This window comes from Clostridium sp. (assembly GCF_029267215.1).
In the GTDB taxonomy this organism is placed as follows: Bacteria; Bacillota; Clostridia; order Clostridiales; family Clostridiaceae; genus Sarcina.
Map to the genome: position 1 here is coordinate 1 of NZ_JARIDH010000029.1, position 55,532 is coordinate 55,532.

Below are 55,532 nucleotides of genomic sequence, written 5' to 3' on the forward strand. Positions count from 1 at the left end.
TAACTATTACTGATTCACCTGAAGCATCTCCTGCTAAGAATACTTTCTCATTTGAAGATGATTGTAATGTTTCTTTATCACATTCAAATGTAGTGTTTGGTCTTTGAACTAATATATCTTTAGCAAAATCTCCTTCAACACCTTGACCTATAGCAAATACTATTGTATCTACTTCTAATTCGCTTGTAGCTTCATCATCAAATTTTGGAGCAAATCTTCCGTTCTCATCAAACATTGAAAGACATTTCTTTAATGTTACTCCTGAAACTCTTCCATTTTCATCTATATGTATATTTTTTATAGCTTGAGCGTGATTGAATTTTATTCCTTCTGCTATAGCACCTTCTATTTCATGATTTGATGATGCCATATTATCAAAGCTATCTTCTAAACATATTGAGTAAACTTTCTCAACACCATCTACTCTTAATGAAGTTCTAGCACAGTCCATAGCAACGTCTCCGCCACCTACTACTAATACTACTTTACCAGCTTTTTCTACGTTTCCAGTTAAAGCTGCTTCTTTTAAGTATCCTGCTGCACTAAATATACCTTCTGCATCAAAATTTTCTAAACTTCTATCAACTCTTCCTTGATGCTTACCTACAGCAACAACTACACTATCAAATTCATTAACAATATCACTAAATTCTTTATCTTTTCCAATTTCACAATTTAATTCAAAGTTAACACCTAATTTATCTAAGTAGCTTATTTCATGTTCTAATCCTGTTCTTGGTAATCTGTAAGCTGGAATACCAACTCTCATCATACCACCTCTAACTGGTAGTTTTTCGAATACAGTAACTTCGCATCCTTCTTTTCTTAAATCTAGAGCTGCTTGTAATCCTGAAGGACCAGCACCTATAACAGCTACTTTTTTACCATTGCTTTCTTTTATTGAAAGATCCCAATCTTCTTCTTTATCAAAATTATCAGCTGCATATCTTTTTAATGAAGCTATTGCCATTGGACTTTTTCCTTCATTCCATTTACATTGCTTTTCACATGGATGTGCACATATTCTTCCTAATGTTCCTGGTATAAATAATTTTTCTCTTATAACTTTTATGGCATCTTCGCCTTTTTCTTCTTTTATTAATCTAACGTACTCTTTAACGTCAGTATGCATTGGACAAGTTGCAACACAAGCTGCTGTTTCTTCCCCCATACAATTTTCAACTATTTTTTCCATATTAGCTACGATTTCTTTCTTTAACATTGCCATTCCTCCTATATCGTACTAACTTTCATCTTATGATGCTTTGTTAATTTTTTTTCAATGTCTATATATTAATCAAAGGGGTAGAATTTAACAAAAACTAAAACTCTACACCCTTATTGATTTCAAAATAATTATTTTTTATTATGTATCTTAACTTTTAAATTAAGCTTTTTTCTTAAATGTTTTTGGATCTATTGCAAATATGAATACACCTAAAACTATTACTATTCCCCAAATTGCTAATGATGGAGTTATTTTATCTCCAAATAATACTGCACTGAATATTATTGTCCATAATGCTGCTGTACTATTTAATGCAGTACCCATTGCTGCCCCTATTAAATCAACAGCTTTATACCATGAAAGGTAAGTTATAGCTCCTAATATAGCAATTCCAGCATATTTAAATACTAATCCTCTTGAAACTATTTGACCAGCTAGTGGATATCCACCTATTATAGGTAATACTATTACTGTGTATGAAATCATTGATATAAAATATCTTAAACATAAAAATTGTTGAGGTGATGCTTGTATATGATCTTCACCTTTTATATGTTTCATAGCGAATCCTATTATAACACCTTCTAATGCCCATCCAAATACAGCTACTACTGCAAATAATATACCTTTGAAAAATGTTGGTGGTACATTTCCTGATGGATTAAATCCTAACATGAATGAACCTAATAAACTGATTGCTATTCCGATTATTGCTCTTAATGATAATTTTTCTTTAAGTATGAAATATGATAATATCGCCCCAACTCCTGGGTAGATAACTGAAATACTTGATGCATATGGTGCTGTAGCATATTTAATTCCTAATAAGTAAGCACTCATTCCTATTGGTGAACCAACTAAAGCTGCGATAGCTGCTGCTTTACCTTTTTTAGTTTTAAATAATAAATAGAAAACATGTTTAAGTTGTTTACTAAATAATAATACTAATGCAACCCACACGAAACAAAAACTTTCGTGGAAGAATGCAGTTACTAATGGTGAGAATTCAAAACTTGTAGATGAAACACCCTGTGCTAAAGCAAAAGCTTTATCTGTAAATATTTTATCCATTCCTACTCTTCCCATTAATACTCCATCAAGTCCCCAAGCAAGACCAACTAAAATACCAAACATAAGACCTTTTTGAAATTTTCCTTTGTTTACTTCCATAATTACATTCCTTTCTTCTTTGTTAGAAATTTCACTTTCAAATTTTTTTAACCGCAATATTTATTATAGCAATTCCTATGCCAAAATCAACACCTTTTCTCCAAGTATTGAGTTTGTTAAATTTTTGTTTATCAAAATTCTATCTTTTGTACAAATTAGTCATTTTTATTATCATTTTAGTGTCATCTTTATTAACATTGTATCTTTTTTTAACATTAACTTTTATTCCAAATAATTTATTAATTGCCATATTTTTATCAATTATTCTTTTTAATTTTATATTATAAAGTAATTATGTTAAAATTAATTCAAAAGAAATTTATTATTTTGAATTTAATTATTTTAAATTTTAATTTATATATATTATTTTTAAGCATATTACAAACAATAATTAAATAAGGAGGATACTATATGAATAAAAATTTAGAAGAATTACTTTTATTTAAAGATATAACTAATAAAATTCCTATAGGACTTTTATTTTTATCTTTTGAAAAAAAACTTTCTTTTATAAACGAAAAAGCTAAAACTTTATTATCCCTAAACAATATACCATTAGATGAAATAAATATATTTTCATTATTCCCAAAACTTAGTGAATTTACAGATGATTATTCATCAACTAAAAAAGTTAAAATAGATAAAATATTATTAACAAAAGATAATAATAAATTCAACGTAGACATATACCCTATTGTTAGAGATGATTTCTTTACTGGTTGGCTTTTGATAATAAAAGATATAAAGGAAATAATTGATACTGTTAATAAGTACTCTAATACTTATGCAACTTGTACTTTTAATGATATTATAGGTGGAAGCACTCAACTTAAAAAAGTTTTAAAAGAAGCTGAACTTATCTCAAAAAGTCCATCAACAGTTTTAATAACTGGAGAAAGCGGATGTGGTAAGGAGTTATTAGCTCAATCAATACATAATGAAAGTAATGTTTCAGAAGGACCTTTTGTGGCTCTAAACTGTGGTGCCTTGCCTAAAAACCTAATAGAAAGTGAATTATTTGGTTATGAAGATGGTGCCTTTACAGGTTCTAAAAAAGGTGGAAAACCTGGTAAATTTGAATTAGCTGATGGTGGAACTATTTTCTTAGATGAAATTGGAGAAATGCCAATAGAAATGCAGGTTACTCTTCTTAGGGTTCTTCAAGAAGGTGTAATAACTAGAATAGGTGGAAAAACACAAATACCTGTTAATGTAAGAGTTATAGCTGCTACTAATAAAAATTTGAAAGAAGAAATCAAAAGAGGAACATTTAGAGAGGATTTATATTATAGACTTAATGTCATTCCCCTCCACCTTCCTCCTCTTAAAGATAGAATTGGAGATGTTCCTATATTAATTGATTATTTTTTATCACTAAAAAGTAAGAAATTAAATAAACCAATACCTCATATTAGCCAAATATTATATAAAAAGATGATTTCTTATTGTTGGCCTGGAAATATAAGAGAACTTGAAAATTGTGTTGAAAACATAGTAAATCTTAATGGAACAACATCTTATGAAATAAATTTTGATGAATGTCACTGTATGAAAACTGATAATCTTGGTAATCCAATAGAAGCAAGCGTAGCTAATTTAGTAGAACAACATGAAGAAGAGGATAAAAATGTTGTTAAACCTCTAGTTCTATTAGAAAAAGAAGAAATTGAAAAGGCTCTTTTTATATTTGAAGGAAATATAACAAAAGCTGCTACTACTTTAGGAATAAGTAGAAATGCTCTCTATAATAAAATGAAAAGATACGGTATTAAAAATTAAATAAAGAGAAAAAATAAAAAAAGAGAGGATATTTCTCCTCTCTTTTTTTACTATATAAATGGGTTATAAAATCTACTTCCATTTTTATAGTTAAACCATAATGAAAGTCCTAATATTATAACAACAATTATTATTGATAAGTAATCACCTTTAGTAAATTTTCTTTCACTATACCAAGTTCTCTTTTTATTCTTACCAAAAGCTCTAAGTTCCATTGCAGTACTTATGTTTTCTATTCTATCTAAACTTGAAAATATAAGTGGCATTAATATTGAAGACATATTCTTAATTCTTTTAAAAAGCTTTTCTTTTTTAGACATATCTATCCCTCTTGCCTGTTGTGCAAATGATATATCATGATATTCTCTTTGTATGTCTGGTATATATCTTAATGCAATTGAAACTGAATATGCTATTTTATAACTAATTCCAATCTTATTTAAAGATGCTGCAAATTCACTAGGATTTGTAGCTAAAATAAATAAAAGTGCCATTGGAATTACTGATAAGTATTTAAGTGTAACATTAAATTCATAGAATAACTGTTCTATGGTTAAAGTGTATGGTCCAATAATATGAAATATATTATGTCTTGTACCATATATACTTACCCCTTGATATGGAGAAAATATAAATATAGCTATGTCGTTTAAAAGTAAAAAGAATAATATAAAATAAATTATAAAGGAAACTTCTTTAAACTCAATTTTAGAAACCTTAAATATTATTAAACTAAATATAAGCATTCCTAATAATACTCTTGTATCATATGTAAGCATTGCCGCTAAGGTCCAAAGAATAAAGCAAATAAGCTTTGTTGCTCCAGTAAGTCTGTCAATGGGAGAATCTTTTTTTATATATGTAAGCATTGTATTCATTATTTTCTTACCTCCCTATCATAACAAATAAATTTATGTACAAAATCCTTTGGATTTTCTATTCCTATTTTTAAAGCTAATTCATATAAAGATGTTTCTCTTAAACTAGCTTTTTTTATAACTTCCTTATCTGTAAGAATTTCAGCTGAAGTTGTGTCTGCAATTTTCTCTCCCTCTGAAATTACAACTGCCTTATCTGTATATTCAAGCATTAAGTGCATATCATGAGTTATTAAAATAATAGTGACTCCTCTTTTATTAAGTTCAAGTAAGAATTCCATTATCTCATTATAATGCTTATAATCTTGTCCTGCAGTTGGCTCATCAAGAATTATAACTTTAGGATTTAAAGCTAGTATTGAAGCTATTGTTACTCTCTTTTTTTGCCCAAAGCTAAGAGCTGATATTGGCCAATTTCTATAAGGATATAAACCGCAAATTTTTAAGGTTTCAATTACTCTTTCCTTAATTTTTTCCTCATCCATTCCTCTTACCTTTAATCCTAAAGCAACCTCATCAAATATCATTGTTTTAGAAATCATTTGATTTGGATTTTGAAGAACAACACCTATTTCTTCTCCTCTTTCTTTTATGGTTTTTCCTTCTAAACTCTTTCCTTCAAAAAGAATCTCTCCCTTTGTTTCCTTAAAGAAACCACATAAAAGTTTTGAAATAGTAGATTTACCAGCACCATTTCTTCCAACTATACTTATTATTTCGCCTTCATTAACCTTAAAGTTTATATCTTTTAATATTTCCTTCTTCTTATCGTAAGAAAAATGTATGTTCTTAAATTCTAATAAAGTATTTTTTTCTTTTTCCTTTTTATTATCTTTAAGACTTTCATACCAACATTTTAATTTTTCACCATTATCTTTAAGTTTTAATTTATCAATATGTTCTAAACACATTTCTTCATTTAATTCATATCCACTGTATTTAAGTGCTGTAACATAAAGAGGCTCTCTTATTCCACACTTCTTTAATAGATTTGAAGATAATAATTTGTTAGGAGTAGTATCTTCTATTATTTCTCCTTCACTCATTAATATTATTCTATCAACATCTGAAGTTAAAACTTCCTCTAATCTATGTTCAATTACAATAACTGTTTTCTTCTCATGTTTTTGAATTCTATCAATAAGTTCTATAGAAGCTTTTCCTGCCGCGGGGTCTAAACTTGCTAAAGGCTCATCAAATAAAAGTACATCAACATCATCAACTATTGTACCTGCAAGAGTAACCCTTTGCTTTTGTCCACCAGACAAACTATATGGTGCTATATCTAATCTATTTTCTATTCCTACTATTTTAGATACTTCACGAACCTTAGAAATCATATCTTCTTGTGAAATACAGTTATTTTCTAATTTAAATGCAATATCTTCCCCAACTGTTAATCCAATAAACTGACTATCTGGATCTTGTAAAACAGTTCCAACCATTTTAGAAATTTCAAACACACTTAAATCTCTTGTTTCTTGTCCTTTTATTTTTAAACTTCCACTTATTTCAATATCTGTCGAAAAAGGAATTAATCCATTTATACAATTTGCTAAAGTACTTTTTCCTGAACCTGATGGTCCAACTATAAGAACCTTCTCCCCCTCATAAATAGTTAAATTTATATTATTTAAAGTTGGTTTTTCCTGAACTTTATAATGGGCAGTAAAATCTTTAAACTCTATTATTGCTTTTCTTTCCATATCAATCTCCTTGTACAAATTAATCAATAGGACTAATAAAAAGGTTGTCTGAAAACTCTATTTCCGACAACCTTATGTACTCCTAATACTCTTTTCTTAGGCTACCTTTTTGTATTCTTGTTTTAGCATAATTCGCTATTAAAATAGTTCCTAAAACTCCAACAGTAACCATATTAGAAATCCCACCTATTGCCCCTTGTAAATAAACCTTATTTGCTGGTTCTGAATAAATTAAGATATCCAATGTAGGTGCTATAAAAAACCAAGCTACAGAATTAGCTATTATCTGAATTAAATTAAATATTATAATTTGCTTTAATTTAAAAATACCTTGATCTATTTTTATAAATCTAGCCCCTAATCCAATTATTAATCCAACTATCCCAGAAGCAAAAACCCAGCTTATCCAAGGTGAACCAAAGAACACAATATCCTTTAATGCGTGTCCTATGAATCCTATTAAAAACCCAGCTAAAGGTCCATATAATAAAGCCATTAATGCTAAAAACGCATAAGCAGTCTCTATATTAGTATTTGGAATACCAGTTGGTAATGAACCAAATCTACCTAATATCATAAAAACTGCAGCTCCTATACCTATAGCCACAATTGTTTTAATTGATAGTTTATTTCTTCTCATTTGTTCATCTCCATATTAGAAAAATCTATCTTTATATATTTAAATTTTTGATTAAATATTAATTTAATCAAGTTAATAAACACAATTTCACATATTCAACTATAAAGTTTATTAAGATAATTGTCAATATTAATGGAAAACATAAGAAAGTGAATAGGTATATAAAAATTACTTTTTAATCATCTAATTTACATAATTAGAAACAAATATAAGAACCAATAAATAGCCTTTAAAAAATAAAACTATTTATTGGTTCTTTTCTAAATTCTTATCTTTTTTAATTAAAATATAATTAAGATATTTTTTCTTAAATAGATATTATTCATCATCATACATAATCATAATTGAATGGGAGTCTAATAAAGGAACTTCTCCCTCCTTCACACTAATTATGCCCTCCATATCTATCTTCTCACTATTACATACTACATTCCAAATTCCAGTAGCTGATTTTGGTATAGAACTATTAACATTGTAATCCTCTATAGTTGTTCCATTATAAACCACAACTATATTTTTCCACGAATCACCATTAGCATTATTTTTAAGATGAGATATTATAACCCCACTTTTCTCATTTCCTTCATAAAAATTAACATCTAAGTTATTTCTTATATCTTCAGGCTCCATCATACTAAATGCTTTATGTTTTTTTCTTAATTCTATTAATCCTTTATAATAATTAAATACTTTTAAGTATCTCTCTTTATCTCCCCACTTCAAAGCATTAATTTTATCTGGACTTCTATAACTATTATGATCTCCTTCTTTTGTTCTTAAAAATTCTGCACCTGACTGAATAAATGGTATTCCTTGAGAAGTAAATATTATTCCTGCACCAAATAAATCTTCTTTTACATAGAAATTTTTTAATAGGTTTTTATCTAATGAGTCTCTGTAATTTCCCACTTGAACACTATAATTTTGACTTTTAACAATTTGGTCCCATAATGTATAGTTATCATGAGCTTCTAAATAATTTATACTTTCTAAAGGCTTATAAGTTAGAGAATTTATAGAACCTTTTATGCCTTCTATAACAATCCAAGCCTTCTCCTTATTATGTTGTTCTCCATTTATAAACCCAGTAGAAGGATTATTATTCCCTCTTAAGGCATTTCTAAACTCATCATTAAATACTGAAAATCCCAGTCCTTTTTGACTTCCTTTATATGTTCCATTAGTAAGTGGAGAATTTCCACCTTTCCAAGGTTCTCCATATATAAGAATTTTACTATCAATTTCTCTAGCTCTTCTAACTATTTCTTTCATAGTATCTAAATCTATAAGCTCCATAAGGTCAAATCTTAATCCATCTATATGATAATCTTTTATCCAGTGAACAATAGAATCTACTATAAATTTTCTAACCATAGGTTTTTCAGAGGCCATTTCATTTCCACAGCCAGAACCATTAGTATATCTTCCTAATTTATCACTTCTAAAATAATAACCTGGAACTATATTATCCATATTACCTGTTTCATACATATGATTATAAACCATATCAAGTACTACTCTTAAATTGTTGTCATGCAACTTTTTAACCATTTCCCTAAATTCTCTTATTCTTATAATAGGATTAAATGGATCTGTTGAATAGCTTCCCTCTAAAGCATTGAAGTGTTTTGGATCGTATCCCCAGTTTCTGTTATTTTCATCATTTTCTATTCTTTCATCTACTGATGCAAAATCAAATACTGGAAGCATATGAACATGAGTTATTCCAAGTTCTTTTAAGTGATCTATTCCAGTTTTAACCAAAACCTTAGTTTCTTCATTTTTATAAGTTGTTCCCTCTTCAACAACACCTAAGAATTTTCCTCTTAATTTTTCTGAAACACCAGAACTTTTGTCTATTGTGAAATCTCTTACATGCATTTCATAAATTATTGAATCTTCTTTTCTTAGAAGTTTTGGTTTATTATCCTTGCTCCATCCACAAGGAATACAAATTTTATTAGATAAATGAATTAAAACCCCTTTATTTCCATTTACTCCAACAGCCACAGCATATGGGTCAACAGCATATGTTTTTCTAATTGAATGTTCTCCTTTTTCACTTAAATCATTGAAATAAAGCTTATATAAATAATACTTATTTCTATTTAGTTCCTTTGGAATAGACACTTTATGAGTACCATTTTCTTTTTCTCTACTCATTTCATATTTTCTACAAGGTTTTTTATTATCATCTTCATTGTTATCATATATTAAAAGTTCCACTCTTTTAGCAGTCGGTGCCCATATTCTTAATTTTATGTCCTCTTCACCAAATCTTACTCCTAAATCATTTCCTCCATAATAATAATCATCTAATAAAGCTCTTATTCTTACCTTACATGGAGAAAACATACTAGATGCCCTTATTTCTAAAAGATCTGATGGATGTATATCTTCAGGTAAGTTAGTTATAAGAATTTCCTTTTCTTTTTCTCTAACAATAGTTGATACCTCTTTAGCCTTTATTCCATTTACATACAATCCATATTTTATCCCTATTAAGGGTTCATGAGACAAATAAGCCCTTATTGAATTTTTATGATCCATAATTGCTACTTTTATCTTAGGAGTTGTGGCTTTTAAGGCTTCTTTTAAAGATGTCAAAACACTATTCTTCTCATAAATACAGAATAAATTTTTTTCATTTTTATTTAAATCAAAGGTATATGTCTGTTCATCCCAATCATTTTCCCATCCATATCCCCATGTTCTTTTTCTTAAAATAAACTTATCATTTTTTAAGAATGTTCCAACACCTAAATCTGTTTTTGTATCTAATTGACATTCACACCCTTCATTACCTTCCTCAAAACTCCATACATTCCAAGTAAAGTTTTCTCCATAATAAATACCATCATCTTTTATAAATTGAATAAACACTTCTCCATCTTTTAAATCTTTAACATAAATATCTTTATAAGCAGTCATCTCACTTAAAGAATCATAAGCTTTAATCTTAATTTTACTATCTACCGGTACATTTTCATCAACCTTAAGATATCCATTTTCTATTTTAACCCCATCAATAGGATTTTCTAAGCTTAGTTCAGCCTCTTCAATAGTCATGTTTCCATAAAAAGAATTCTTAACAGCTACTAACTCTGTTGGATGATTATGAGAAACAAAATCTCTTGAACTTTTTATTTCTAAGGACTCTTCAAAAGGCTTCCAATAAAATGAAAATTCCTTTCTATTCTCATTCCAATTATTTATATGTACCTCATTACCTTCTAAAGTAATTATTATATATCCAAATTTATATTCACCTTTTTTAAGCCCATGAGGAAAAATAATATCTTTCATCATCTTTACTTTTCCATCATTGGTATCTAATCCCCATGTTAACTTGAAATCATCACTTTTTTCCCATTTATTGAAATCTCCAACTAAATAAGCTTCCACAGCATCTTTACAACTTAAAGATACTCTTAAAGTATTAGTTAATGGACTTATCTCTATATAGTATTCATTATTATCATAATAAATAAGCTTTTTCTTTACAGAATTAAACATTCTTAATGCTCCTCTATTCTTAATTTATAATTTTTAAAGCTACTGTTTCATCAAAACTTAAAATTTATTAGAAACAGCAGCTTTTTAATTCATAGTTCTATTTTAATTTTAAAACTAAAGTTCCTAGTGGTGGCACCTTAACATTTATTGAATAGTCAAATCCATTTGCTCCCTCTTCAAAGGTAGAGATAGTTGTTTCTCCCATTATATTTCCAGCTCCTCCAAAAGATAAATCATCAGAGTTTAATACTTCAATATATTCTCCTTTTTCTGGAACTCCAACCTTAAAGTCATAATAAACTTCCGGTGTAAAGTTACAAATAAATATTAATTTTTCATTTTTATTTTTTCCATTTCTTATAAATGAAAGAACACTTTGTTCTGAATTATCAGCATCTATCCATCTAAATCCTTCTTCTTCATAATCCAATTCCCACAAAGATTTATTTTCTAAATAAAAGTGATTTAATTTTTTAAAGTAATCTTGTGTTCTTTTATGAATATCAAACTCATCAATTACATGCCATTGAAGTTCTTCCCACTCTCTCCACTCAACAAACTGACCAAACTCACAGCCCATAAACATTAATTTTTTACCTGGATGACCAATCATAAATGATGCATAAAGTCTAAGCCCAGCATACTTTTTCCAATTGTCTCCCCACATTTTATTTATAAGTGATTTCTTTCCATGAACAACCTCATCGTGAGATATTGGAAGAATAAATTTTTCTGAATAATTGTACATCATAGAGAAATTCATTTTATTATGATGATACTTTCTATAAATAGGATCAAGTTCTATATAACTTAAAGTATCATTCATCCACCCCATATTCCACTTATAATTAAATCCTAAACCATCCTCTTCAATTTTTTTAGTTATTCCTGGCCATGAAGTTGATTCCTCAGCAATAGTTATTGCTCCCTTTCCTTCATTTTTAATTATTTGATTTAATTCTTTTAAAAATGAAATAGCTTCAAGATTACCATTCCCACCATATATATTTTGTTCCCACTGTCCTTCTTCTCTTCCATAATCTAAGTAAAGCATGTTAGATACAGCATCAACTCTTAATCCATCTATGTGAAATTCATCTATAAAAAACATTGCATTAGAAAATAGGAATGATTTTACTTCTGGTCTTCCTAAATCAAAATTACAAGTTCCCCATCCTTTATTATCTGCTTTCCACCAAGCTTCATATTCATAAGTAGGTGAACCATCAAACATAAATAATCCATGTTCATCTTTACAGAAATGACTTGGAACCCAATCTAGTAAAACACCAATATTATTTTTATGTAAAGTATTTACAAGAATTTTAAATCCATTTAAATCACCATACCTGCTTGTTACAGAAAAATATCCAACCCCTTGATATCCCCATGAAGCATCTAACGGATGTTCACTAACTGGCATAAATTCAACATGTGTATATCCCATTTCTTTTAAGTATTCTGGTAATACATAACTTATTTCTTCATAAGTCATGAATTCACCATTTTTAGTTTTCCATGAACCTAAATGAAGTTCATATATATTCATAGGCTTATTATCTAAGTTTTCTTTTTCTCTTTTATTAAGCCATCTTTTATCTCCCCATCTAAACTTCTTAATTTTCACTAAAATAGAAGCTGTATTTGGTCTTAATTCTGACTTAAAGGCATATGGATCGGCTTTATAAACAATATTATCTCCACACTCATTCAAAACTGCAAATTTATATTTTACTCCCTCATCTAATTTAGGAATAAATAAACTCCAAATCCCTCTTTGATTAATTTTCTCCATAGCATATTCTTCTTTTATTTTCCATGAAGAAAAATCTCCAATCACATATATTTTGCTTGCCCTGGGTGCCCAAGTTGTAAACCTAGCTCCTTTTCTTCTATTTTCTGTTACAAGATGTGCCCCCATATAATTATATGCACTATGCTCTTTTCCATCTAAGAATAAATCAAAATTTAAAAGCTCCTCATCCCTTTTTAAGTTTTTAGATTCAACTTTTTTTGTTTTAACTTCGGAAACGTTACCATCAATCTTCTCATTAAAATTCTCAGAAACTCTCTTCTTCTCTTTATCTACCATAGAAATCCCCTCACCCTTAAAAAAATATTGTAAAATTTACTAATATAATTATTAATTTCATTGTACCATTTAATATATTAAATTACAAATAATTATATTTATAACATAAATTAAAAAAAATAATTTTTAATTTTCAAAAAGCTCTATTTTTAAATATTTTTTACATATTTTTTCTTAATTAATCAATAAAATCCTAAGAAATTATATGTCAATTATAACCAAATATAACCTAAAGTATCCTTTTATGATTACTTTAGGTTATATTTTTACTCTAAATTATTTTAAATAAAATATTTATTTAAACTCCGGTATCCATTCGCCATGAGCCTCAAATAAATCATCACATAAGGATTTTATATCATCTAAAGATAATTCTGCTGATGTATGTGGATCTAGCATTGCTGCTTGATATACTAAATTTTTATCCCTTTTTAATATTGCCTCTATTGTAAGCTTCTGAACATTTATATTGGTCATATTTAAGGCTGCCAATTGAGGTGGTAATTCTCCAACATAACAAGGTGCTATTCCTGAGGCATCAACTAAACAAGGAACCTCAACTATTGCATCCTTTGGAAGATTCTCTATAACTCCATTATTAAGTAAATTTCCGCCTAATTTAAAAGGTTTATTTGTTTCCATAGCTTCTATTATATATGATGCGTATTCATGGCCCCTTTCATGAGTTATATTTTTATTTTCCACAAGACTTTTAGCCATATTGTTCCAACTATTTATTTGATTTATACATCTTCTAGGATACTCATCTAGTGGGATATTAAATTTCTCTATAAGATTTGGATACTTACTCTTTATCCAATATGGAGAATATTCTGCATTATGCTCACTAGACTCTGTAACATAATATCCAAAATGTCTCATAATTTCATATCTCACCATATCCCAATGTTTTTCTTTTTTCTGTTTTTCAAATGCTAACTTCTTAACTTCAGGATATATGTCGACTCCATCTTTTTTAAGTTCTAAAAGCCATGCCATATGGTTTATACCAGCAATCTTACTTTCAACCCCTTTATTTTCAACACCTAAAGAATTTAATAAATCTCCTACACAGGTTTGAACACTATGACATAAGCCTATTGTCTTAATTTTACTTCCTTTAAGCATAACTCCTGTTAATATTCCCATTGGATTTGTATAATTTAAAAGCCATGCATCTTTACACACTTCTTCCATATCCTTTGCAAAATCAAGCATTACAGGGGCTGTTCTTAAAGCTCTAAATATTCCTCCTATACCTAAAGTATCTCCTATGGTTTGCTCTAAACCATATTTTTTAGGAATTTCAAAATCAGTTATTGTACATGGATCATATCCTCCAACTTGAATTGCATTAACAACATATTTAGCATCTCTTAAGGACTCTTTTCTATCTAAATATTTTTTAACAATACAAGGACTTCCACTATTTTCATTTAGATATTTAAGCATTGTATATGATTCATCTAATCTCTTTTCATCAATATCAAAAAGTGCTAGTTCAAATCCTTTTAAAGACTCTGTTTTTATAATGTCTCCTAATACATTTTTAGCAAAAACTGTGCTTCCCGCTCCTAAAAAAGTTACTTTTCTCATAAACCTCTCCCCTTTTTTATAACTTATGGTTATACACATAGATTATCATTTGTTTCTCTTTTAAAACATGGTACTTTTTATATAAAATATGTGATTTTTACAATTTTTAAATTAAACTTATTTAAAATTTAATACTTTAAAAATATAATAAATCTATATATTTTCTGATATTTAAAATTAACTTTTGAGAGGTGAAAAATGGATAAAAAGTATGAAAGCTTTGATTTAGAAATATTCCAAAGTGGATATGAAGCTTGTTCTTCTGGTCATTTTTATGGACCTGCTATTCGTGATCATTATTTAATTCACTATGTCCATGAGGGAGAAGGAGTTTTCAAATCCCACAATAAAACATACAAACTTAATAAAGGAGATGCATTTTTAATATTTCCTAATGAAATAACCTATTATGAAGCTGATTTAGAAAATCCTTGGAAATATTCTTGGATAGGTTTTAATGGAGATAAAAGCACTTATTTTTTTAAAGAATTAAATATAGATACAAAAGTAAACCCAATTCTTAATTTTGATTTTCCTCCTCTTTGCTTTCAAGAAATAAGAGAACTAGATATGCTAGATAAAACTATTGAAATTAAATTACTTGGACTACTTTATTTAATGTTTTTTCAGCTTATAAAAGAAAATGAAAGAAGTTTTAAAAAATCAAATACAAATAATAAGGATTACTATGCTGAAAAGATTTTAAACTATCTTAACAAAAACTACTCTAATAAAATAACAATAAAAGAAATTTGTACTTATATAGGAATAAATAGGACAACCTTAAATTCTTTATTTAAAGAAAAGTATAAAAAAACCATAAAAAACTATCTTCTTGAAATAAGAATAAAAAAAGCCTCTTATTATCTTATAAATAGTGAATTAAGCATCTCTGAAATTTCATATTCTGTTGGATATGATGATGTTTTTCAATTTTCTAAGATATTCAAAAAATATACTGGATACTCTCCAAGAAATTATAGGATTATTAAAGAAAAAGTCTTTAATGACTAGAAGACTTTTTAGAAAACAAAAGGGCTTGTATCAAAATAACTTTTTTATAAAACTTACAAATAATATTTTAATACAGCCCCTTCTTCATTAAATATTTTTAACATCTAGCTAAAACTAATTCAATTTTATCTTAAATAATCATTTTCTGAGTAATCCCAAGAAACAAAATAATATGCATCCATTAAGTTATCAAGTTCATCCTTAAGAAAATCTATTATTGTATTTCTATTATTTTCTCTATGATTTTTATCATATTCTTTCCTTATAGATATTCCATATCTTTCATTGCTATCTGTATATCTTATAATATCATCTACATATTCTCTTTTATTTTCATAATTTCTATTTTGATTATCCTTAATTATATAAAACTTATATCCTTTATCTTCTAAAGCTAAAAGTATATTTTCAAATTTATTTTTAAGTTCCTGATTTTTTCTTATTTTATTAACTAAATTTCTTTGTTCTACATATCCTAACTTATCTAAATATAATGAAGTATTCCAAGAATTAGAATTTAATCCAAGCTGTATCTGAGGAATATAATTAAACACTTCATCATCTTCTATTCTATCTTTTTTAATCTCTTTTAGAATTTCTAAAAGTTTTATAAGTCTTCTTACATCATCTCTATTCTTTCCATAGGATATATATACCTTATCTATAAATTCATCATTTATTCTTTTTACTGGCCAAGTTATACTTGTAGTATATTGTTTTTCCCAATGAGAGTTTAATCCTCTAGAATTCATAAACTCTAATAACCCTAAATTATGGAGTTCTCTTAGCTTTTCAGCTGCAATCCTTCTTCTTTCTAAAATCAATTTATCCTTACTTCTTGATTTTTCTATATCAAAAGCACTAAAATCACTTTCTAAAAAAAAGCTTCCCATATCTATACCTCCTTAATAAAATACTTAAAATTTATTTTATTAATATTTGCCTTAATTATACACCTCTACTAAAGCACTTAAAACCACTTTTATTTCACAATTATTTTAATAAAGTTACTATTTTTTGTTTATGTTTAAAAATAAGTTTTATATGGTATTCAAATTTTTAAAATTTAATAATATTTTATTAAAAATCATAACTTTTAACAAAATTAAAGAGAAGCATCAAAATAAATTTTGAGACTTCTCTTTATATTAAGCTTATTATAATAATTTAATTTTTATCGACTTTTTCCTTTGAATTAGCTATCAATAAGAATAAATCAATAAATACTTCTGGTAATGAGGTAAACTTAGGATATGCTAAATATCTTGGTTGCCATATAGGGGAAAACTTTGATTTATATCTTCTAAGTCCATCAAAACTATAGAATATATTTCCACTATTATAAACTAATCTAGCTAATTTTTCTTGTAGATGAGAATGCATATTAAATCCAACATTGGAAAGTGGTGCTTCTCCCATACTAAAATGCTTATACCCTTTTTCCTTAAAGGTCAACAATAGATTTAACATTAAATAATCCATAGAAGCATTAGGTGCCTCTTTATCTATTCTCATTAAATCAATAGCTACTGTTTTACCATCATTAGCGTCCATCAAGCTTACAAATCCCTTAATTTTATTTTCTTCTTCATTTTTTAATATGGCTACAGGTCCTCTTTGAATATAATCTTCACTAAACCAGCCTAAAGAAAATCCCTTTTCTTTTCTACTTCCTAGCCACTTATCAGAAATCTCCTGCATTTGAGAAACTATCTCTTTACTAAATGGAGGTTCAATTATACTAAAACTATATCCTTCTCTTTCAACCCTTTTTAAAGTATTTCTAAAAGCACTTTTCTTAGAACCAACTAAATTAAACTCCTCTAAATCTATAAGAGCTTCTTCTCCAAGCTTAAAGAAATAATATCCTGCATCATGATAAATAGAGAAATTCCTTTCTTCTATTTCATAAAATATAATTTCATATCCATATAGGTCAGTAAACTTTTGAAACTCTTCTATACTACTATAAAGATTTTCTCTTTTAGAAATAGGATCGCCTAAAACAATTATTTTATCTCTATACTTTGCATACATAATCAGAGATTTTCCTTCATTAGCCCAAAAAACTTTTTTATCCTTTAAGTAAACTAAATGTGAAAATATAGTTCCATAATCTATCTCCTTATAAAACTCTTCTATTTTACTTAAATCAGCATCTAAGTATCTTTCATCTTTTTCAATTTTTGGCATGGTTAAATACCAAATAATCAAAAATAATATAAATGCTACATAGTTATAAAAGGCCACCGTTAAATATTCTTTGGTGCTATGGAAGAAATCCACATAATACCTATAATCTCTTGAAAAATGAATGTTGAATTTATGTGCAAATTTTGCAAATATTATTGTTACTAATGATAATATTATTATCATGGAACTTAATTTAGTTAATTTCATAGGTATGCTTTCCCTATAAAAACTTTTCTTAGATAATATTAAAAATATTATAACAATTAAAATAAATATACCTTCTGTATAATCAAATCCCTTGGTAAGAGAAAAAATTAAACCTATTATAAGTAGAGTAAGTGTTACATAATAGGCTCTTTTAACTTTAAAGAAAACCTCTCTAGATGTCATTATTAGCATAAGGCCTATTAAAATCGAAACTCTGTGTGAAAACCTTAAAAATGATAAACTATATATATCATCAAACACTCTTATTTTATAGAGTATTGATGGATAAATTCCAGATATTATCAATAAAATACCACTTAAAAATACTAATGCAGAAACTATAAAATTAGATATATCACTTAATATTTTGTAATTTTTTAATAGCTTTTTTATATTTTCATAATTTCTCTTATCTATAAGAAATTTAATAACATTTTTTAAGTGACCATAGCTCTTTTTTATTGAGTACCACATATTCTCTCCTTTCTTTATTTTATAAATTATTCACATTTAATTGTCTCTAGTATATATAATTTTCCTTTATAAATCAAACCAGTTAAGGAGATTATAACCTTAACAGGTTAAATTTAATGATTATTTAAGAAAAAATAGAGCCTAATTTTAATATGCCCTATTTTTCAATTAAGATATATCTTCTCTATTGGTATAGATTGAAATATCTGTCTATTATTTTTTCTAACTCTACTACACTTATGTACTTAGCTTCTCTAAGCACCTCTTTTCCATCTATATAAAGTATTATTGAAGGAAACATAAATATGCTTAACTGTGCTACTATATCTACGCTTTTTTGGGCTTGAACCTCTATAATCTTAGCATTAGGATATTTCTTAATTAATTCCTCTATCTTAGGTTTTAATACTTTGCAAACACAACAAGTATTTGTGCTTAAATATGCAAGTCTTATTCCTTTTTCTAAAGCAAAAGTTTTAAACTCTTCCTCACTTTTAATAATTCTCAAAAAAACAACTTCTTTCAACATCTAAAATTAAAGGAATGAAATTCAAATAAAACTTCATTCCCTTAATTTATTATATCAACAATATTAATTTATTCAAACTTTGATTTAATAGCTAAATTGTTAAAGCCCACTTATATATTCTATCATTAAGTTTTGGAAGATATGCTTCATGTCCATATTCATGATATACAACCACCTCTTTTTCTGCCTTTATATTATTATAGGCTGAAAATTGAGTTGATGGCGGACAAATATCATCCATTAAACTAATAGCCATATTAACCTTACATTTTATTCTACTAGCTAAATTTTTAATATCTATATATCCCAAGGTATTAAATACATACTCTTCATTTTCATGATTAGGATCTATAAACTTAAAATATCTTTTTAATTCATCATATGCCTCTCCTCCTAAATCCATAAACCATACTCTTTTATAGTCGCATAAAAATGGATAATATGCATATACTCCCTTGATTTTCTTTTCTAAAGCTGCACAAGCTAAAGCTAAGGCTCCTCCCTGAGAACCACCTGTTGTTGCTACTCTATTTTCATCAATAAAATCCATATTCATTATTATTCTTGCTAATATAACTGTATCTAAAAATATACTTTTAAAAAGTAATTTCTCTTTCCCCTCTACTAACCCTCTAACAATATGTCCTTTTACAGTAATTCCTTTAACTCCTCCTAAATCTTCTGAAAGCCCTGCTTGCCCTCTACAATCCATGGCAGCAACACACATTCCACTAGCTACATATTGTAATTTATTACTCCAATCTGTACTACTTCCTTGGTATCCGTGAAATTCTAATAATGCAGGAATTTTCCCTTCTATATTTTTAGGCTTCATAAATTTTGTATATATTCTTGCTCCATCTAAACTTGTAAAATATAAATCATAACAATCTGCTATAGGACTTTCAAAATCAGCCTTTTTCATTTCTACTTCGTAGTTAAAATTCTCTAAATTTCTAAGTTCATTATCCCAAAATTCATTAAAATCCTTTGGAATAGGACTAATTCCTTTATAATCATAAAGTTTTTCTAAGGACATATCTAACATTGGCATAAAAATCCCCCCTTAAAGATAAAAAAATCCAAATAATACCATTTATTATATATAATATTATATTACATTGTTTTTTACAACTTTTTTATTTCTTTTTAACCTTATAAAGGATTACTCTCTTTTAAACCAATCTTGATTTTACATAAGATAATTTATATGATATTTCATTGTTTATTGCACTCTCTTTTAGACTAACATTGATTTTACATAGAATTTTATTACCCTCTTAAAACAAAATCTAAAAAATTTAATTAAAAGAAAAAATCTACAGAAAATAATCTGTAGATTTTAAAATAAATACCTCTATATAAATTAATACGTTTAAAAATTCATTGTATTAATTCAATTTTAAATACACTTAAGCATTTTCATGAGTCTTCATATTTCCATTTCTTAATGCTCTTCTTTCTTCTATTAAATTCATAAGTAAGTAATCCATTGTCCAATTCATAGAAGTTTCTGTAACAGTAGCAACTATAGGTCTTTGAATTCTTGCTTTTTTTAAATTTTCTAAGAAAACATGTATTTTTCCAGGAGCTATAGCATTAAAGATTATTGCCTTTTCTTTAATTCCATTACTCTCGCTTTTTTCCATTTTATCTTCTAATACATTTTTTAAAACTTCATCAGAATTTTTATAATTTAAAACTATTTGGTCTTTTATTCCCATTATTCTAGCAAAGTTTTGAACTTTCTTTAATTCTTTATCTCCAAAATTATATAAAACTACACAACTTCTTCCTTCTTGTTCACTTCTATCTGAAATATCTATTTTCTCAAATGACATATTCTTTTCACCTCTAATTAAGAAATTATAATTATTAAATAATATTAGTAATTATAACACATATCATTTATTTTTCATATTATATATTTTGCTAGATAAATTCCTTTTATAATTAAATCTTATTTTATTGATTTATTTTCTTTGCTTTTTAATCTTTGATTTTTTGCAGTTATTAATTTATTATTTAGCATAAGTGTTAATACTAATCCAACTAAAGCTATAATAGAACATGCTAAAAATAACTTAGTATAACCAGTATTCATTGTATGTTGAAAAGCAGATTCTATTGAATTTTTAGAAGCATCTAATTTATCCATATAAGAATTTTGTATCATATTTATATTTACATGTGGATTATTTTGAAATTTCTCTCCTAGCATTGCAAATTGTGACTTAACCATCTCTTTTACAAGACTAAAAATATTAGTAACACTTGCATTACTCATTGCATTTGATAAACTTGAAGACGCTCCCCCTGGACTTGCCATTTTATTAGACATACCATTCATATGAGGCATAACTTTTTGCAATGCATCAGGAACTCTTCTTCCTGCATCTGATATAAAATTAATAAGTATATTAGGTGATACTGCAATACCTATTGATTTAACTAGAGATACTGCTGATTGTCCAACTGTAGCCTCACTATCTGGCACTAAGCTTAGCATTAAGTAGTTTATTGGAGTTCCCATTGAAAAACCTAATCCAAATCCCATAATAGCTAGTCCTATTACTAAATTAATCATACCAGGATATCTTGTTGTTATATATCCTTGATAAAGGTTACCTATAATAACTAAACTCATACCTGTTATTAATACTTTTTTAACCCCTATTTTATCAATAAATTTTCCTCCTAAAGGTGCTGCCATACCTACAAAAACTGCAAATATTGTAGTTATATATCCACCAGTTCCCATTGGTGTTTTTAATATATTTTCACTAAATTGAGGAATAAATACTGTTGCCATTAATCCACAACCTACAACTAAACTTAAGATTAAAGTTATTGAAATCTCTTTATTAGTGAAATATGATAAGTTTATTACTGGATCTTCAGCTCTCTTTTCAGCCCAAACTAATAATGGTATTGATATTATAAATATTAATAAATATGGCCAAACATCTAATGATTTTATTGAATTTGCAAAATCATAGAATTTTAAGTTTGTAGCTCCATACATTAAAGATAATATTAATATAGCTAATATACCTGAACCTAATATATCTAGTTTTTTAGGCTTTTCAGATGAAGTATTTTCTTCTAATCTAGTTGCTAAAAGCAATATTACTATACTTATTGGAACATTTACTAAGAATAAAAAGCCCCAATTTTTATCTCCAAAAATAGAAAGTATTCCAGAACCTAATGTTGGCCCTATAACTGTTGCTATTCCATATATTCCACCAATCATACCTAAAGCGGATCCTCTTTTTTCAACTGGGAATGATGTTCCTATGTAAGCTGCTGCTATTGGCATTATACCACCGCCACCAATAGCTTCTAAAACTCTTGATCCTAGTAAAAATCCATAACTATTTACATAATCTGAAATTCCACATAATAAAGAACCAATTCCAAACAATATTATGGCTACCATGTAGATTTTTTTTCTTCCAAACTTATCAGAAAGTTTACCCATTATTGGCATTGACACAGCATAAGCCAAGGTATATATTGTTATAACCCATACACTTGCATCTTGAGAAACATTTAATCCATTTGCTATTACATCTCTTGCTGGAGATACTATTCCAGAGTCTATTGCACCCATGAATATTCCAAGCAAAAATACAACCATAGTCAAAGCTGTTGATTTTTTATTCATTTTTTCACAACCTTTCTTTAATTGTAAATTATATTAATTTAACTTTATTTAGTCATAATCCTAAATAAAAAATTAAACTAATACAATTCACAATGAACTATGTTCATATTACTACTTTTTAAAATTAAACTCAAAAGCCAAATCTGCCTAAAAAAGTCTAAATTTTTGAAAAACATAGTTTTTTTTCTGTTTTATTTACATTTTATTAACATTTTAAACTCAAGTATATTTATAAGCAATCCTATACTAAGCTTACTATATATTAATAAAACATTGAATATTATTTCATATAAACAAATTAATTATTTTATTTGTTTTTTTAACCTTTTAATCTCTTCTTGTTGCTTTTTAATTATCTTTTCATATTCAGCCCTTTTATCAACTAGTTCATTGTTTAATGTATTTATTAATGAAGCCATTTCATCTGCACTCCCTACAATTCTATTAAAGAGTAAAAGATTAGATTTTAATATTTCTGGTATCTCTTGATGAGAATATCTTAGTCTATGATCTATTTCTCCATATCCTTCCTCAAAAATAGTCCTTACTTGTATCTCAGCTATTGTTGTACTATCTTGGGTAAAATTTAATTCAACTAAATAATGAACTGATCTATATCCTGACTTTCTTGAAATAACTTCTATTCCTAAATCATCAAAAATAGTTCTATCATCCCCATCTCTTATATTTGCAGTTATTTCTATTACATTCCAAGTTTTTATTATGAAGTCATGTATTTCTTTCCATTGATCTTTAAAAATATGTAATACTCTTATTCCTATTAAATCTGTTATTTCATTTTTATAATTATCTTCATTAAACTTAAAATTTTCTCCATACTTTTTTCTTCTATTTTCAGTTTTTCTTATGATTTTCTCAACTAATCTTTCTGGATTTTTTATTCTAGACTTAACTGAATGAACATTCTCATTAGAACGTAATATATTAGCTATGAAATCTGCTTGATTTTCATAAGAACTTTTAAATCTAACAAAGTCTGAAAATATTTTTTCTAAATCCTTAAAATCAATATTATTTTTTGTAATCTCCTCTTCAACATGAGGATATTTTTCTAAAAATTTATTTTTATCTAAATTTCTCATAGATTACCTCCCCCAATACATAAAAAACTACATTATATCATTTTACTTATTTATAATTTTTCTTAAATCCTCTAAACCTAACTTTATTTCCTCTTTAGAAAAGTTATATCTTTTAAGTTCTTCTTCGCTTTTCTTATCTAAAAGCTTATACATCTTTTCCCCTATTTCATATACCCTCTCACTTTTATTATTCTCTGCCTCTCTAAAAAGCATATCCTCGGCTTCATCAATTTTCCCTTTAGAAATAAGACCTCTTAAAGTTATCCAAAGTATATCATCTTTTGTATATGAATCGCTTAATAAGAAATCTCCTTCTCCATCATTATTTAATAAAAATCCCATTTTTAAATCACCCTCTCTTTTTACTCAAATATCTTCAAAAATTCTCCATATCCTTTTTCTTCAAGTTCCTCTTTAGGTATAAACTTTAAGGATGCTGAATTTATACAATATCTTAATCCTCCAAGCTCCTCTGGCCCATCACAAAATACATGACCTAAATGAGAATCTCCTAAATTACTTCTAACCTCTGTTCTCATCATACCATGACTTTTATCTGTCTTTTCTTTTATTATTTTTCTTTCTATTGGTTTTGAAAAAGCTGGCCATCCGCATGAAGAATAAAATTTATCCTTAGATGTAAACAATGGTTCCCCTGTTGTAATATCTACATATATTCCTTCCTCATGAAAATCCCAGTATTCATTTGTAAAAGGTCTTTCTGTACCATTTTCCTGTGTTACATAATATTCTTCTTCAGTTAAGATTTTTTTAAGTTCTTCTTTCTCTTTTTTAACATATTTCATTTTTCTAATCTCCTCACTATACCTTATAACCAATATTCTGCTATTATACTTATTAAAAAATTTACATTCTTATTATAATAATATCTCCTTTTTAAATTCTATTATAATTATATAAAAAATTTTTTCAATAAATTAAATCTAAAGTACTTAATATAAGGCTCTCTTTTAAACTAGGGTTTATTTTAGATAGAACTTTTTTACCCTCTTAAAAAGAATACTAATATAAAAAGCCTAATACTCATAAAGAAAAAAAGTTTATGAGTTAACAAACGAAGCATATTGGCGCTTTAAATTAACCTCTTCAAAAAAATAAACCGCATTAGCTTTTACTCTAATGCAGTTTATTTCCATTTACTTAAAATTCTTTATTTTGTTTTATTTGAAGTTTCTGCTTTTTCTTTAAAATCTCCAACTTTAGAACTATTTTTTATAGTTTTAAATTCATATCCTTCACTTTTAAAGTAATCAATAACTTCTGGTAATATTTTTATTGTATTTTCTTTTCCTGCAGTATCATGCATAAGTACTACAACGTGATTCTTACCATTTGAAGTTTTCTTAATATAATTCATCATTTCCTCTGTTGAATACTTTCTACCCTCAGCATCTCCATTTAATGCATTCCAATCAACATTTACTATTCCATTCTCCTCTAAAATTTTATCAAACTCTTGAAGTGATGGATCTTTATAATATTTTCTACTTCCATATCCACCTGGCATTCTTAAAACTCTACAATTAAATTCTTCTCCAAGGACATTTTTCATTATATCGTTTGTTCTATTAAATTCATCCATAAAGACATCAATATTTAATTTATTATGTGGATATAAAGTCTTAAAGTTATGACTATAGCTATGGTTTGCAATAGCATTTCCATTTTTTATTTCATCCTTTAAAAACTCTTGTCTTTTTGGATCCTTTTCTATACTGCTCCCTAAAACAAAGAAAGTAGCTTTAACTTGTTTATCTTTTAATATTTTTAATATTTCTTCTGTTCCATTAGAAGGACCATCATCAAAAGTTAAGAACACATACTTACCATCACCCTTGTATGTTCCATCAGCCATCTCTTGAACGTCCTTAGCATCAATAGCATACTTTTCTCCTTCATATGTAACATTCATTCCAGGAACTATATCATCTTTATCAGGTTTAACCTCCAAAACTTCTTTCTTAGGAATATCTTTTTTAGGAACTTCACCTTTAAAAGGCCTACTTCCCATGATGCTAATAATCTTTATTCCACCTAATAATAAAGCTAAAATAACTAAAACACCTAAACCTATTTTAAAAAAGTCTTTTCTTTTCGACTTTCTTCTTTTACTTGAAAAAATATTTTTGCTCATTATGTCCTCCTATGTTAACCTTAAACACTTTTTAACCAAGTTACTTGTACACCCAATCCTATTATCTTTTAAAAATTTCTTTTTATGATTTCAAAAGAGTTACAATTTTAAATATCGTTTAAATTCTCTATACAATATTACATTTTTATTTTACAATAAAACTTAATAAATAAATATAAAGGATGACTCAAATGAAAAAAATTAATAGATTATTCATTATAATACCATTAATATTATTAATAGGAATTATAATGTACTTTTTAAACAAATATTTAATTAACATAAATAATATTAGAGAATTAATTTTAAGTGCTAAAATATTTGCACCAATTATTTATATAATAGCTTTCTCATTAGTTCCTCTTACATTTTTTCCAGATTCTCTTTTAGCTATATTAGGAGGTAGCTTATTTGGATTATGTAAAGGAGGATTTTTAACTCTTATAGGTGCCTTAATAGGAGGTAGCATTTCGTTCCTTATTTCAAGATTTTTAGGTGATAAATTCATTAAAACTTCTAAAAATGAAAAACTCAAAAACATACAGGAAATATTAAGAGATAAAGGATTTTTAACCATACTTATTTTAAGACTTATTCCACTTTTTCCCTTTGACCTTATAAGTTATGGTGCTGGACTTACTTCAATAAAATATAAGGACTTCTTTTTAGGTACTTTAATTGGAACTATTCCAGGAATAATTGTTTTTGTAAATTTAGGTGCTCAATGGATAAGCTTAGATAAAACTAGTATTTACTGTTCACTAACTTTACTTATATCATTTATAATCTTTTCTATATTCCTAAAAAAGGTTTATTTTAAAAAATATATTCAGAAATAAATGAAAGGCATGTATCAAAATAACTTTTTATAAAACTTATAAATAATATTAAGAAAATATCTAGATGAGCTTTAGAATTTAAATTACTCCGTAGAAAATATAACCTTAAAAAGCTTAGATTGCTTAAATCGTAGTAAGTTTCTAAGCTTTAGTAATATTTTTATAGTAATAATTATAAAATTCTTAGCGAAATCTAGTAATTCTAGAAATGCATTTATAAGTTTTATTATTATATTTTTAGATAGCCCTATTATATTTAAAAAGATTAAAAACTGCACCAAAATATTGATACAGCTTTAACTTTAATATTAACTTTAAATATTTTTATAACTACTCATATTTATAGGCTTTATGTTATTTTGTCTTGCCCATCTATTAAACAAATTAAATATATGTTTATTATCTAATTCTCTTCTAATATCTTCCTCTTCCTCTTTACTACATATTAGATAATTATTAAACAATATTTTTTCATCAGGTTCAAGTTTAGATATAAACTCTTCTTTTTTTCCTTCTTCTAAATTATTAAATTGTCTTTTAAAATCATAATTAAAATCTTTTAAAGCCTCTCCCTCTGAATGTTTAGAAAACCACTTAAATGCCGATTTTACATTTAATAATGATTCAATTAAAAGTCCTATAGCTACTATAACTATACCAATTACCATGAAAATTTTCATAAAACCATCTCCAAAACAATTACTTATTTTTAAAAACTTCTAAATAAACTCTAATATAAAGTTATTCCTAAAATAATATTAAATATACTTTACTTTGTTATTTAAAAGAAATCCTAATTTTAAAAGAAGAAGTTAGACCTCTAACTTCTTCTTTTATCCTAACTTATATAATTCATAGGATTTACCCATTGTCCATTTATCATTATACCAAAGTGTAAATGTGGACCTGTACTATATCCTGTTGAACCTACATATGCAATAACTTGTCCTTGTGAAACATGTTGACCAGTAGTAACAGCTAATCTACATGAATGACCATATAATGTTTTTGTTCCATCTCCATGATCTATTATAACCATATTTCCATAAGCTGTATTCCAACCTGCCTCTATTACCGTACCTGCCTTAGAGGCATGTATAGGTGTTCCATAGCTAGCTCCTAAATCCGCTCCAGTATGAACACTATGTTTACCTGTTACAGGATGAATTCTTGGTCCAAATGGATCTGTAACTCCTCCTGGTGCTGGTCTTATGAAACCACTTGCTGATACTTTACCACCACTTGAATCCCCTTCACTTGTTCCTTTAGAAGTTTCATTTCCTGATGAACCTGAGTTATTTCCACTATTATTATTTTGTTTTTCTTGTTCTTTTTTTGCTGCTTCTTCCTTTGCAGTTAACTGATTTATATAATTTGTAAGATCTGAATTATCCTCTTTATATGCATTTATCTCATTTAAAAGATTTTTCTCTTGATCACTTAAACTATTTATCTCATTTTGCTTTTGAGTTTCTAAGTTATTAAGTTCTGTTATTTGTTCCTCATATTGCTTAACTAAAGAATCATACTCTTTTTTCTCAGTTTCCAGTCTAGATTTCTCTTCTGATAAAGTCTTCTTTTGAGATTCTAAATCAGATTCCTGACTTTTAAGATCCTTTTCAACCTGCTTTATGTCATTTATTAATTTATTATCAGTTTCAATAACAAAGCTTATATTAGCTATATTATTAAGAAGCTCCCCAACTCCTTTTGACTCAATAAGAATATATAAAAATTCATTTCCTAAATTGTTTTTATATGCACTTCTTATTCTACTTGCCAATATTTTTTCCTTTTCAGCTTGTTCTTGTTTCTTGTTTTCAATACTACTTTGTATTCCTGATATTTTACCCTCTAATTTAGTTATACTTTCCTGTAAAGCATTTATATTATTCTTATATTCATCAACTTTTTTTTGAGAACTTAAAAGAAGTTTATTTTTCTCTGCTATTTGATTTTGTATTTCATCTAATTTTTTTTCACTTTCAGTTTTCTGTGAATTAATAGCATCCTTTTTATCATTTAATCCATTTATCTTGTCTTTATTATTATTTATCTCTTGCTGAGCTTCTTCCTTAGTTTTAGCTTGTACAACATTGCTAGGTAAAGAAATACCAAGTATCATTGTTGCACTAAGTATAACTGCAGCTATTCTTTTTCTATTCATTGTATTTCACCTATTTCTTTATATATATCTTACGTTTCTAAAACACCACATATCAAGTAATTATACACCATAATAATATTTTTGTTAATATATATAAAACATTTCATTAATATAATTAACATATTTTTTATTATTAAAAATTCTCTCTATTATATTAAAAAGAAAGGATTATATCAATCATTTAATATTGATACAATCCCTAATAAAAATTTATAATTTTTCATTTAAAATTTCATCGTCTATAAGCTCCTCTAAGCTTTTAAACTTGCTTTTTCCATTTAAATAATGTTTTTCTATACTATCTTTCATTTCTTCTAAAGAAACCTCAGTATAAAACTCTTCTTCTTTAAAGTCATTTTTCATTCTTTCGTATATTCTTTTTATTATATTTTCTCTATCTTTACTCATAATATTTCTCTCCTAAAGTGTTAATAAATTATTTATAAATATATTATACACAGAGTTTAAAATATATTAAAGATGTATAAAAATATATTTATCACTTTTTTAAAACTAATGATATAATTATTATAATTTTAAATACTAATGAGGAGTTGATTAAAATTAAAGATAAGAAAATAACTTTAATAGATAAATTTAAATTTTTCTTTGGATTTCCAAAAAATGCTGTAAGTGATGCTTTAGGAATTAGTGTTGATACAAAACCTAGGGTTATAGCTTTTTACCTATATACGGTCTTAATATTAATTTTAGCCTTACTTAAGGTCTATGTAATGTTTAGTATATTAGGAAGACTTATTGTTATTTTAATAAGTTTATTTATCTTTGTGGAAATTTTATATTTCATAGTGTCAAAAGATAATAAAAAATAATATAAGTAACCAAAACCTTCTTAAATTCTATACTATTACTAGTATTTTAATTTTAAGGAGGTTTTTATTTATGCCAAAATCAGCATGGGATTTTACATTAGAATTACTTTCTATAATGGGAGATATAGATAGATACAGTGAACTATTAAGTAAAAGTTCAACATATAGTGACAGGGAACTTTATTCTAAAAAAATAGATTCTTTAGAAGTTAAATTATTTGATATTAGAGAAAAGCTAAAAAAATTGACAGTAATTTAAACAACTTTAATTTTGATGTACTTTTTTTATTTCTCTTTAACTTAATATTTATTTTAATTCTATGAACTATCTTTAATCACATGAAAAAAAGGTTCAACTAAGGTTGAACCTTTTATAAACTCAATTAATATTCCCAAATATGCCGTCACACTTACAATTTTATACCTGCCTCTCGCAGGTGGGCTCTGCTCAAATTAACTTGACCATCTTCCGCCACATCTATGTGAAGTTTTCACTTGAAGTCCGCTCTTATTAACCTTCTTGCAAATCCCGTATTTAACATGTAGGTTAAAATCAATAAGCTTCGCGTACATCTCAGGATTGCTTATGTTTTTATTATAACACAAGATTTTAAAAAATCAACATTGAATTTTCAGAATCTTTTTACTTTAATTCATCTAAAATATCATCTATCTCTAATTCTTCATGATCTGGAAGAAATACGGCTAAAAATTGTTTTCCTGAATAGTTTGCATATTCAATTTCATACCCTTCAGCTTTACCAATAACTTGGAACTCTTCCATAATTTCTTCCAAAATTTCTTCTACCCCATCAGTAGCCACATCATCTAAATAAGGAATTACTCCCTCCATTATCCATGAGTTACTTTCTTCTTCATAGTCAGTTTCATCATTTGCACAGGCTCTAGCAGCTTGAATTTCCATATCATCAAAATCATAATAAAACTTAAGGGCTAATCCATCACCATCTAAAGAAACTTCCTCTATATCTGATAAACCATTAGTAGATAAATAATTTATTATTCTATACTTATCCATAATATCCCCCTTTTTGTATTAATATAATAATTTTTTATACTCTTTTTTTACTTGTCTAAATTCTTCTTCATCTTCAACTAAGTTATATTCTACTGAATCATTTAAAGTATCAACTCTAAATACGAAATCATTTGCCTCATCTCCATCACATTCAACTGGTGATAATACTATATATTCTTTCTTTTGTTTTTCTCCAAGGTATATTTTTGCAACAACCTCAAATTCAACCTTATTTCCTTCTTCATCTCTAAAGGCCATTATTTGTTTTTCTTCCACGTTATTTTCCTCCTAAACTAACCTATTAAAGGTGATTTTTCACCTTTATAAAATATATATTCATAGTGTAATGCTCTAGTTAAAACTACATAAAGAAGTTTTTTATCCATTTCACTTTGATTATAATTTTCTTTATCTAAATTATAAACTATAGTACAATCAAATTCTAACCCTTTTGTTAAGTATGATGGAATTATTATTAAATCTAAATTAAATTCTTTTTGATCATCCTTAACTAAATCAAAGTCGTATTTTGAATTTTTCTTTACTAATGCTTTTATCTTTTTACATTCTTCTAAAGTTTTACCAACTATTGCAACTGAACTTTTACCCTCAGATTTCACCTTATGAATTATACTGTCTAAATGCTCACAAAATTCCTTAGGTGTTGAATATTCTATTTCCTCTGGAATCATTCCATGCCTTAAAACTGGTTTAGCCGGTTCTTCATAGTGATTTTGTTTTACTAAGACCTTGTTTGCATAGTTTATTATTTCAACTGTACTTCTATAACTTTGGCTTAAATGTCTGTACTCAGCATTTCCACCATAAACTAATTTAATAGTTTTTTGCCAATCATCTATCCCTTTAAAAGAATAAATTCCTTGACCTATATCTCCAACTATGGTCAATGAATTTCCAATAGTCATCATTGACATTACATATAATTGGAACATTGAATAATCTTGTGCCTCATCTATAACTATATGTTTTAATAAATTTGAATCTTCTAATCCTTCTATCCTTAACTTTAAGTAAAGCATAGCTGCTAAATCATCAGCATCTATTTTCTTATTATCTAAATTTGCTATAAGATTATTCTTCATATATTCAGCTAATTTTTTTGGTATTTTTCCTGCCGTTACTTCTTCAAAGACTTCCTTATCTTCAAAGAAAGTTTTATAAACATTTGCTGTATTTATTCCCTTCCAATGATGGAAATAATCATTAAATTCCTTTTTAGCAGATTTTTTTATCTCACTTTTATGAGCATCTCTTTCATCATAAAGTTCAATAAGTTTTTCTCTTCTCTCTTTTGAGTCTTCCATGCTCTTTTTAACTCTGGCAATTCTATACTCATACTGAAAATCCACCTTATCAAGTACTTTAGTAATCTTTTCTCCTAATTTCTTTGAAAAATATTTTTTAATTTCATCTTTTCTCTTATTAACTGGATATTTAACTAAATCTTTAAGAAATAATCTCTTTATTTCATTGGCATCAAAAACTGAATAACCACAAACCTTTATATCCTCAATTTTACTATCTTCTCTTTCTAAAACCTGTATATATCTGTCTAACATCTCTTTAAAGACCATAGATCCCTTTATTTTACTGTCATTCATCACATACTTATTAGTATTCTCGTCTCCTACTAATATGTCTACAAGTTTTTTATCCTTAGTTATTATTTTTCCTTTTATTCCAAGTTTTTTAACTGCCAATTCCTCAAAGGTCTTTTGTTCTACCTTATCTACTCCTAAATTTGGTAAAACTTCTGATATGTAATCTAAAAATATTTTATTTGGCGCAATAACAAGTATATCATCACCAGTTATATTTCCCTTATATCTATATAAAAGATATGCTAGTCTGTGAAGTGCTACTGTAGTCTTTCCAGATCCTGCTGATCCTTGAATTATTAAAGGCGTATTCTTAGGCGCTCTTATAATATCATTTTGTTCTTTTTGAATTGTTGCAACAACATCCTTAAGTTTTGTTCCTGTACTATTTTCTAAGTTTATTCTAAGGAATTCATCTATTAAACCATCACCCTCTTCATCAAGACCTGACTTTAAGATTATTTCATTTATTCCTTCATCAAAACATTCCTTAAGATTATATTCATCATCAAAAAGAAACTTTCTCTTTAAACTTAGCTCTCCTTCAATTATTCCTATAGGTGCTTTATAGTATGCTTCTCCCTGTGTTCCACTATAATATAAATCTGCTAAAGGTGCTCTCCAGTCTATTACTTTTTCTTCCCCCTCTAACATATCTCCAAGACCACTTTTTCCTATATAGAAGCTTTCCATATCTTTTCTATATTCTCTAAAATCAATTCTTGCAAAGTATGGTTTATCATAAGCTTCCTTAAACTTTTCAAGTTCTTTCCCTAAAAATTCAACTGATTTTTTAGTTATTTCTATCTCAGTATTGTAACTTCCCTTAGCTTTTTTATTAAGTAGATCTAACTTACCATCTGTTTTTTCTTTTTCTTCTCCTAGCCTACTTTGTTCATCTTTAATCCATTTCTTTGTTTCTTTAAGCACATTCCTTTCGTACTTTAAAACTTCATTCTCATTCATAATAACTAACTCCTTCACAAAACCATATTTAGTTTTAATAAGGTATATCCTCAAAATATCATCAATGAATTTAATTATACTATCTTACACTTAACTATACAAACTTTCAAAAAAATTTATTAATTTATAATTAAAATATATTTTAAACTAACATTAATTTAAAATAGATGGAGAAAATAATAAAGAGGTGATATTTATGGAAAAACTTACAGATAGAACTCCTGGAGAGGCTTTAGATGATAATCTAAAGGGATTATATATGGGAATCCATATTTTTGATAGGTATTCTAAAAAATGCAAATCAAGAGAACTTAAAAATTTACTTAAAGAAGTTATATCTTTATATGAAAAGGAAGCCTTTGAATTATCAAAGAAAATTTCTTCCCTTGGAAAATCTCCTTCTACTAATATTGGAATTATTGGAAAAGCATCTGAATTAATCTATAACTTAAAAACAGTTTCAGCTGATACAGATAGTGAGATACTTGAAGAAAGTATTAAATCCTGTAAAACAGGAATAATGATGTTTCAGAAATTTCTAAAAGATAAAGGTTCTGATTTAGACAAGGATTCCTTAAATTTAATAAAAGATATAATAAAAGAAAATGAAGAGCTAAGCAAAAAACTTAATGAATTTTCAAAGCCTGAGCAAGCTGATTTCTTCTAAAAAAAGCTCTGTTTTAATGGAGTGTTGATTTTAGCTATCCTTTCTGACCTACTTAATTTTGCAGAGAGTTTCTATTGAATATTCAAGAACTAATAGCTAAAGCGAAGAACTCCCATAGGTCAAAGAGCTTCGCTTCTTAAGTCTATTATTCTTCCATATTCAATGAACTCTAAACTGCTTATTAAGATGGTCCAAAAGTTCTATCTAAAATCAACACTAGGTTAAAACAGAGCCTAAGAAAAAATTTAACTACTTCTTAATAAACAAAGCTTTCTTGATAAAAATTAAATAGCCCACTTTTTATCCTTAGTAAAAGAAACATTTAACCACTTTTCATAAGTAATATGTTTTAGTGACTCAAAGATTTTTTCTCTTAAATCATCCATATCATCTAATTTACTTATTTCACTACTGTCATTATAAATAAAATCTATTTCTATTCTTAAATTTCTTCCACTTTTAGAAACTCTAGTTATTGATTCTTGAAAATTATACTTTTCTTCTATATTATTTATAACTTCTTTAATTTCTAAAGTTAAGTTATCATCTGCTTTAAATTCTACTAACTCTTTGAAGGCCTGTATTAAGGCTTTAATAGGCATTTTTAAGAATATGGTTGAACAAATTACAACCATGGAAGGATCTACATACTTATTAAACCAAGCTAATTCTGTATTTTTTAATAAATTTGCTACTAAGAAACCTAATAAAACTCCAAAACTTAAAAGAGTATCCATAAGCCACTGATTTCCTTCCACAAACAAAAGATTAGATTTTATCTTTTTACCTTTTTTCTTCAAGAAAGCATAGGCTATACCACATCCTAAAGTAGATATTAAGGCATATATAAGTGCAGATCCATATTGAACCTCATTTCCTCCTGATAAAATGTCAATTATTCCTCCCCCTAAGGAATATATACACATAAAAAATATTGCTAATGATTTTATTATTATAATAACAGGTTCTATCATTCTTTTTCCAAAAGGATATTTATCCTCTTCTTTTTTATTAATGTAATTACTTCCAACAACAGATAAAATAGATAATCCTAAACTAATTAATGAATATATTCCATCAAATAAAATCATTTCAGATTCTATAGCTCATCCCCAAGCAATTCCTAAAACTGCAAAAAATAAAGCACCTAAAGCTGATATCTTTAATAAATTTGTTTCTTTATTCATAAATTTCACCCCATAAAATAATTCTATAGAATTATTTTATACTTTTTTATGTTCTTTTTTCACTCATCAATAAGTTATATAAAAAGCACTAATACATTTTCCTTTTTATTCAATTTTTTTATTAAAAAACACTTTAATCCATTTTTTATCATATAAGCCTCCTATTTTATATTATTTTTTTAATTTTCTCTCAATTTTCTCTTTAAGTAAAATTGATTTTTCTGAGAGATAATATGGATATACAAAGGTCAAATACATATTTATTGATTTTAATGCTTCCTCCAAATCCCCTGCTATAAATTGTGCTTTAGCTAGATTGTACCAATAAATTGGTGAAGATGATTTTTCCTCTGCACCCTCTTCATAATATTTCATTAAATCATTATGGTACTTACTATATAAATTCTCGTCCTTAACTCCTTTTACTCCCCATCTACTCTCCTCTAAATTTTTCTCTGTATTTTTTCTGAAATTTTTATTTATTAGGTTTCCAACTGAAATAACTCTTTGTTCTATTAAGTAAAAATCTCCCTTTTCCCATTTAATTTGACTTTCAATATCTCCAATATAATCAGCATCTGATTTTCCTAAAATCTTTTGATAAATTTTTAAATTAGCTACATTACTTCCTAATTCATAAAAAGCATATGAATTATAAACTCTACTTATATTAACCCTCTCTTTCCCATGTTTAAGATTTCCATTTTTATAATATACAAAATCTAAGTAATATTTAAAATTTTCACTTATATCTATAATATATTTTTTATTTATTTTTAAATTCAAAACCTCAACCCTATAGTTCTCCTTATATTTTGCTGTAATTTTGTTATTTTCAAAAAAAACATCGCTATTAAATACTTCTACTATTTCTCCAGCTTGCCAAGAAAAAATATTGCTTCTCATATATCCTCCATGATATGGAACTATACTCCTAACTAATATTTCTTTCTTCTTATTATCTATAAAACTTTCCAAAGATAAATCAAATTTATAATTTTCATTTTCCAGCTCTATCTTACATGTTTTCCCACAACTTTTTTCTTCTATCAATATATATGTTCTATATTCACATCTATTATCTAAAGATGATATTAAATAAACATCATCATACACTCCATCGCCTGTAACATCCCCTAATTTATGAGCTAAAACCTTCTCATTAAAGCTTAAAATCATATATTAACCTCCATATATGTTTACTATATTATTAGTTTATATGCCATTTACTTATCTGTTACTTTCCCTTAAAAACAAATGAATTTTAATTATAATTAGTTTATAATTAAAATAATACATAACACATTAAAGATTGGAGAGAACAAAATGACCAAAAGCAAAAGAAAATTTCTAACTTGGATTTTATCACTTCTAATTTTGATAGCTGCTTCTTACTTTGGAGTACGTGCAATTTATAAAAATTATTTTGCCCCTCAAGTTGAAGTAACCCCAATAAATTCTAATATACAACTAAATAACTGGAATCTAATAAAAAAATTTCTTCCTACAAATGTTGATTTATCATTAAAACAACTAAAAGTTGAATCTTCTACAGAATTTACAGATTCAGAATTAACAGATATTTTTATATTAGCTTTAAGAGAAAACCCTGAAGCAACAAAAGATATTACTGGGCTAAAAGTTATTATAAAAAATAAGGATATAAACATATATGCAAATTTTTTATATAAGAATATTCCAATGCAAGGAAAACTTGTATTTACAGCCCAAAGCAAAGATGGAAAAGGAATCTTCCACTACAAAGAAGGTAAGGTAGGTTTTATTGATATTTCAAAAGATACAATTTTTAAAAATCTTAAAGATACATCCCTATTGTCTTTTTATAAAGAAGATGGAGATATAATACTTTCATTTAAAGATGTTATTAAATATATTCAAATTAAATCTATAACAACAGAAAATAATAAAATAGATATAGTATTTAGTGGTACAGTCCCTCTACTTAGTGCTATCTTACCAAATATAAATTCAAAATAATTCTTAACTTAAATTAGACTATAAAAGGCTAACATTTTTTGTTAGCCTTTTATATTACTTATAATTAAATAAATTTATTTAAAATATCAAAGATATAAATACTAATCATATTAACTTATAATTCTTCAAAACATAAATTTCAATATTTGTGGAACAATAATCCTAATTAATTTATTTAGGTGATTTATATGATTAATAAACTTATTAAAAAATGCAATTTAGATATTCAATCAATGAAACAAGAGGGAACAATAGCTTTTTTAACTTTTTTAATATGCTGGAGATTTTTTGGTATTGAAAATGCAATATTAGCCTATCCCATAGCTTTAACCTCTTCAATATTAAGAAAAGAAAACTTTAATATAAACCCAATTGAAAATACAATTTATCTTATAATACTTGACCTATCCCTAGTTATTATATCTTTTATTGCTACCCAAAATATATTTTTAGGCTTTTTCATAAATATGTTTACTATATTTTTTATAGCTTATAAATTTTCAATTGGCTATAACCCCCTATTTTATAAACCTTTTCTTATGCTTTATATATTCACTAGTTTTTACACCGTAGATTTTTCTCTTCTACCTAAAAGATTATTATCAATACTTTTCGGATTTTCTTTAATAATAATATTTCACTTATTCTTAAATAAAATCTCTTATAGAGCCTTGGTAAATGAAAGCATAAGTAATTCATTAAAGGAACTTATAATGCAAACTGAAAATATTTTAAATGGATCTTATAGTGTAGATTTGCAAAAATCAATATGCAAGGAACTTGATTCTATTTGTTATAACATTTATACAACTAGGAGCCGTAAAAGCTTAACAAATAATATTGGAAGCATACAATTTAAAATTTACATAATATTAGAAAACTTAAATTTAGAATTTAAAAATTTAAATTCTATCTACTCTTCCCAAACCAAGAAAAGTAAAATTATAACCTCATTTTTAAAAGAATTAATACCTACATTTAATGAATTAATATGTTACATAAGTGATGAAGAAAATTTCTTAAAGTTAGAAAAAAGGCTAAAAAAAATTAATAACTTCCATGAAAAAATACCGAATCATTTTGTATTTATGCATGATATATCAGTATCATTAAACAATCTTTACCTTTATTTAGCTGATATAAACACTTTAGAGGAAAAACTTAAATACAAACCCTACTACTCTTTAAAAAATACAGATAAAACTCAATTTAAATTTAGAGAAAATCTCCATTTGGGTTCTATAAAGTTTAATTTTTCTCTTAGAATTTCTTTAACTTTAAGCGTAGTTTTACTTTTAGGTTCTCTACTTGATTTAACTAAAATAAGTTGGCTTGGAATAACTATTATGTCAATAATGCAACCTTATTATGAGGATACCCTTAAAAAGAGTAAGGATAGGTTTAAAGGAAATATTCTTGCAGTTTTAATCATAACCATACTATTAAATGTTTTTCAAAACAAATTTATTTATTTCTTAACACTTACCTTAACCCTTTATTTAACGTACTCATTTAAAAGCTACTACAAACTTTCTCTATTCACAGCTATTTCTGCTATATGTATGGCATCCTTAACCTACGAAGTAAATACTGTTTCCATATATAGAATTTCTTATTTATTACTAGGAATTTTAATTACCTATTTAGCAAATAAATTTATATTTCCTTACAGCTTAGATAAAGGAATTAAAGAACTTAGCTTTAAGCTTATAAAAACACTAAATCTTTTATTTTTAGAACTTATTAAAATTAATGAAAAAAATGAATGCTTAATTTTAAACCTTCTAATTCACATTAACCTTATTTCAAATAAGCTTTCTCTTAGAAATATACAAAAGCAGTATGAAAATATAAATTTACTTCTTGAATCAGTACAATTTTTAAGTATAAACTTATCCTACTACACTCTTCTTAAGAAAGATTTAGGATTAGTATGTGGTGTTAATAAGGATAACCTAATACAATTACAAAAAAATCTTCAAAATTTAATAGATTCAAATTCCTCATTAGATGAAATAATCATATTTTTAAATAGCACTTTAGATTCCTTAATAAATTGTCCTTACTCCGAAAAAACAAAATACACCTTTTACTCTAATGGACTTATAATTTAAAAATTATGTTCTGTTTTAAAAGAATATTGATTTTAGCTAGCCTTTTAGATTTGCTTATTAAGATGGACATAAAGGTCTATCTTAAATCAACAATAATTTAAAATATAAATAAAAATTAAAAAGCATTTATAAAAATATAATAATAAAACTTATTTTTATAAATGCCTTTTATATATTAAAATTACACTAAATAATCAACCTTAAATAAATCCATTAATTCCTCTTCACTTAAAGAATTAAATGCATTACCACAACAAGCTTCTCCTTCCTCAATAACCTTTGATATTAAAGCTTTCTTTTCTTCCTGAAGTGCTACAACCTTCTCCTCAATTGTTCCTTTAGAAATAAGTTTTATTACTTCCACCACATTTTTTTGCCCTATTCTATGAGCTCTATCTGTGGCTTGGCTTTCAACAGCTGGATTCCACCAAGGATCAAAATGTACTACAATGTCAGCTGAAGTAAGATTAAGTCCTGTTCCACCAGCCTTTAAACTTATTAAAAATACAGAATTATCTCCCTCATTAAAGGCCTTAACCATATCCATTCTTTTCTTAGAAGAAACACTTCCATCTAAATAACTAAATTTAATTTTTTCTCCATTTAATCTTAAGGATATATTTTTAAGAATAGATGTAAATTGAGAAAAAACAAGTATTTTATGTCCTTCCTCTATTCCTTGATTTAATATTTCTATTAAAGCTTCAATCTTTGCACTCTTTCCTTTATAATCATTTAAAACAACTGATGGATCTAAAGCTAACTGTCTAAGTTTAGTTATATAAGATAATATCTCTATCTTACTCTTATTAAATTCCTCACTATCTTGTTTCTTTTCAACTATTGAAAGTGCATTTTTAGCATATACTGAATAAACCTTCTTTTGATTCTCTTCTAAGTCTACTAAAAGCATCTTTTCAATTTTATCTGGTAATTCTTTTATTACATCTTTTTTCTTTCTTCTTAAAATGAATGGGTTTATTAGGTTATGAATTTCTTCTAAAACCTCTTCACTTTCATTCATCTTCTTATAATATCTAGAAGTAAATCTTTTTCTATCATATAAATATCCAGGCATTATGAAATCAAATATAGACCAAAGTTCCATAAGTGAATTTTCCATAGGGGTTCCTGACAAAGCAAATTTTAAATTAGCCTTAACCTCCTTAACTGCCTCAGAATTTTGAGAATCTGGATTTTTAATTGCCTGTGCTTCATCTATAAAACAATAATCAAAACTTATTTTTTTATATTCTTCTAAATCTCTTTTTAATAAATTATATGTTGTTATTACTACGTCTATATTTTCCCTATCTTTTAATAAAAGTTCTCGTTTTTCTTTTCCTTCATTTAAAACCTCTACTCTTAAACTAGGTGCAAATTTTAAAAATTCCTCTTTCCAATTATAAATTAAGGAAGTTGGAGCCACTACTAGACTTTTTTTTCCCTTATTAGAAAGCATAAAAGTTATGGCTTGAAGTGTTTTCCCAAGTCCCATTTCATCCCCTAATATTCCACCTAAACCTAAGTGTTCTAAGGTTTTAAGCCAGTTATATCCAAATTTTTGATAAGGTCTAAGTTCAGCTTTTAAATCTTCTGGAACCTTAAACTCTAACTTTTTAATATTTTTAAATTTTGATTTTATATCATTTAAACTCTTCTTACCTTTTATATACCTAATTCCATTCTCCTCAATAAAATTAGCTATATATAATGCTCTATTATTTCCAAGTTCTAAAGTATTTTCTTCTAAATTTCCATCCAAAGAATCTAAAAGCTTCAAGAATTGTTTTAACTCCATTTCCTCTAAATCTAAAAACTCTCCACTTTTAAGCTTATAGAATTTTGTATTTTCTCTAAAGGCCTTTAAAATATCCTTTGTTTCTTCCTTTTTAATATCTCCTATCTTAAAGTCAAATTCAAAGTAGTTATATCTTCCTGGTTTTATTTCTCCCTTTATTCCCTTACTTCCTATACTCTTAATCCCTTTAAAGTTTTCTGAGTAATAAACATCTCCAAGTTCCTGTAACTTATTTATATCATATTTAAAAAAGCTAAATATATATTCATCACCTAAGGTAAAATAAAACCTATTATTAATCTCTTCAAAACAAAATCTTTCAATCTTCTCTAATACTTCTTTTTCTTTCTTAATATCCCTATATATTATCTTTTCCTTACAATCTTCAAATATATTAAACTCATATGCTCCATATCTTACTTTAATAGTTAATAAAACATCATTTTTCTCTTTATCAAAATAAAAATTAAATTTAACTGGTTCTAATACAGTTTTGCTTAATATACTTTTAGAAAGCTCTACATTTTCACTTACCTCTCTTAAATCTGGTATAAGTTCCCTAAAAATTCTTTCCTCATCACATTTATCTATTTTTAATACCTTCCCCTCTGAAAATACATTTATATAATTTTTTAGTTTATAGCAAAACTCTTTTTTAGGAAGATATATTGTTGTGCCGTATAAAAACACATCCCCCTTATCTCCTAATACTTTGGGCATACCATTTTGAGAGCTTAGTTCATATGCAAACCTTTCTTCTTTTAATGAAAAATCAACTGGTACATCCTCAAAGGATATTTCTCCATGAACTGGCTTATAAAAAAATCCTTCATTTAAGTAAACTCTATGATTTCTTATTATGTAAAAGAATTCTCTAACCATATAATTTGGAATTTTTATATTTTTACCACTTACTAAGGAATCTCTATTTCTTAAAAATCCCTTTATAGGTTTCTCTATTTCCTTTAATGTTTCTATAAACTCTATTAATTCCTTATCCTTAGAAGAAAAACTTTGTTCTTTTATATTAAAGGTAAAAGCTTTGCTATACTTAACAGGAATCTTATTATAATAAGAAACTAAAAACTGTTCTATATCTTTTAAAATATAAAGCTTATTAGAAGGCATACTTTTTGTTCCTATTTTAAACTCTGCTAAAAGACTATTACTCCATTCATTTTTATTAATATAAACTTCTAATTTCAATTTTTCTTTTTTTCTATGATTATCAAGAATTAAATCTAATAAGGAATTCTCTCTTTTTAAAGAAACTATATTTTTATTTTCAACAAAAACCTTTTCCTTAGCTAACTGTCCTAAAGATTTATAAAATGTAGCCACTAAATGCTTACAACAATAATTTTCCTTGCTAAACTCATGCTTTTCATAGTCTAAACAAGTACAATAAGTTGATAATATCCCCTTTGTTCTAATATCCATTTCAAGTTTTGTACTATACTTACTAAAAAGCTGTTCTGATATTACCTCTCCACTTATAGATATTAAATCCTCTTCTTTTTCTATATTCACACTTTCAACTAAATCATTGCTAAGAACTCTTTGCCCTTTGCTATAATTTCGTCCTGATGTTTCTTCTTTAAATCTCTGTAACAATAAATCTTCAACTGACATACTTTCTCCTCTATTAAAAGTTCTTCATATCTTACCATTATAACATAAACTTAATTTACTAAAAAAATAAACTTACAAAAAAATATCAGATATAAACTCTCTTATTTATATCTGATATTTATTATAAAGCTTTATATAACTGTACCTCTTTCTATTAAAGAAGGTTCTAAATTTATTATTTTACTTTCACTATTTTTCTTATTTATTAAATCAATAAGGAGTTTACATGAATCTTCTCCTATTTTATATATAGGCTGTGCTATTGTTGTAAGCTCAGGTTCCATATATGATGAAATATTTATATTATCATACCCTAATATACTTATATCCTCTGGAATTTTATATCCATTTCTTATTAAATATTTCATTCCTCCAATAGCCATAACATCTGAACTATAAAATATGGCATCAACTTCTTTATTTTTTTTCAAAAGATTTTCAGTAGCCTTTATTCCACTTTCCATTGAAAAATCAGCATCTTCTATCAACTCTTTATTGAAGACTCCAAGTTTTTCCGAAATATTTTTAAAACTTTCTAATCTTAAATTAGCTACTTCTATGTTGGTTTTACCAGTTACAAATGCAATATTTTTTTTCCCTTTATTAACTAAATACTCAACACCTAATTCTATTCCTTTTTTATTATTACAAAATACCCCATTAATATCTTTTTCATCAGAAGTCATTCTATCTAATATAACAAAAGGAACCTTATTACTTTTTAAAATATCTATCCATTTATCATTATTTCCACAAGCTGCTATAATAACTCCATCAACTAACTTGCTTATAAGAAGCCTTAAATACTCCTCTTCCTTTTTCTCATCATTAAAAGTATTGCAAAGTATCATGCTATATCCTTGCTTTTCTCCCTCTATTTCTATAGCTTTTGCCATTTCAGAAAAGAAAGGATTTTGAATATCAGGTATTATCATTCCTATTGTATAACTTTTTCTTGTACTTAAACTTCTAGCTACAATATTAGGTATATAATTCATATCCTTTGCTGCCTTAAATATTTTTTCTCTTGTTTCCTTTGAAACATTTATTTTTTTATTATTTAACACCATTGAAACAGTTGTTTTTGATACATTTACTGCCTTTGCTATATCTAATAACGTAGTTTTCCCCATTTATTGAAACACCTCTTATCTCAATTCATTATAACAAAAATCATTATATCACAATAATTTTTCTAAAAAAAATGTTGATTTCATTACAAATTTATTATTGTAAGAAATCAACATCTAATTTAAAAAATATAATTACTTAGTAAATACTTTTAAATCTGCTGCTATTTTATCTTTAACTGATTCTCCGTGATGTATTTTGTTTGCTAATTCAACACCTAAAGCCCCTATTAAATCTGGCTGCTGTGCGATTGTTGCTTTCATCTCTCCATTTTCTATAGAATCTTTAGCATCATCATTTCCATCAAATCCAATTACCATAGCCTTTGATCCACTAGCTTTTATGGCTTTTACTGCCCCTAATGCCATTTCATCATTATGAGCAAATACAACTTGTACCTTTGGATTTGCTTGAAGTATATTTTCCATAACTTGAAGACCTTTTTGTCTATCAAAATCTGCAGCCTGAATTGATACAAATTTAAACTTACTATCCTTGTCCATTATATTATGGAAACCTTGTCCTCTATCTCTAGTAGCTGAAGCTCCTGGAATACCTTGTATTTCTACTACATTTATTGGTCCTTTTTCATTTTTAAATTTATCTTCAACGAACTTAGCAGCCATCTCTCCACCCTTTATATTATCAGAAGCTATATGACTTACTATTTTTCCTCCATTAGCTTGTCTATCTAATGTTATTACTGGTACATTCTTTTGATTTGCTACCTCTACTGTTTTTACTACTGCATCACTATCTGTTGGATTTATAAGTAATGCTACAACACCTAATTGAATTAAGTCTTCTACATTTGCTCTTTCCTTAGCAGGATCATTTTGTGAATCTAAAACTACTAAATCATACCCTAGCTTATTAGCTTCTTTTTGAGCCCCCTCTTTCATGTTAACGAAGAAAGGATTATTTAGTGTTGAAACTACCATCCCTATTTTAGGTCTATTATCTCTTCCACACCCAACTAATGAAGTCATAAGCATCATGAGTATTAAACCAACTGAGAATATCTTTTTATTTATACGCATAAAACTCACCTCTTAAGCTTCTTAATTTTTTCTGCTCTTTTTATCTAAAAGTACTGCTATTAATATAACTAACCCTTTTACTATTGATTGATAGAAAGGTGAAACGTTCATAAGGTTTAATCCATTATTAAGTACACCAATTATAAGAGCACCAATTAAAGTTCCTGTTATTGTTCCTTCTCCACCTGCTAATGAAGTTCCTCCAATTACGACAGCTGCGATTGCATCTAATTCAAACCCAGTACCTGCGTTTGGTGAAGCTGATCCTATTCTACTTGTTATGATTACCCCAGCTATTGCTGATGCAAATCCTGATACCACATAAACTAAAGTTTTTATTTTATCTGTATTTATTCCTGATAATCTTGATGCATCTTCATTTCCACCTAATGCATATAAATATCTTCCGAATCTAGTTTGAGATAAAGCATAAACTGCTATGATTGCTATTATTACAGTTATAATTACTGGGATTGGCATAAATCCTATTTTACCATTTCCTATGTTAACAAAACTACTTGGTAATTTTGATATTGGAGTACCATTTGTAAATACTAATGTTGCTCCTCTAAATATTGTCATTGTTGCTAAAGTAACTATGAATGCTTGTAATTTTCCTTTTGATACTAATAATCCGTTTATTAATCCTACTACTATACCTACTATTGCTGCTACTAATATAGCTAAGAATACGTTTCCAGTAGACTTGATAATAGACGCACCTAATGCCCCACTAATAGCTAGTGTTGATCCTACTGATAAATCTATTCCTCCAGTTAAAATTACAAAAGTCATACCAATAGCTATGATTGCATTAACAGAAACCTGAGTAAATACATTAGTTATATTTGATATACTTAAAAATTTTGGAGTAACCATTGTTATTACTAAACAAAGTAATACTAATCCTATAAGAGATTTATATTTTGTTAAATTTTCCTTTACACTTGATTTCATTATGTAACCCTCCTACTCATTCATACCAACAGCTAATTTCATTATGCTTTGTTGATTTGCTTCTTCTCTTTTTAATTCACCAGATACTCTTCCTTCATTCATAACCATGATTCTATCACTAATTCCTAAAACCTCTGGTAAATCTGAAGAAATCATTATTATTGCTTTTCCACTTGCTTTAAGTTCATTTAATAACTCATAAATCTCTTTTTTAGCACCTACATCTATTCCTCTTGTAGGTTCATCAATAATTAGAACCTCTGGTGATAACATAAGCCATTTTGCCAAAATAACTTTCTGTTGATTACCTCCACTTAAATTTTTAATAAGTTGCTTACTACTTGGTGTCTTTATGTTTATTTTTTTTATGTAATATTCTATTTCTTCCGCTTCTTTTCTCTTATTTAAAGATTTATTTTTATTTTCATACTTAGTAAGATTGCATAATGTCATGTTATCTCCAACAGAAAGCCCTAATACGCATCCTTCTTTTTTTCTATCTTCTGAAAGATAGCATATTCCATTTTTAATTGCATCTCCTATACTTTTTATATTAAGTTCTTTTCCATTTAATCTAATAGTTCCACTAGTCTTTTTGTACTCTCCAAAGATAGTTTTTGCAAGTTCTGTTCTACCAGACCCCATAAGTCCTGCAATTCCAAGTATTTCTCCTTGTCTAACATTAAAAGAAGCTCCTTTTACTCCTTCTTTGCAACTTAAGTTTTCAACTTCTAAAGCCATTTCTCCTTTTTTAACTTCTCTATATGGGAATTGGTCTTCTATTTTTCTACCAACCATCATTGCAATAAGTTTATCATTGTCTATATCTTTTATCTCTGCACTACCTGCATACTTACCATCTCTTAAGACTTCAACTCTATGACATATTTTAAATATTTCTTCCATTCTGTGTGATATGTATATTATAGCAATACCTTTTTTTCTTAAACTCTCTATTACTTTAAAAAGGTTTTCAGTTTCAACATCAGTTAAAGCTGTTGTAGGCTCGTCCATTATTATAATTCTAGCATTTTTAGTAAGAGCCTTAGCTATCTCTATCATTTGTTTTTCCCCAACATTTAAAGTTCCAACAAATCTATTAGGATTTATATTACATCCTATTTGTTCTAAAAACATATTACTTCTTTCTTCCAAAAGTTTTTTATTTATTTTCCCAGTAAATTTATTATACTTTTCATTTCCTAAAAATATATTCTCTGCTACTGTTAAATTATTTAAAACACTCAATTCTTGGTGTATTATTGTTACTCCAGCTTCTTCTGCCGCCTTTATTCCTTTTATTTCAACTTCTTTTCCTTCAATAAAGACTTTTCCTTCATCTTTTTTATATACACCACTTAAGATTTTCATTAAGGTGGATTTTCCAGCTCCATTTTCACCCATTAAAGCTGTAACTTCTCCACCATAAGCCATTAAACTAACATTATCCAAAGCTTTAACACCTGGAAAGGATTTTGATACCCCTTCCATTTTTAACATAGGTGTTCTTTCTTTCATTTCATGCACCTCCTAAAAATCTATAAAACTCTATATGAACCACACTCTTAATATTTAACAGAATGTCTAACTAAAAACCTTCTTAAAAAACAACTCCTGACTTTAAAATTATGTTTGCATAAGGAATTTGTTCTCCTGTTCTTACCACAGCTTTACAATTTTTTAATTCTTTTTTTAATTCTTCATGAGATATAAATGTTAACTTAACATCACCAATCTCAGATTTTATCTCCTCAAATAATTTTGGACTTATTCTTTCTGTTTCTTCAGCAAGAATAACCTCTTCAACTTGTAATTCAACCAATATAGCTTTTAATGTTTCTAAAAATCCTGGAACCCCTTTAATTAAAGCTAAATCTATTCTTTCAGTTTCATCTGGTATAGGTAATCCACAATCTCCTATAGCCAACATATCAGTATGTCCCATTTTTGAGATTACTGAACTTATATTACTATTTAATAAACTTGTTTTTCTCATTCTAACACCACCTATTATTTTTTAATTCCCCTATATTTCCATATATTTTACAAAATCTACTTGACTTATTTTTAAATTATTTCAATCTTTTATCAAAGCTAATTATTATTATAAAAATATTCTATTACTTATAAATTTCTAATACTTCATTTAAATATGGTATTGAAGGTTGAGCCCCTTTTCTTTGAACAGCTATTGATGATACCTTGTTTCCAAAATTTATTGCTTCTTTTAATGTTTTTCTTTCAACATTATTTATATCTAGCTTAGAACTTAATCCTCCAATAAAGCTATCTCCTGCTGCTGTTGTATCTATTGCATTAACCTTATATGCTGGAATTACATCACAGAAATCTTCTCCTATCAAGGCAGCTCCATTCTCACCTAAAGTTATTATTACAAATTTAACACCTTTTTCTAAGAATACTTTTCCTGCCTTCTTAGCATCATCTAAGTTTTTAACCTTTACTCCAGTTAAAACTTCAGCTTCAGTTTCATTTGGAATTATTAAATCTGTATATTTTAATAACTCATCATTTATTTTTTTAGCTGGCGCTGGATTTAAGATTGTTATTTTATCATAATTTTTTGCCATTTTAAAAGCTTCTAATGTTATTTCTTCTGGTGTTTCAAACTGAGATATTAAAATATCACTATCTTTTATAATATTTTCAGTTGATTTAATCTCTGAAGAATTTAAAGTCATATTAGAGCCTGAATTTACTATAATAGAATTATTTCCACCTTCGTTAACCATAATTAATGCCATTCCTGTTGGCTCTGTTTTATCCTCAAAAACATATTCAACATTTATATTATCATCTATTAATTTATTTCTTAATTCAGTTCCATTTTCATCTTTTCCTATTTTAGATATCATAGATACTTCTGAACCACATCTTTTAGCAGCTACAGCCTGATTAGCACCTTTTCCTCCAGCTATTTTTTGAAATGATTTTGAAAGTATAGTTTCACCTATTTTAGGCATGTCTTTAACCTTTAAAACTAAGTCCATATTCATACTACCAAGTACACATACTTTATTCATTCTTACTACCTCCTTAGTTAACCGTTTTACTAAATCGATTAACTATATAATAATATATTTGTAAACGTTAATCAAGAGTTTTTTCAAAAAAAATAAAAAAAGAGTGTAGTTTTTTATCTACACTCTTAAAATACGCTTACTATCTCTCAACAAGTTCATACATCTCTTTAGCTCTATCAACATACATAATGCCATCTAAATGGTCTAATTCGTGTTGAAAACATCTAGCTAAAAGATCTTGAGCTTCGTAAACTTTTAATTCACCTTTTTCATTTAAAGCTTGTATTCTAACTGCTTTTGCTCTTTCTACTAATCCTTCGTGCATTACATAGCTTAAACAACCTTCATAATCTTCATAAGTCTCTTTTGATGCACCTATTATTTCTGGATTTATAAGAACATATTCATTCTCTCCATCTTCAAAATTTATATAAACAACTCTTTTATTAACTGCTATTTGTGGGGCAGCTAATCCTATCCCTTCTACAGTAGCTAATGTATCCTTTAAATCTTGAATTAAATCTTTAACTTCATTAGCATCATTAACAGGATCACAAACTTTCTTTAAAGCTTCATGTCCTAATTGAACTATTTTCTTAACAGCCATCTAATTTCTCCTTTCAACTTCTCTATACATATATTAAAACATAAAAACTTAAAATTTTCACTAATAAATTATATGATATGCATTATAAAATAATATTGGCCATCTTTATAAAGTCACCTTTTATACTCTCGTAAAGATAGCCAATATTTACACAATTATCATAAATATTAATAATGATATTAAGCTTAAACATCCACTTAATATGCATATGTATGATACTATTTGTTTTACATTCATACCTTTTTCTAAAAGTCTATAGTGTATTTGACTTCTATCAGCTTCATATACAGGTTTCCCAGCTAAAAATCTTTTAAATACTACAAAGATATTATCAAATATAGGCACTCCTAAAGCTAATACTGGCACAAAAATAGATATTATTGTAGCTTGTTTAAAAGCTCCTTCTAAAGCTATTATTGATAAAATAAAGCCCAAAAAATTTGCTCCTGAATCTCCCATAAACACCTTAGCTGGATGTATATTATACATTAAAAATGCTAATATAACTCCAATCAACGTTATAGACATGTATGCTGAATTTATCTGTCCTTTTGTAATAGCAACAATGAACATTGTCATTGCCGAGATAGAAGCTAAACTTCCTGCTAATCCATCCATTCCATCTGACCAATTTATAACAGTAGTTATACCAAAAATCCAAGTTATGGTCAGAATATATTGTATCCAATATGAAAACAAAATAAATTCTCCATTTAAAGGATTAGTTATTCCCCTAAAAACAATTCCAATTTTAAAAACCATAGTAGCTGCTAACATTTGGATTACAACTCTAGGATATATAGGGAATTCCTTTCCTAGTCCTTTATAATAATCATCAACTATTCCTATAATAATTACTAAAGTAGTCGCTAAAAATATTACAATTATATCCTCAACTTTTTTTTGGTAATTTATAAAAAATGGATAGGTAAGAAAAAAACCTATATACATAACTATACCACCATTTAAAGGCGTTAAATCTTTATGTTTTTTTCTATTATTAGGCTTATCTACAAATCCAATCTTATTTGCAACGCTTATAAACTTTGGCATTAACAAACATACTATTATAAAACTTATATTTAAGGCAAAATAATAATTTCTCATTTTAACTCCAAATTAAAATTTTATTTTTATTAACTATTATTCCCCTTTTTAAGTTATATAATCACATTAATTAATTTATAATCTTATCTATTTACTAGTTATTTTTTAAACAAACTGAGAATACATGACAAGGTGTTTTACCCTCTTCTTTCTTCTCATATTTTCTAACTATATCTCTTATTTCTTTATTAAATTCTACAAACTCTTCATCACTTAGATAAATATTTTTATAATTAAATCCTATTGAACTTTCTGCATTTCCATCATCAACTTTATCAGAAATTATCTTTATAGTTTGCTCTTTTGAAGTATCATAATATTCACTTAAAATATTAAGAATTTGAGACTTATAAACTTGTTTCACTTCTTTTTTTATTTGATTTCCTTCAATATTAAAACTTTCTGCAGTTAAATAATAGTACTTTGCTATTATTCCTTTTATTTCTTTTGTCTTAACAAGTTCTAAAATACCCGCTTTTTCTAATTTTTTAATGTGGTAATGAACTTTTGCTGGTACTTCCCCAAAAAAATCAGCAATTTCCTTTACTGTAGCAGACTCTTGATTATTTCTAAGATAAGTTATTATCTTAAGTCTATATGGATCTGAATACGCTTTAATTTGTTCTAAAGTTGTTAAATTCATAACACTATTCATTTTTAGCCCCCCTCAAATTTCGATATAATATTTTACTTATTATACCATATTTTATAAATAGTTTACATCCATTAAAATTTATTAAATCTTTTAATAGATTAAACATTTATTTTCTTAATAAAATTATACATTTTATTCAAAAAATAGTAAAGAAAAAAGGCTAATCTTGATGTTTTATTAACATAAGTTAGCCTTTTTTATTAAATTATTTTTATATTATCCTCTTTGTTCAATCATAGACTTAACTTTCATAAGTCTTGTTAAAGCACTTCTCTCATTTTCATCAAGTTTCATTCTGATGTATCTGATAGTTTCTTTAAGCTGAGGAATAGTCATATATTCAAGAGCGTTAACTCTTCTTCTTGTCTTTTCAATTTCATCTGCCATAAGCTGGCCAGACTTCTCAACTTCTGCAAGTTCTAGTAACTTAGGTAATATACCATATAACTTTGAAATTGCATCATCAAGTTCAGCTGAAGTATTCATAAATCCATAAGGATAAATACTACCTTCATCACCTTCTAATTTTCTTTTGAAGTTCATTATAGGCACATTTACACTCATTATGTTCTTATTACCAACTTCAACCTCAATCTCTTCTTTAGGGTATGCTATAGCTTCCTCTAGGAACTCTGAACTCATAACAGCTCTAGCCATAACGAAGTCTTTTAAGGAACTACCAAGTTCCTTTTCAACTTCATCTCTTAGCTGGTTATTATATTTTATAAGGTTGATGAACTGTCTCATTAACTCATCTTGCTTATCTTTTAATAATTTATGACCTCTTGTTGCTGTTGCTAATCTTTTCTTTAGCTTTGAGAGTTCCATTCTAGTAGGATTGACATTTAATCTTTGTGCCATTCTTACTCATCCTCTCCAACAGGCATATACTTCTCAAGATACTCATCTCTAATTCTCTTAAGCTCTGTTCTAGGTAAGATCTTAAGTAATTTCCATCCAAGATTTAGAGTTTCCTCTATTGTTCTATTAGTTGTGAAACCTTGTGAAACATATTCATTTTCAAAAGCTTCAGCAAACTTAGCATAAGATTTATCTACGTCTGATAATGCAGATTCTCCTAAGATAGCAGCAAGTTCTTTTGCTTGTTTACCTTGTGCATAAGCTGAGAATAACTGGTTCATTGTATCAGCGTGATCTTCTCTATTTTTTCCTTTACCAATACCTTTATCTTTAAGTCTTGATAATGATGGTAAAACGTCTATTGGAGGCATAATACCTTTCTTATATAATTCTCTTGAAAGTATTATCTGTCCCTCAGTAATATATCCAGTTAAGTCTGGAATTGGGTGAGTTTTATCATCCTCTGGCATTGTTAGTATTGGAATTTGAGTTATTGAACCCTCTTTTCCAACTAATCTTCCTGCTCTTTCATATAATGTTGAAAGGTCAGTATATAGGTATCCTGGATATCCTCTTCTTCCTGGAACCTCTTTTCTTGCTGCAGAAACTTCTCTTAAAGCTTCACAGTAGTTTGTTATATCAGTCATGATAACAAGAACATGCATTCCTTTTTCATATGCTAAATACTCTGCAGTAGTTAATGCCATTCTTGGAGTAGCTATTCTCTCAATAGCTGGGTCTGATGCTAAGTTCATAAATAGAACTGATCTGTCTATAGCTCCAGTTTTAGTAAACTCATCTACGAAGAATTCAGCTTCTTCGAAAGTGATACCTATAGCAGCAAATACAACTGCAAACTTAGAATCTGAGTTTAAAACTTTTGCTTGTCTTGCAATCTGAGCTGCTAACTCTTTATGTGGAAGACCTGAACCTGAGAAAACAGGAAGTTTTTGTCCTCTAACTAGAGTATTAAGACCGTCGATTGCAGAAATACCAGTTTGTATAAACTCTGATGGATAGTTTCTAGCAACAGGGTTTATAGCTTCTCCATTTATATCTAATCTTTTCTCTGGTATTATGTTTGGACCTTTATCTTTAGGTCTTCCCATACCATCGAATACTCTTCCTAACATATCTTCTGAAACACCAATTTCAAGTGGTCTTCCTAAGAATCTTACTTTTGTATTTTTAAGGTTTATTCCTGCTGATCCTTCGAAAAGCTGAACCATAGCTTTATCTCCATTAACCTCAAGAACTTTACCTCTTCTTAACTCACCAGTTTGCATTTCTATTTCAACTAGCTCGTCGTATTTAACACCTTCTACGCCTTCAACAGCCATTAAGGGTCCTACAACTTCAGTAACTGTTTTATATTCTTTAAGCATTAAGAACACCTCCCTCGCTGATTAACTTGTTCATCTCTGATTTTAATTCAGCTAAGATTTCATCCATCTTACCTATTTCTTCTTCTGAGATGTACTTACTTCTTGCTATTCTATCTCTAACTTCAAGTTTTAATATCTTATCTAAGTAAACTCCAACCTCTAAAGCTTTTTTAGCCTCATGCATAAAGCTTATAATTAAGTTTAACATTTTGTATTGTTTATTTAATGAAGTGTATGTGTCATTCTCATGGAATGCGTTTTGTTGTAAGTAGTCTTCTCTTATTGACTTAGCAACTTCAAGTTTTAATCTGTCACCTTCTGAAAGTGCATCCATACCAACAAGTCTAACTATTTCTTCTAAGTTAGCTTCCTCTTGAAGTAATGCCATAGCTTCAGTTCTTAAAGCTGACCAATCAGAAGCTACATTTTCATCCATCCACTCGCCCATTTTATCTAAGTATAATGAGTATGATGATAACCAGTTAATTGATGGGAAGTGTCTCTTATATGCTAACTGTGCATCTAGTCCCCAGAAAACTTTAACTATTCTTAAAGTTGACTGTGTTACTGGCTCAGATATATCTCCCCCTGGAGGTGAAACTGCTCCGATAGCTGTAACCGCTCCTTCTCTTCCATCTTTACCTAAAGTTATAACCTTACCTGCTCTCTCATAGTAATCAGCAAGTCTTGATCCTAAGTATGCTGGATAACCTTCGTCTCCTGGCATTTCTTCAAGTCTTCCTGACATCTCTCTTAAAGCTTCTGCCCAACGTGAAGTTGAGTCAGCCATTATTGATACTGAATATCCCATATCTCTGAAGTACTCAGCTATTGTTATACCAGTGTATATTGATGCTTCTCTGGCAGCAACTGGCATGTTAGATGTATTAGCTATAAGAACTGTTCTTTTCATTAAGCTTTCGCCAGTCTTAGGGTCTTTAAGCTCTGGGAACTCATTAAGAACGTCAGTCATCTCGTTACCACGCTCTCCACATCCAACATAAACAACTATCTCAGTATCTCCCCATTTAGCAACTTGGTGCTGGACAACTGTTTTTCCTGCTCCGAAAGGACCTGGAACTGCCGCAGCTCCACCTTTAGCTACTGGGAAGAAAGTATCTATAACTCTTTGTCCTGTAGTCATTGGTTCTACTGGATTTAACTTTCTTGCATACGGTCTACCTTTTCTTACAGGCCATTTTTGCATTAAAGTTAATTCTTTGTCTCCATTAGTAGTTTCAACTATTGCAACTACTTCTTCAACAGTGAATTCTCCAGCTTTTATTTCTTTTATTTTACCTTCAATTCCATAAGGAACCATTATTCTTTGAAGAACAACTGGTGTTTCTTGAACTGTTCCTATTACGTCACCTGAAGCAACTTCTTCTCCAACTTTAACTGTTGGTTCGAAAGCCCATTTCTTTTCTCTATTTAAAGATTTAACTTCTACCCCTTTACTTAAGAATGCAGAATTTGCTGCTTTCATAAAAGCATCTAGAGGTCTTTGTATTCCATCGAACATTGACTCTATAAGTCCTGGTCCTAATTCTACTGAAAGTGGTTCACCAGTAGTTATAACTGGGTCCCCAGGTCCAATACCTGATGTTTCTTCATATACCTGGATTGAAGCCTTATCTCCTCTCATTTCGATTATTTCACCGATAAGACCTTTTTCTCCAACTTTTACAACGTCATATACATTAGCTTCATCCATACCTTCAGCTACAACTAAAGGACCTGAAACTTTGATAATTTTCCCCGTTTTCAAGTTATCTACCTACTTTCTATAAAATGTTAACGCCGACCGCTTTTTCAACGTTATCTGATATTCTTTGTTTTCCTATATTTAGAGTTCCTTGATTGCTTGGAATTAATATTACAGCAGGAAGTACTTGTCTTGTATATCTCTCGATAGTTTCTTCTATATTCTTAG

General features: G+C 27.5%; 48 protein-coding genes. 8 read left to right on the plus strand and 40 right to left on the minus strand.

Going from position 1 to position 55,532, the window contains the following annotated elements; translation table 11 throughout:
• Both Q1K13_RS04455 and Q1K13_RS04460 read right to left on the minus strand, forming a co-directional pair.
• A partial coding sequence (locus tag Q1K13_RS04455) for an FAD-dependent oxidoreductase (protein WP_300347993.1) occupies window positions 1-1,222 on the minus strand: 1,222 nt, incomplete at its 3' end.
• A 165-nt stretch (window positions 1,223-1,387) separates the two neighbouring features.
• Entirely contained in the window at window positions 1,388-2,398 is a 1,011-nt protein-coding gene (locus Q1K13_RS04460) for a DMT family transporter (RefSeq protein WP_300347994.1), read from the minus strand.
• A 411-nt stretch (window positions 2,399-2,809) separates the two neighbouring features.
• Here Q1K13_RS04460 and Q1K13_RS04465 point away from each other — a divergent pair, with 411 nt between their 5' ends.
• Window positions 2,810-4,177 carry a sigma-54 interaction domain-containing protein gene (locus Q1K13_RS04465; protein ID WP_300347995.1) on the plus strand — a complete coding sequence of 456 codons (1,368 nt, stop codon included), beginning with the start codon at window positions 2,810-2,812 and terminating at the stop codon, window positions 4,175-4,177.
• A gap of 50 nt (window positions 4,178-4,227) precedes the next feature.
• Here Q1K13_RS04465 and Q1K13_RS04470 read toward each other — a convergent pair whose 3' ends face one another.
• From Q1K13_RS04470 to Q1K13_RS04495, 6 genes are all read right to left on the minus strand, one after another.
• A complete protein-coding gene (locus tag Q1K13_RS04470) occupies window positions 4,228-5,055 on the minus strand; it encodes an energy-coupling factor transporter transmembrane component T family protein (RefSeq protein WP_300347997.1) in 828 nt (275 codons plus the stop codon).
• On the minus strand, window positions 5,055-6,761 hold the full coding sequence (locus Q1K13_RS04475) for an ABC transporter ATP-binding protein (protein WP_300347998.1): 1,707 nt from the start codon (window positions 6,759-6,761) through the stop codon (window positions 5,055-5,057). Before Q1K13_RS04475 ends, Q1K13_RS04470 begins: the two co-directional genes overlap by 1 nt.
• A gap of 82 nt (window positions 6,762-6,843) precedes the next feature.
• Window positions 6,844-7,401: an ECF-type riboflavin transporter substrate-binding protein gene (locus Q1K13_RS04480; protein WP_300348000.1), complete on the minus strand. Its 558-nt coding sequence runs from the start codon at window positions 7,399-7,401 to the stop codon at window positions 6,844-6,846.
• 318 nt (window positions 7,402-7,719) lie between these two features.
• Window positions 7,720-10,917 (minus strand): type I pullulanase, encoded by a 3,198-nt coding sequence (gene pulA / locus Q1K13_RS04485; protein ID WP_300348001.1) that lies wholly within the window; start codon window positions 10,915-10,917, stop codon window positions 7,720-7,722.
• A 97-nt stretch (window positions 10,918-11,014) separates the two neighbouring features.
• Window positions 11,015-13,009, minus strand: a complete 1,995-nt coding sequence (gene glgB, locus Q1K13_RS04490; RefSeq protein ID WP_300348003.1) for a 1,4-alpha-glucan branching protein GlgB — start codon at window positions 13,007-13,009, stop codon at window positions 11,015-11,017.
• Between the two features lie 294 nt (window positions 13,010-13,303).
• The gene (locus tag Q1K13_RS04495; protein ID WP_300348004.1) at window positions 13,304-14,605 is read right to left on the minus strand and encodes an alpha-glucosidase/alpha-galactosidase; all 1,302 of its coding nucleotides are present in this window, start codon (window positions 14,603-14,605) and stop codon (window positions 13,304-13,306) included.
• 198 nt (window positions 14,606-14,803) lie between these two features.
• Between Q1K13_RS04495 and Q1K13_RS04500 the strand changes: the two genes are divergently transcribed.
• Window positions 14,804-15,619, plus strand: coding sequence for an AraC family transcriptional regulator (locus tag Q1K13_RS04500; protein WP_300348005.1), 816 nt, complete (start codon window positions 14,804-14,806; stop codon window positions 15,617-15,619).
• 125 nt (window positions 15,620-15,744) lie between these two features.
• Here Q1K13_RS04500 and Q1K13_RS04505 read toward each other — a convergent pair whose 3' ends face one another.
• From Q1K13_RS04505 to Q1K13_RS04550, 10 genes are all read right to left on the minus strand, one after another.
• Window positions 15,745-16,512, minus strand: coding sequence for a hypothetical protein (locus Q1K13_RS04505; RefSeq protein ID WP_300348006.1), 768 nt, complete (start codon window positions 16,510-16,512; stop codon window positions 15,745-15,747).
• A gap of 274 nt (window positions 16,513-16,786) precedes the next feature.
• Window positions 16,787-18,493, minus strand: coding sequence for a phosphatidylglycerol lysyltransferase domain-containing protein (locus Q1K13_RS04510; RefSeq protein ID WP_300348008.1), 1,707 nt, complete (start codon window positions 18,491-18,493; stop codon window positions 16,787-16,789).
• Between the two features lie 184 nt (window positions 18,494-18,677).
• Window positions 18,678-19,001 carry a thioredoxin family protein gene (locus Q1K13_RS04515; protein WP_300348009.1) on the minus strand — a complete coding sequence of 108 codons (324 nt, stop codon included), beginning with the start codon at window positions 18,999-19,001 and terminating at the stop codon, window positions 18,678-18,680.
• A 112-nt stretch (window positions 19,002-19,113) separates the two neighbouring features.
• The gene (locus Q1K13_RS04520; protein WP_300348011.1) at window positions 19,114-20,076 is read right to left on the minus strand and encodes an acetylxylan esterase; all 963 of its coding nucleotides are present in this window, start codon (window positions 20,074-20,076) and stop codon (window positions 19,114-19,116) included.
• Window positions 20,077-20,434: 358 nt separating this feature from the next.
• On the minus strand, window positions 20,435-20,863 hold the full coding sequence (locus Q1K13_RS04525) for a DUF3783 domain-containing protein (RefSeq protein WP_300348012.1): 429 nt from the start codon (window positions 20,861-20,863) through the stop codon (window positions 20,435-20,437).
• 119 nt (window positions 20,864-20,982) lie between these two features.
• The gene (locus Q1K13_RS04530; protein WP_300348013.1) at window positions 20,983-22,692 is read right to left on the minus strand and encodes an MFS transporter; all 1,710 of its coding nucleotides are present in this window, start codon (window positions 22,690-22,692) and stop codon (window positions 20,983-20,985) included.
• 302 nt (window positions 22,693-22,994) lie between these two features.
• Window positions 22,995-23,795 carry a RelA/SpoT domain-containing protein gene (locus Q1K13_RS04535; RefSeq protein WP_300348014.1) on the minus strand — a complete coding sequence of 267 codons (801 nt, stop codon included), beginning with the start codon at window positions 23,793-23,795 and terminating at the stop codon, window positions 22,995-22,997.
• Window positions 23,796-23,837: 42 nt separating this feature from the next.
• The gene (locus tag Q1K13_RS04540) at window positions 23,838-24,137 is read right to left on the minus strand and encodes a DUF6483 family protein (RefSeq protein ID WP_300348015.1); all 300 of its coding nucleotides are present in this window, start codon (window positions 24,135-24,137) and stop codon (window positions 23,838-23,840) included.
• A gap of 20 nt (window positions 24,138-24,157) precedes the next feature.
• Window positions 24,158-24,601 (minus strand): peptide-methionine (R)-S-oxide reductase MsrB, encoded by a 444-nt coding sequence (msrB, locus tag Q1K13_RS04545; protein WP_300348017.1) that lies wholly within the window; start codon window positions 24,599-24,601, stop codon window positions 24,158-24,160.
• Between the two features lie 365 nt (window positions 24,602-24,966).
• On the minus strand, window positions 24,967-25,950 hold the full coding sequence (locus Q1K13_RS04550) for a polysaccharide deacetylase family protein (RefSeq protein WP_300348019.1): 984 nt from the start codon (window positions 25,948-25,950) through the stop codon (window positions 24,967-24,969).
• A gap of 191 nt (window positions 25,951-26,141) precedes the next feature.
• Here Q1K13_RS04550 and Q1K13_RS04555 point away from each other — a divergent pair, with 191 nt between their 5' ends.
• Window positions 26,142-26,789 (plus strand): TVP38/TMEM64 family protein, encoded by a 648-nt coding sequence (locus tag Q1K13_RS04555; RefSeq protein WP_300348021.1) that lies wholly within the window; start codon window positions 26,142-26,144, stop codon window positions 26,787-26,789.
• A 314-nt stretch (window positions 26,790-27,103) separates the two neighbouring features.
• Here the strand turns inward: Q1K13_RS04555 and Q1K13_RS04560 are convergent, their stop codons facing one another.
• The 3 genes from Q1K13_RS04560 to Q1K13_RS04570 all read right to left on the minus strand — a co-directional run bounded on the left by Q1K13_RS04560 (window position 27,104) and on the right by Q1K13_RS04570 (window position 29,364).
• Window positions 27,104-27,469 (minus strand): hypothetical protein, encoded by a 366-nt coding sequence (locus Q1K13_RS04560; protein ID WP_300348023.1) that lies wholly within the window; start codon window positions 27,467-27,469, stop codon window positions 27,104-27,106.
• Between the two features lie 158 nt (window positions 27,470-27,627).
• Window positions 27,628-28,956 carry a murein hydrolase activator EnvC family protein gene (locus Q1K13_RS04565; protein ID WP_300348024.1) on the minus strand — a complete coding sequence of 443 codons (1,329 nt, stop codon included), beginning with the start codon at window positions 28,954-28,956 and terminating at the stop codon, window positions 27,628-27,630.
• A gap of 210 nt (window positions 28,957-29,166) precedes the next feature.
• The gene (locus Q1K13_RS04570) at window positions 29,167-29,364 is read right to left on the minus strand and encodes a hypothetical protein (RefSeq protein ID WP_300348025.1); all 198 of its coding nucleotides are present in this window, start codon (window positions 29,362-29,364) and stop codon (window positions 29,167-29,169) included.
• A 146-nt stretch (window positions 29,365-29,510) separates the two neighbouring features.
• Between Q1K13_RS04570 and Q1K13_RS04575 the strand changes: the two genes are divergently transcribed.
• Together Q1K13_RS04575 and Q1K13_RS04580 are read left to right on the plus strand one after the other, a co-directional pair.
• The gene (locus Q1K13_RS04575) at window positions 29,511-29,789 is read left to right on the plus strand and encodes a hypothetical protein (protein WP_300348027.1); all 279 of its coding nucleotides are present in this window, start codon (window positions 29,511-29,513) and stop codon (window positions 29,787-29,789) included.
• A 70-nt stretch (window positions 29,790-29,859) separates the two neighbouring features.
• Window positions 29,860-30,048, plus strand: a complete 189-nt coding sequence (locus Q1K13_RS04580) for a hypothetical protein (protein WP_300348028.1) — start codon at window positions 29,860-29,862, stop codon at window positions 30,046-30,048.
• 384 nt (window positions 30,049-30,432) lie between these two features.
• Here the strand turns inward: Q1K13_RS04580 and Q1K13_RS04585 are convergent, their stop codons facing one another.
• From Q1K13_RS04585 to helD, 3 genes are read right to left on the minus strand one after another with little or no spacing between them, the layout of a single operon-like run.
• Window positions 30,433-30,828 (minus strand): hypothetical protein, encoded by a 396-nt coding sequence (locus tag Q1K13_RS04585; RefSeq protein ID WP_300348030.1) that lies wholly within the window; start codon window positions 30,826-30,828, stop codon window positions 30,433-30,435.
• Between the two features lie 18 nt (window positions 30,829-30,846).
• A complete protein-coding gene (locus Q1K13_RS04590; protein WP_300348031.1) occupies window positions 30,847-31,104 on the minus strand; it encodes a DUF1292 domain-containing protein in 258 nt (85 codons plus the stop codon).
• A 17-nt stretch (window positions 31,105-31,121) separates the two neighbouring features.
• Complete coding sequence (gene helD, locus Q1K13_RS04595) at window positions 31,122-33,413, minus strand: RNA polymerase recycling motor HelD (protein ID WP_300348032.1); 2,292 nt, start codon at window positions 33,411-33,413, stop codon at window positions 31,122-31,124.
• 196 nt (window positions 33,414-33,609) lie between these two features.
• On the opposite strand from helD, the gene Q1K13_RS04600 reads away from it, so the two are divergent.
• Window positions 33,610-34,080, plus strand: coding sequence for a DUF2383 domain-containing protein (locus Q1K13_RS04600; protein ID WP_300348035.1), 471 nt, complete (start codon window positions 33,610-33,612; stop codon window positions 34,078-34,080).
• Between the two features lie 284 nt (window positions 34,081-34,364).
• Here Q1K13_RS04600 and Q1K13_RS04605 read toward each other — a convergent pair whose 3' ends face one another.
• On the minus strand, window positions 34,365-35,171 hold the full coding sequence (locus Q1K13_RS04605) for a cation diffusion facilitator family transporter (RefSeq protein ID WP_300348036.1): 807 nt from the start codon (window positions 35,169-35,171) through the stop codon (window positions 34,365-34,367).
• Window positions 35,172-35,438: 267 nt separating this feature from the next.
• Window positions 35,439-36,446 (minus strand): YybI family spore inner coat protein, encoded by a 1,008-nt coding sequence (locus tag Q1K13_RS04610; RefSeq protein ID WP_300348038.1) that lies wholly within the window; start codon window positions 36,444-36,446, stop codon window positions 35,439-35,441.
• Window positions 36,447-36,593: 147 nt separating this feature from the next.
• Here Q1K13_RS04610 and Q1K13_RS04615 point away from each other — a divergent pair, with 147 nt between their 5' ends.
• Entirely contained in the window at window positions 36,594-37,265 is a 672-nt protein-coding gene (locus Q1K13_RS04615) for a hypothetical protein (protein WP_300348039.1), read from the plus strand.
• 188 nt (window positions 37,266-37,453) lie between these two features.
• Window positions 37,454-39,379, plus strand: a complete 1,926-nt coding sequence (locus tag Q1K13_RS04620; protein WP_300348040.1) for an FUSC family protein — start codon at window positions 37,454-37,456, stop codon at window positions 39,377-39,379.
• Between the two features lie 181 nt (window positions 39,380-39,560).
• Here Q1K13_RS04620 and Q1K13_RS04625 read toward each other — a convergent pair whose 3' ends face one another.
• The 14 genes from Q1K13_RS04625 to Q1K13_RS04690 all read right to left on the minus strand — a co-directional run.
• The gene (locus Q1K13_RS04625; RefSeq protein WP_300348041.1) at window positions 39,561-42,812 is read right to left on the minus strand and encodes a DEAD/DEAH box helicase; all 3,252 of its coding nucleotides are present in this window, start codon (window positions 42,810-42,812) and stop codon (window positions 39,561-39,563) included.
• A 131-nt stretch (window positions 42,813-42,943) separates the two neighbouring features.
• A complete protein-coding gene (locus Q1K13_RS04630) occupies window positions 42,944-43,945 on the minus strand; it encodes a LacI family DNA-binding transcriptional regulator (protein ID WP_300348043.1) in 1,002 nt (333 codons plus the stop codon).
• Between the two features lie 132 nt (window positions 43,946-44,077).
• Entirely contained in the window at window positions 44,078-44,983 is a 906-nt protein-coding gene (rbsB, locus tag Q1K13_RS04635; RefSeq protein WP_300348044.1) for a ribose ABC transporter substrate-binding protein RbsB, read from the minus strand.
• A gap of 21 nt (window positions 44,984-45,004) precedes the next feature.
• A complete protein-coding gene (locus tag Q1K13_RS04640; protein WP_300348046.1) occupies window positions 45,005-45,940 on the minus strand; it encodes an ABC transporter permease in 936 nt (311 codons plus the stop codon).
• 12 nt (window positions 45,941-45,952) lie between these two features.
• Window positions 45,953-47,458: a sugar ABC transporter ATP-binding protein gene (locus tag Q1K13_RS04645; protein WP_300348047.1), complete on the minus strand. Its 1,506-nt coding sequence runs from the start codon at window positions 47,456-47,458 to the stop codon at window positions 45,953-45,955.
• Window positions 47,459-47,540: 82 nt separating this feature from the next.
• Entirely contained in the window at window positions 47,541-47,936 is a 396-nt protein-coding gene (gene rbsD, locus Q1K13_RS04650; RefSeq protein WP_300348048.1) for a D-ribose pyranase, read from the minus strand.
• Between the two features lie 124 nt (window positions 47,937-48,060).
• Window positions 48,061-48,984, minus strand: coding sequence for a ribokinase (gene rbsK / locus Q1K13_RS04655; RefSeq protein WP_300348049.1), 924 nt, complete (start codon window positions 48,982-48,984; stop codon window positions 48,061-48,063).
• A gap of 139 nt (window positions 48,985-49,123) precedes the next feature.
• Complete coding sequence (gene def, locus Q1K13_RS04660; protein WP_300348050.1) at window positions 49,124-49,591, minus strand: peptide deformylase; 468 nt, start codon at window positions 49,589-49,591, stop codon at window positions 49,124-49,126.
• 147 nt (window positions 49,592-49,738) lie between these two features.
• Entirely contained in the window at window positions 49,739-50,698 is a 960-nt protein-coding gene (locus tag Q1K13_RS04665; protein ID WP_300348051.1) for an MraY family glycosyltransferase, read from the minus strand.
• Between the two features lie 94 nt (window positions 50,699-50,792).
• Window positions 50,793-51,353 (minus strand): winged helix-turn-helix domain-containing protein, encoded by a 561-nt coding sequence (locus Q1K13_RS04670; RefSeq protein WP_300348053.1) that lies wholly within the window; start codon window positions 51,351-51,353, stop codon window positions 50,793-50,795.
• A gap of 216 nt (window positions 51,354-51,569) precedes the next feature.
• On the minus strand, window positions 51,570-52,214 hold the full coding sequence (locus tag Q1K13_RS04675) for a V-type ATP synthase subunit D (protein ID WP_003449608.1): 645 nt from the start codon (window positions 52,212-52,214) through the stop codon (window positions 51,570-51,572).
• A gap of 2 nt (window positions 52,215-52,216) precedes the next feature.
• Window positions 52,217-53,599 carry a V-type ATP synthase subunit B gene (locus tag Q1K13_RS04680; RefSeq protein ID WP_300348058.1) on the minus strand — a complete coding sequence of 461 codons (1,383 nt, stop codon included), beginning with the start codon at window positions 53,597-53,599 and terminating at the stop codon, window positions 52,217-52,219.
• Complete coding sequence (locus Q1K13_RS04685; protein ID WP_300348059.1) at window positions 53,592-55,367, minus strand: V-type ATP synthase subunit A; 1,776 nt, start codon at window positions 55,365-55,367, stop codon at window positions 53,592-53,594. Before Q1K13_RS04685 ends, Q1K13_RS04680 begins: the two co-directional genes overlap by 8 nt.
• 16 nt (window positions 55,368-55,383) lie before the next feature.
• Window positions 55,384-55,532: V-type ATP synthase subunit F (locus tag Q1K13_RS04690; protein ID WP_300348060.1), on the minus strand; the 149-nt coding region annotated here is incomplete at its 5' end.

Bases quoted from the DNA above. Each gene is read 5' to 3' on its own strand.
- Q1K13_RS04460 (WP_300347994.1), bottom strand. From the start codon at position 2,398: ATGGAAGTAAACAAAGGAAAATTTCAAAAAGGTCTTATGTTTGGTATT.
- Q1K13_RS04465 (WP_300347995.1), top strand. From the start codon at position 2,810: ATGAATAAAAATTTAGAAGAATTACTTTTATTTAAAGATATAACTAAT.
- Q1K13_RS04470 (WP_300347997.1), bottom strand. From the start codon at position 5,055: ATGAATACAATGCTTACATATATAAAAAAAGATTCTCCCATTGACAGA.
- Q1K13_RS04475 (WP_300347998.1), bottom strand. From the start codon at position 6,761: ATGGAAAGAAAAGCAATAATAGAGTTTAAAGATTTTACTGCCCATTAT.
- Q1K13_RS04480 (WP_300348000.1), bottom strand. From the start codon at position 7,401: ATGAGAAGAAATAAACTATCAATTAAAACAATTGTGGCTATAGGTATA.
- pulA (WP_300348001.1), bottom strand. From the start codon at position 10,917: ATGTTTAATTCTGTAAAGAAAAAGCTTATTTATTATGATAATAATGAA.
- glgB (WP_300348003.1), bottom strand. From the start codon at position 13,009: ATGGTAGATAAAGAGAAGAAGAGAGTTTCTGAGAATTTTAATGAGAAG.
- Q1K13_RS04495 (WP_300348004.1), bottom strand. From the start codon at position 14,605: ATGAGAAAAGTAACTTTTTTAGGAGCGGGAAGCACAGTTTTTGCTAAA.
- Q1K13_RS04500 (WP_300348005.1), top strand. From the start codon at position 14,804: ATGGATAAAAAGTATGAAAGCTTTGATTTAGAAATATTCCAAAGTGGA.
- Q1K13_RS04505 (WP_300348006.1), bottom strand. From the start codon at position 16,512: ATGGGAAGCTTTTTTTTAGAAAGTGATTTTAGTGCTTTTGATATAGAA.
- Q1K13_RS04510 (WP_300348008.1), bottom strand. From the start codon at position 18,493: ATGTGGTACTCAATAAAAAAGAGCTATGGTCACTTAAAAAATGTTATT.
- Q1K13_RS04520 (WP_300348011.1), bottom strand. From the start codon at position 20,076: ATGCCAATGTTAGATATGTCCTTAGAAAAACTTTATGATTATAAAGGA.
- Q1K13_RS04525 (WP_300348012.1), bottom strand. From the start codon at position 20,863: ATGTCATTTGAGAAAATAGATATTTCAGATAGAAGTGAACAAGAAGGA.
- Q1K13_RS04530 (WP_300348013.1), bottom strand. From the start codon at position 22,692: ATGAATAAAAAATCAACAGCTTTGACTATGGTTGTATTTTTGCTTGGA.
- Q1K13_RS04535 (WP_300348014.1), bottom strand. From the start codon at position 23,795: ATGAGAAATTTAGATAAAAATAAATTTTTAGAAAAATATCCTCATGTT.
- Q1K13_RS04540 (WP_300348015.1), bottom strand. From the start codon at position 24,137: ATGGGATTTTTATTAAATAATGATGGAGAAGGAGATTTCTTATTAAGC.
- msrB (WP_300348017.1), bottom strand. From the start codon at position 24,601: ATGAAATATGTTAAAAAAGAGAAAGAAGAACTTAAAAAAATCTTAACT.
- Q1K13_RS04550 (WP_300348019.1), bottom strand. From the start codon at position 25,950: ATGAGCAAAAATATTTTTTCAAGTAAAAGAAGAAAGTCGAAAAGAAAA.
- Q1K13_RS04555 (WP_300348021.1), top strand. From the start codon at position 26,142: ATGAAAAAAATTAATAGATTATTCATTATAATACCATTAATATTATTA.
- Q1K13_RS04560 (WP_300348023.1), bottom strand. From the start codon at position 27,469: ATGAAAATTTTCATGGTAATTGGTATAGTTATAGTAGCTATAGGACTT.
- Q1K13_RS04565 (WP_300348024.1), bottom strand. From the start codon at position 28,956: ATGAATAGAAAAAGAATAGCTGCAGTTATACTTAGTGCAACAATGATA.
- Q1K13_RS04570 (WP_300348025.1), bottom strand. From the start codon at position 29,364: ATGAGTAAAGATAGAGAAAATATAATAAAAAGAATATACGAAAGAATG.
- Q1K13_RS04580 (WP_300348028.1), top strand. From the start codon at position 29,860: ATGCCAAAATCAGCATGGGATTTTACATTAGAATTACTTTCTATAATG.
- Q1K13_RS04585 (WP_300348030.1), bottom strand. From the start codon at position 30,828: ATGGATAAGTATAGAATAATAAATTATTTATCTACTAATGGTTTATCA.
- helD (WP_300348032.1), bottom strand. From the start codon at position 33,413: ATGAATGAGAATGAAGTTTTAAAGTACGAAAGGAATGTGCTTAAAGAA.
- Q1K13_RS04600 (WP_300348035.1), top strand. From the start codon at position 33,610: ATGGAAAAACTTACAGATAGAACTCCTGGAGAGGCTTTAGATGATAAT.
- Q1K13_RS04605 (WP_300348036.1), bottom strand. From the start codon at position 35,171: ATGATTTTATTTGATGGAATATATTCATTAATTAGTTTAGGATTATCT.
- Q1K13_RS04610 (WP_300348038.1), bottom strand. From the start codon at position 36,446: ATGATTTTAAGCTTTAATGAGAAGGTTTTAGCTCATAAATTAGGGGAT.
- Q1K13_RS04615 (WP_300348039.1), top strand. From the start codon at position 36,594: ATGACCAAAAGCAAAAGAAAATTTCTAACTTGGATTTTATCACTTCTA.
- Q1K13_RS04620 (WP_300348040.1), top strand. From the start codon at position 37,454: ATGATTAATAAACTTATTAAAAAATGCAATTTAGATATTCAATCAATG.
- Q1K13_RS04625 (WP_300348041.1), bottom strand. From the start codon at position 42,812: ATGTCAGTTGAAGATTTATTGTTACAGAGATTTAAAGAAGAAACATCA.
- Q1K13_RS04630 (WP_300348043.1), bottom strand. From the start codon at position 43,945: ATGGGGAAAACTACGTTATTAGATATAGCAAAGGCAGTAAATGTATCA.
- rbsB (WP_300348044.1), bottom strand. From the start codon at position 44,983: ATGCGTATAAATAAAAAGATATTCTCAGTTGGTTTAATACTCATGATG.
- Q1K13_RS04640 (WP_300348046.1), bottom strand. From the start codon at position 45,940: ATGAAATCAAGTGTAAAGGAAAATTTAACAAAATATAAATCTCTTATA.
- Q1K13_RS04645 (WP_300348047.1), bottom strand. From the start codon at position 47,458: ATGAAAGAAAGAACACCTATGTTAAAAATGGAAGGGGTATCAAAATCC.
- rbsD (WP_300348048.1), bottom strand. From the start codon at position 47,936: ATGAGAAAAACAAGTTTATTAAATAGTAATATAAGTTCAGTAATCTCA.
- rbsK (WP_300348049.1), bottom strand. From the start codon at position 48,984: ATGAATAAAGTATGTGTACTTGGTAGTATGAATATGGACTTAGTTTTA.
- def (WP_300348050.1), bottom strand. From the start codon at position 49,591: ATGGCTGTTAAGAAAATAGTTCAATTAGGACATGAAGCTTTAAAGAAA.
- Q1K13_RS04665 (WP_300348051.1), bottom strand. From the start codon at position 50,698: ATGAGAAATTATTATTTTGCCTTAAATATAAGTTTTATAATAGTATGT.
- Q1K13_RS04670 (WP_300348053.1), bottom strand. From the start codon at position 51,353: ATGAATAGTGTTATGAATTTAACAACTTTAGAACAAATTAAAGCGTAT.
- Q1K13_RS04675 (WP_003449608.1), bottom strand. From the start codon at position 52,214: ATGGCACAAAGATTAAATGTCAATCCTACTAGAATGGAACTCTCAAAG.
- Q1K13_RS04680 (WP_300348058.1), bottom strand. From the start codon at position 53,599: ATGCTTAAAGAATATAAAACAGTTACTGAAGTTGTAGGACCCTTAATG.